This is a genomic window from Bacillus sp. IBL03825 (assembly GCF_024712505.1).
GTDB classification, from domain to species: Bacteria; Bacillota; Bacilli; order Bacillales; family Bacillaceae_G; genus Bacillus_A; species Bacillus_A wiedmannii.
The window spans coordinates 1,416,888-1,474,558 of the sequence record NZ_JAMXKE010000001.1 but is presented as its reverse complement, the minus strand read 5'-3'; the positions used below and the strand labels follow the sequence as shown (position 1 = coordinate 1,474,558).

The window sequence follows — 57,671 nt, the reverse complement described above, 5'->3', positions numbered from 1 at the left end:
ACTGCAATTAACTCTTCATACTTTTCTTGTTCTTTTAAGATATACGCATATTTTAATATCGCACCTAAATGTCCTGGATCTAACTCAAGCGCTTTTTGAAGCACTTCCTCTGCTTCCGCTATTTTTCCTAATTTCGCCGCAATGTTCGCTAATTCTACATAAAATGGTACAGAAAGCTCATCTACTTTAATTCCTTCTTGAAGTGTTTCATAGCTTTCTTGAAGCATTCCTTCTTTTTCATAGCTTTTCGCCAAATACATGTAAAGCGATGCATACTCCGGATCTAATTCTTTTAGTTCTTGCCAAGCACCAATTGCTCTTTGGTATTCTTCACCTTGGTATAATGTGAAGGCATATCCAAATAATGAGTGGATATCTTTTTGTTCCTCTAAACCTGCTTCGTAGTAAGAGATCGCTTCTTCCCAATTCCCAATCGCACTTAACGTTTCTGCGAGGCGAAGTGCAATGACAACTCCACCCATTACTTTATGTTCCGCTAATAGCGACTCATAATGAGTGATTGCCTTTTGTTCTTCACCTTTACTACTATATAACTCTGCTAATCCAAACGTAATAACAGGTTCGTCAGGCATCATTTCTTTCGCCTTTAATAGTTTTTGTTCTGCTACATCATCGAAACCTTGCATTTGGAATAAATCTGCAACAAGTAATAACGATTGGACATATAAATCATCATTTTCTGGAATATCATGAAGCACTTCAATTGCTTCATCTTCTTTGTCTAGATCAATATATAATTCTGCTAAAAATACAGTGAATTCACTTTCTTCCGGATACAATAAACGCAAGTCTTCTGTAATCGCTAACGCTTCATCCGTAAATCCAAGTGTATGATAGTAACGAGCAATATCATATTTCTCTTCATCATTCGCAACTTTTAATTGCTCTTTTAATAATTGTAATCCTTTTTCCGCTTCACCATTTTCAATATATGAAACAGCTTGTTCAAACTTTTGCATAAACGTCTCCTTTAATTCTAAAAAATATTCTTTTCTGTTCATTTACCCCCGATTGGTGCGGACTAATAATCAGTGAGAGAATGAGCATCCCCTCACTGATTAAAGTGTCACTTTATCATAAGCAACTATGTGTACGAACGCAACCTTTAGAATGAGCATACTTCTTCTTGTACTTTCACTGATAACATTCGAATATGACACCGATACCGCATTACTACTTTCTATTGTACCGTTTTCTTTCATTACCGTGCAAATAACTTCCCTTATTAATTATTAACACACACGGATCAAGCTTTACAGGCCTTCTCCACTTCGATCTTTATTTAAATAAAAAGACTCCTATATAGGAGCCTTCACACACTCTTAAGAGTATGTTTCTTCTTTCTTTACTTGCTCGTTTACAAGCTCTTTCAATAATTCTATAATTTCATCATTTTCTTCTTTCAAACCTACAGTAATACGAATACCATCATGTATACCAAATGCAGCACCAGAACGAACAATATAGCCTTTTTTCATTAATCGTTCGAAAGCTTCATTACCAGGAACACCGAGCTTTAAGAAAATGAAATTTGTTTGAGATGGATAATAGAATACGTTATATTCCTTACAAAATGCGTAATATTGATTTAATCCTTCTTCATTCTTTTTCACACATTCTTGTAAAAACGTTTGATCTTCTAATGCAGCGAGTGCTACAGATTGCGCTACAGTCGATGTATTAAATGGTAACCTTGCTACTTCTAGTTGCCCAATTAACTTCTCATTACCAACCGCATATCCGATACGGAAAGCAGCTAAACCATATGCTTTTGAAAACGTGCGTAAAACCATAAGATTTTCATACTTTTCAAGAAGTGGTAATGTTTGCGGATAGTCTTCTGCTCCGGCATATTCATAGTATGCTTCGTCCATAATAACGAGCGCTGACTTAGGAATTGATTCTAAAAATGAAAGTAATTTTTGTTTCTCTACATATGTACCTGTCGGATTATTTGGGTTACAAATCCATACAATCTTCGTTTTATCATCTACTTGCTGTAACATCGCATCTAAATCGTGAATGCCATCTTTTAGTGGTACTTCACGAACTTCTGCTCCTTCAATAACAGCATGGTGATGGTATTGCGAGAATGTTGGATTCGCCATTACAACATTTGTTCCTTCGTGTAGTAATGCACGGCTAATCATTTGAATGACTTCATCTAATCCACTACCAAATAACAGTTGTTCTGCTTTGACACCTAACTGCTCTGCTACTTTTGTCCGAAGTTCAAATGCATATCCATCTGGATAAAGAGCGTATTGACTCGCTAAAGAAGTTAATGCTTCTGTTACGCGTGCTGAGCAACCGAATGGATTTTCGTTCGATGCTAATTTCACAATTTTTGATAATCCATATTCCCTTTTTACTTCTTCAATATTTTTCCCAGGTACATATGCTCTCAAAGTTAACAATTGCTCTTTCACTCTCATTTTTCTTCCCCCAGTCATTTTATTCAATTACAATACGGTTATAATCCCTTACTATAATCGTTTATCATTACCGTCACTATTACGAGAATACATCTAAACAAGCACTTCGCAACCTCTTAAGCCATATCCTTTTGAAATGCCTCTAACGCAAGATGAACAGTCTCATCTGGAATAGATACGACGTTCACTACCCCATATTCCTGCATTAGCACCATATGAATTGCTCCAGCATTCGCTTTCTTATCCTGTTTCATCAATTGAACGAGGCGTTCTACATTCAAATCACTTGGCATTTTTGGATAGCCGTACTTTAAGAACCACTGCTTCATCTCTTCATAAGAAAGATCAACTTTGTACACTTGCTCACTTAAAAACAAGGCAAATAACATTCCAACCGCTACTCCGTCACCGTGAGTAATATTTCCATATCCTAGTTCTTTTTCAAGAGCATGGCCTAACGTATGTCCAAAGTTCAAATGGGCACGTACACCTTTTTCTGTTTCATCTTGTGATACAATATTTGCCTTTACAGGAATTGCCTTCGTTAATATATGGATTAACTTCTCATCACGAAGATCCGCTAATGTTTGCACTTCTTCTTTTAGCCAATGATACAGCTTTACATCACCAATAAGAGCATGTTTTATCACTTCTGCATAACCTGAACGCCACTCTTTTTCAGGAAGTGACTGTAAAAACGGCGTATGATATACAACTGCTTCCGGTTGATGGAATGCACCGATCATATTTTTACCTAACAGATGATTGATCGCTACTTTCCCACCTACAGCGCTATCGTGAGCTAATAAAGTCGTTGGAACTTGAACGAAGCGAATTCCACGCATAAACGACGCAGCAACAAAACCAGCTAAATCTCCAATCATCCCGCCTCCAAGTGCGATAATTAAAGAATTTCTATCTAATTTATTTTCAAGAGCTGACGTATGAGCCGCATAGAAATTTTCAAAAGACTTCTCTTTTTCACCACTCGGTACGACAAATGAAAATACGTTTTGCTCTATTTGCAATGCATCTACAACTGTCTGTAAATGGAAAGATGCAACAGCTTCATCTGAAATGATCATGATATTTGATACAGATGGCTGCATGTTTTGAATGATTGTTGTCAAATGTGACAACGATTCTTTTCCTACATGTACATCATATTCTTTTGATTTCGTTTGAATATGTATGTTTCCCATTAAAATCCCCTCGCATATTCATTATGTTTCTCAATATTTTCACGAATAAGGTCCATACGATCTAATCCGAATTGTTCTATTAAAGCTGTCGCTAATTCCCAAGCCACAACCGCTTCTGCAACGACACTAGCTGCTGGCACAGCACAACTATCTGAACGTTCAATGCTCGCTGTAAAAGGCTCTTTCGTTTCAATATCTACACTTTGAAGAGGTTTATATAGTGTAGGTATCGGTTTCATCACACCTCGCACCACAATTGGCATTCCAGTCGTCATACCGCCTTCTAATCCACCTGCATTATTTGTTCTTCGTGTATATCCATGTTCCTCGTTCCACAGAATTTCATCATGAACTTCACTTCCCGGTCTATGTGCTGCTTCAAAACCAATTCCAATCTCGACGCCTTTAAAAGCATTAATGCTCATAATTGCGGCTGCTAATTTTGCATCCAGTTTTCGGTCATAATGCACATAGCTACCGATCCCAATTGGCATTCCTTCCACAATCACTTCAACGATTCCACCGATTGAATCACCATTTGCTTTCGCATCATCAATTGCTTTCATCATTTGGTTACCTGATTCTTCATCTAAGCAACGTACAGGTGATGCTTCTGTAATACTTTTTAATTCTTCAATTGAACTATACGTAATTTCCTGAGCCTCAACACCGCCAATTTCAATTACATGGCCAGCCACTGTAATACCAAGTTCTGCTAACACTTTTTTAGCAACCGAACCAGCAGCTACACGCACTGTCGTTTCGCGTGCTGAAGAACGCTCAAGTACATTTCTCATATCTCTATGACCATATTTAATCGCACCATTTAAATCAGCATGTCCAGGTCTTGGTTTTGTTACTTTCCTTTTCATTTCTTTTTCTTCTTGTTCCGTTAAAGGCTCTGCGCCCATAATTTTTGTCCAATGTGCAAAATCACGATTTTCAACAACAAGTGCAATTGGAGAACCTAATGTCTCTCCATGTCTAACACCACTTACAATTTGCGCTTGATCTGTTTCGATTTGCATGCGTCTACCACGCCCATACCCCTTTTGCCTTCTAGCTAACTCTTCATTTATATCATCCGCTACTAAAGGCAGTCCTGCCGGAACACCTTCTATAATCGTTGTAAGTTGTGGACCATGAGATTCACCAGCTGTAATATATCGCATACGTTATTCCTCTTTTCGTATATGTATTTATCCCGCTATATTAAGCAATGATATTATCTTTCCTTACTCTAAAAATATGAAAGAAATTATATATTTGATCAGCCATTCGCTTATTCTCCGATAGGCCTTTTACTTTACATATCAATATATCATAACAGCTCTAACTTCGTAACTAATTGAAATAAAAAAAGTGCAAGAAGAATACCCCTATTCTCCTTGCACTTTCTACTATTATCACAGTGATTAAAGCGTTTACAAATTATTTCAAAATAATTAGTAAATCCATTCATTCATTAATTTTGAGTAGTCAACTAATTCTTCTTCCTTAAAGAAAATAGCAATCTCGCGCTCTGCACTTTCTAACGAATCAGAACCATGGATAATGTTTTTCGCAACAGTTACACCGAAATCTCCACGAATTGTTCCAGGAGCTGCTTCATGTGGTCTTGTTTTACCCATCATGTTACGAGCTGTATCTACTACACCTTCACCTTGCCATACCATTGCGAATACAGGTCCAGATGTAATAAAGTCAACTAATTCACCAAAGAAAGGTTTTTCTGTGTGCTCAGCATAGTGTTGTCCAGCAATTTCCGGAGTGACTTGCATTAATTTTGCACCAACTAATTGAAAGCCTTTCTTCTCAAAACGAGCTACGATTTCCCCAATGAAGGCACGTTGTACACCGTCTGGTTTTACCATTAGAAATGTTTTTTCCATAAAAAATCTCTCCACTTCTGAATTATGTATGTAATTGTATATCCCCACACACATATTAACACCCTTATCACAATTGTGCAATAGTTTTGAAATAGAGAGATTATTTTATTTTTTAGAAAAAACACTAAAATTTTCGTTTTCCAATATACTTTGCTACATTTTGTAATGCATACTTCGCTTGTCCACGTGGGAGTGGTTTTATAATTTCTAATGCTTTATGTAAATAACGTTCACTAAACGCAAATGCTTGATCAATAGCGGTACTATTCTTTACAGCCTCAATAATTTCTTTCATTTCGTCCGCTGTTGTATTTTCATGTACAGATATGATTTTCTTACGAAGCACTGGATCTTCCATAGCGTATAGGGCAGGAAGCGTAATATTCCCTTGTAGTAAATCTCCGCCAGCAGGTTTTCCAAGCTTCTCTTCTGTGGAAACGAAGTCTAAAATATCATCAATAATTTGATACGACATTCCTACAAAATACCCATACCAAAATAGTCGATTTACCGTATCACGATTAGCACCAGCAGCAATCGCTCCTAGTTGACAACTCGCAGCAATTAATAATGCTGTTTTTCGCTTTATTCTTCTTAAATACGTTCGTAAATTTTGGTCATAATTGTATTTATCTTTAATTTGTTCAATTTCACCTTTACACACTTCTAAAATGGTATGCGATAGCGCCTGATGCGCCTCTGGAATTTCAATATTTGTAATACATTCAAGAGACTTAGCGAACAAATAGTCCCCTGTATACATTGCAATACGATCTCCCCATTTCGCATTCACAGTTGCACTACCACGTCGTAAAAATGCAGCATCAATAACATCATCGTGAACAAGAGAAGCCATATGAATAAGTTCTAACGCAACAGCTACATGCTTAATTGCATCTAACTTATAATCTCCAAATTTTCCCGCAAGCAACACAAATACAGGACGAATTCGCTTCCCACCAGCTTCAATAAGTTGTAATGCCGCCTCTTCTACCAATGGCTGTTCAGAAGCAACTGTCTTTTTTAATTCTTTTTCTATCACATTAATATCCGATCGTAAAAAAGAGTACATAAGTTGTAACTTCATATTGTTCACCTTAACCTAAAACTTCTTTTTTCTTTTTTTCTATTTTGATTCTGGTTTCATACCTAAATGCATCGCTGCTACCCCAAAAGTAAACGGCTTCACTTGTACATGTTCAAGTCCAGCTTTTTCAAACATATGAGCCAACTCTTTCATACCTGGGAATGTACTAGCAGATTCTTGCAGCCATGAATATTCTTTAAAACTTTTCGCAAATAACTTTCCAAATAACGGCATGATATATTTAAAGTATAAAATATACCCTTGTCGAAAACCAATCATTGTTGGTTGAGATGTTTCTAAACAAATTACTTTTCCACCTGGTTTTACTACACGTGTCATTTCTTTTAATACGTGCATATAATCCGGTACGTTACGTAAACCAAATCCAATCGTTACATAATCAAATGTGTTATCTTCAAATGGAAGCTCCATTGCATTCCCGTGTAAAAGTTCTACTTGTTTTAATTGTAACGCCTCTACCTTTTGCTTACCGACAGATAACATATTTTCACTGAAGTCTAAACCAACAACCTTGCCCTGTTCACCTACCGCCCCAGCTAGCGCAATTGTCCAGTCCGCTGTCCCGCAGCATACATCAAGAGCTTTGCTACCTGGTTTTACATCCATAATGCGCATCGTCTCTTTACGCCACGCTTTATGTCTTTGAAAACTAATGACAGAATTCATCACATCGTATTTATCAGAGATTTTCTCAAATACATCATGTACTCTTTCTTCTTTTGATTGTTGCATGCTCGTACCTTCTTCCAATGTAAAATTGCTTATGTCTTCGATTTATCTCTTAACACAGAGTTTATTTCGCTTATATCTGTGTGGTTTTCCAAATATTGATTTTCTTTCTTTCTGAGTTCCATCATCCATCCATGAATAACTGTTTCTACCTCCGCTTTATCCTTCATAATCCCTTGAACTGCTTGAAAAACAGGTGAATGTTGTTTATCAGCGTGCAGTTCACATTCTTTTTGAAGACGGTTTTTTCCTAGTACATACGTTATAAATGGTTTCCAATGCGATACATGAAAATGATCACATGTTTTTTGCAAGAGTGCAGACTCAATCGTTACTACACTTTCCATTATGTCATCCATCGTTTCATGCGCTTTTTGATATAACATTATTTTGTGTTCATTAATTTCTTTAATTCCTTCAGCAAGCGCGCGAATTAAAACAATATCACGATTCATAGACAATAAGTAATAATATAACCCACTATAGTAATCACCAGCAAGTACTGTTAACTGGCGACGTTTATGCGATTCAACCGCTTCTTCCCCTGCTTTATTTGATACTCTTTCATGTGTATCAAGCGCAATTTGCACAAGCATAATCGTTACTACATAATGCTCAATTTGTTCTATATGTAAATTTCCACTTTTTAAAGCACCATATAACAATGCTATTTTTTCTTCATCAATAAATGGTTCTTCAATATAGTTTATAAAATAAGGATGGCGTAATTTCTCCATCAATTTCTCTCTTATACCCGCATACCCTCCGTAGATGTCACACACAAAAATCACCCTTGTTTTCTAATTCATAAAATTTATTATAACACATACATTCTATTTTCTATAACCAAAACTTGACTACTCTTTCCAAACTTCCACCGAACTAAATAACATCTTCCATTCTTTTTAGTAGTCTTTCTATTCTCACTCTGCCTTGCTAAAACTATATCATTTATTTACATAAAAAAAAAAGAAAAGCAGTTTCCTACTTTTCTTTACTTTGTTTTAATAAAAGATAAAATTTCACTACGTGCCGCTGCATCATTTTCTAACACACCACGTACTGCTGTTGTTACAGTTTTCGCGCCCGGCTTTTTCACACCACGCATCGTCATGCACATATGTTCCGCTTCTACTACTACCATTACACCATGCGGCTCTAGTACTTCCATAATAGAGTTCGCTACTGTTGATGTAATACGTTCTTGCAGTTGTGGACGACGTGCAATTGTATCTACAGTTCGAGCTAATTTACTTAACCCTGTCACTTTTCCGCCTTGCGGAATATATGCAACGTGAGCAACTCCATAGAATGGAACTAAATGATGCTCACACATCGAATAAAACGGTATATCTTTTACTAATACAAGCTCCTCGTGATCTTCTCCGAACACTTTATGCAAATGTTCTTTCGGATCTTCATGCATACCCGCGAACACTTCTGCGTACATTTTTGCCACACGCTTTGGTGTATCAAGTACTCCCTCACGATTTGGGTCATCTCCGATTGCCTCTAAAATAAGGCGTACTGCATGTTCAATTTGTTCTAAATTAACTTTTGCCATCCGCTAGCCCTCCCGAAAACCTAAAAGTGATACGAACACATTCTAGCATATTTATGTTTTTAAAAGCAAAAAGAAGAGTTCCCAAAAAGGAAACTCTTCTTCCCTGTTAATATGTAAGGATTATTTAACCGCATCTTTTAACGCTTTACCAGGTTTGAATGCAGGTACTTTACTTGCAGCGATTTCAATCTCCTCACCTGTTTGTGGGTTACGACCTTTACGAGCCGCACGCTCACGAACTTCGAAGTTACCGAATCCGATCAGTTGTACTTTATCACCTTGTTTTAAAGCTTCTAAGATAGAATCAAAAACAGCGTCTACTGCTTTTGTTGCGTCCTTTTTAGAAAGGGAACTTGCTTCTGCAACAGCATTGATTAAATCTGTCTTGTTCATGCCATTCACCTCCTCCCAAAGATAAGACTGTATAATGATCATAAAATGAGTCTTACTTTCATTTGTAGGCAATTTTTACAAATTCTATACTACAAAGATGTAGATAAATCATTATCAACGCCTATATTATACGATTCTCCTTTATAATTCAATATTTTTAAGGAAATTGTTACTCTTAAAATGTGAAAATCTGATGAAACTTGACAATTTACAACAATATATTAGATAATGACTGTTTATTTCTCTATTCTATACGCGAAAATCAAAAAAATCCCTCTACGATGAGAGGGATTTTTTCTTATAATATAATCGCAATTAATCCGCCAGATCCTTCATTAATAATTCTTTCTAGCGTTTCTTTTAATTTATATCTCGCATTTTCTGGCATTAAAGATAGTTTCGCTTGAATGCCTTCTCGAACAATAGAGCTAAGTGAACGTCCGAATATATCAGAATTCCAAATTGATAATGGGTCATCTTCAAAATCCTGCATTAAATAACGAACTAATTCTTCACTTTGCTTTTCAGTACCAATGATCGGCTCAAACGTTGACTCCACATCTACTTTAATCATATGAATAGACGGAGCTACAGCTTTTAATTTTACACCAAACCTTGAACCGTGACGAATAATTTCCGGCTCATCCAAGCTCATGTCAGCTAACGCAGGCGCTGCTACACCATATCCTGTTTGCTTTACCATACGCAGAGCATCCGCCACTTGATCGTATTCTACTTTCGCATGAGATAAATCGAGCATAAGCTTCAATAAATGATCTTTCCCTCGAATTTCTACTCCTACTACTTCTTTTAAAATTTGATCATATAATTCATCTGGTGCATATAAATCAATCTCTGCTACACCTTGCCCCATATCAATGCCAGCTAGGCTCGCTCGATCAATAAATTCATACTGACTAAACTGCCAAACGACACGGTCCACATCACGAAGACGTTTTATATCCTTCACAGTCTCTTGAACAGCTTCTTGATAACTTTGGCGTAACCAATGTCCTTCATTTAACACCATCACCCAGCTCGGAAGGTTAACATTCACTTCTAAAACAGGGAACTCAAATAAAGCTTCTCGAAGCACATTGTACACATCTGTTTCCCTTAAACTCTCTACACTCATCGCAATGACTGGGATATCATATTCTTCAGATAAACTTTGGCGCAATTGCTCTGTATCTGGATGATACGGCTGTACAGTGTTGATGATCATAATGAAAGGTTTTCCGACTTCTTTTAACTCATTTACTACGCGTTCTTCTGCCTCTATATAATCTCTTCTTGGAATTTCACCAATCGTTCCATCTGTTGTAATTACAACACCAATTGTGGAATGTTCTTGAATTACTTTACGTGTTCCGATTTCTGCAGCTTCATGGAATGGAATAGGTTCTTCATACCAAGGAGTATTAATCATGCGTGGGCCATTCTCATCTTCATAGCCTTTTGCTCCTGGAACCGTATATCCAACGCAATCTACCAATCGAATATTCACTTCAAGACCTTCATCTACTTCGATAGAAACCGCTTGGTTTGGAACAAACTTCGGTTCCGTCGTCATGATTGTACGACCAGCAGCACTTTGAGGCAGTTCATCCTGCGCCCTTTGACGGTCAGACTCATTCTCAATATTAGGAATAACTACAAGTTCCATAAATTTTTTAATGAATGTTGATTTCCCTGTTCGAACAGCTCCTACAACTCCAAAATAAATATCACCGCCTGTGCGTTCCGCAATATCTTTAAAAATATCTACCTTTTCCAAGTGATTCCCTCCCTCAATATTTTTGGGAATAATTCCACATTTATAGTCAACTAATACCTTCTCTAACGTTGCCTATAATATCTGATATAATATAATGGTATTCTAGAAGTTCGGACAATATATCATATAATTTTGTCCAATTTCATATGACTATTAAAAAATACCTTTTGTTTGCATCGCAAGTTGTGTAACATAAAAAACCTTTCTTCTAGAACTTATTCACTAAAAGAAAGGTTCATGACTTATGATTTTAAAAAAATTGGTTCTCCATTCTTTACCGTATACGGTAAAGAATACGCAGGTACAAATGGAGAATCTTTCGAAAGTATATTCCGAATATCTTCCCCCTCCTTAAATTGCCCTTCATTTTTTTTCAACGCTTCATATAAATCGATTCGATAATCAACATAAATTTCTCCCTTTTCATTGATTACAAAAGGAAGCCCTTTACCAGAATACGGACTTGTCACTTGCGGTACATCTTTATATCCTAGTTTTTTGAAATCTAATTCATACACACCATCTGAAATTACCTTTTTAAAAGGTGGATATTGATGTTCATCTCGATACATCCTAAGCTTTAATGATAATTCCTGGATTTGTTCAGCCATCCTAACATCAATTAACTTTACTGTCGGGTTTGTTTCAACGTCTATTAATACGTATTGGTATACTCCTCCACTTTCATACGCATTTCCTGGCGCTTCTTGTATGTAGCGCGGAGCAATCTTTTGAAAATCAATTGGATACTTTTGATAAATAGGCGTACTCATATCCCGCGTCTTAATTGGCAATATACCCTCATTTTGCTCCTTAAATGTCACTATAGCTTTTTGAACAACCTGTATCTGATCTTCATAAGGAACGGCATTTTGTTTCATATTTTCTTTCGGATACAGACATCCTGTTAAAAGGCTCATACAACAAAATATTAAAATAATATGGACTTTTTTCACTAGCAATCACCTTTTCATACTAATATAACTTGCTCCGTATGTAGCATTTTCGAGACCATTCCCTTTACTGCTGTACAGGTCCACTAAATACAACAAGAAAAATAACAATTCCTGACACAATCATAAGGGTGTACGCTACTAACGCTGTAATCCCTTTCAAAAATTTATTCTTTATTTTGTATCTACTTAGTAAAATAAAACTTACTGCAAAAAACATAAATCCAATTGCTCCTAAAGCAAACCACATTTTTATGAGCCCTTCTGACATATACACACCCCTTTTTATCAATCTATTTTTATACTATTTTAACAAATTAAAATCTTTAAACAAATACAAAAAGAACATTTTACTACAAATTACGAATATATAACTTTAATCAACAGGTTTTTTCGCATCTTCCACTAATCTAGATAAAAATAAAACCGAAGCGAGTATATCTCTCGCTTCGGTTGACCAAATATGCCCAAAACAGCTCTATTCCCATACTTTCATGGCTATCATATGCAATCTACAAACTCTTTGTTTCTTATATTTTATTTTTTAAACATTTTGCTTAACGAGCCAAAATCAGCGGGCATATTATTGTTAATGATCGCTTTTACAATTTGATCCTCTTGTTCTTTCGGCACTTCACGTCCTGCCATAAGAGCCACTTGATGAATCAATTGACGAAGCACAGTCTCATCACGTAAATTCGCATTCTGTACAGATGATGCTAATTTAAAAATATCTTCTTTATTCACTTTCGCTTCTTTTTCAATGTTATTAAAAATGTTATTATCCATTCTTTTCACCCTCTCCTCAAGTTACTCTTCATCCTATGCAAAATTAAAAAAATGGTGAAAAGACCCATAAAAATAAAAAGCGACAGAAGTACAAATGTACTTCTGTCGCTTTTCTTTAAAGTAAGTCAGGTATAGCTTCCACTTCATGTTTTCGAACACGTCCCATTAATGAGCCTACTGCATCTTTCACATTATTCCCATTGAACAGCACGTCATATAAAGCAGCTGTAATCGGCATTTCAACTTCCATTTTCTCTGCTAATTCGTGAGCAGCTTTCGTTGTTCTTACACCTTCTACAACCATACCCATGCTTTCTAACACCTCTTCTAAAGAGTGTCCTTTTCCAAGCATATTTCCAGCGCGCCAATTTCGGCTATGAACACTTGTACAAGTTACAATTAAGTCTCCCATACCAGTTAGACCAGCAAACGTTAATGGATTTCCGCCCATTTTTCTTCCTAAACGAGCAATCTCCGTTAAACCACGTGTCATTAATGCCGCTTTCGCATTATCACCTAATCCAAGTCCATCAGTTATCCCAGCAGCTAATGCGATAATATTTTTTAACGCACCACCAAGCTCAACCCCAACAATATCCGGATTTGTGTATACACGGAAGTAACTATTCATAAACAAATCTTGTACTTCCTCAGCAGCTTCCATACGCTTTGCTGCAGACGTAACCGTCGTCTCTTGACGTAAACCGACTTCTTCAGCATGACTCGGTCCAGACAGTACAACAACGTCTTTAATCAAGCCCTCTGGAATTTCTTCCTCAATCACTTCTGAAATACGTTTTGACGTACCAGGTTCAATCCCTTTACTTGCATGAATCCAAGTAGTCGGACCCGCTACATATTTCTTCATATCTTGTAATACCTCTCTATACGCTTTCGTTGGTACTACAAGAAGTACTACATTTACATCTACTAATGCTTCTTCTAAAGAAGAGTAGGCTGCGATTGTGCTTGGCAATGTAATTCCTGGAAGGTATCGACTATTCTCATGTTTTGTATTAATCTCATCCATAAGTTCAGAACGATTTCCCCAAATACGTACATCATGTCCATTGTCAGCTAATACCATCGCTAACGCTGTTCCCCAGCTACCTGCTCCAACTACTGTGATTTTTGTCATAAAATCACATCCTCTCCATTAGTCTCTTGCTCTAGCGATAATGTGAATCGGCGTTCCTACAAAACCGAACGCTTCACGTAAACGATTCTTTAAGAAGCGCTCATATGAAAAGTGCATTAATTCTGTATCGTTTACAAATATAACAAATGTTGGTGGTTTTACCGCAACCTGTGTCGCATAGAAGATTTTCAGACGGCTACCATTATGAGTTGGTGTTGGATTCATCGCTACCGCATCCATAATTACATCATTTAATACGTTCGTTTGAATACGGATACTATGACTTTCATTTACTTCATTAATAACTGGTAATAATGTTTGTGTACGTTTTTTCGTTTTCGCAGATAAGAATACAATCGGTGCGTACTCTAAAAATTGGAAATGAGCACGGATGTTTTCTTCAAATGCTTTCATTGTTTTTTCATCTTTTTTCACTGCATCCCATTTGTTTACGACGATAATAACAGCACGTCCTGAATCATGAGCATATCCAGCAATTTTTTTATCCTGTTCAATAATTCCTTCTTCTCCGTCTAAAACGACTAAAACAACGTCAGAACGTTCAATCGCTCTAAGCGCACGAAGTACACTATACTTTTCTGTGCTTTCGTATACTTTCCCTTTTTTACGCATACCAGCTGTATCGATGATTACATAATCTTGACCATCTTTACTATATGGCGTATCAACAGCATCACGTGTCGTTCCCGCTATATTACTTACAATTACACGTTCTTGACCAAGAAGTGCATTTACAAGTGATGATTTCCCTACATTTGGACGGCCAATTAAAGAGAAACGGATTGTTTCATCATCATACGCTTCTTCTTCAATCTTTGGAAAATGATTTGCAGCTTCATCTAACAAATCACCAAGTCCTAAACCGTGTGTACCTGAAATCGGGAATGGCTCGCCAAATCCTAATGCATAAAAATCATAAATATCACTACGCATTTCTGGATTATCAACCTTATTTACCGCAAGTACAATTGGTTTTTTAGAACGATATAAAATTTTAGCAACTTCTTCATCTGCTGCAGTTACACCATCGCGACCATTCGTCATAAAAATGATAACATCTGCTTCATCAATCGCTACTTCCGCTTGTTGACGAATTTGTGTCAAGAACGGCTCGTCTCCAATATCAATTCCACCTGTATCAATAATGTTAAATTCATGATTTAACCATTCTCCCGCACTATAAATACGGTCTCGTGTTATACCTGGTATATCTTCTACGATTGAAACTCTTTCTCCAACAATTCTATTGAAAATAGTAGATTTTCCTACGTTCGGGCGGCCTACTATTGCTATTACTGGTTTCGGCATATACTTTCATCCTTTCAACTTGCTTCTGTTTATTATGTAAAAAACCCTTCTTTGTGCAAGAAGGGATTTGCATTCCAGAATATTTCTCAGCGTATCAAAACACCTCACATTATACCACACGTTACTAATGTTTCACAATAATATATACATTCTCTTGTAAGCGATGCGCAATACCATCTAAAATTGCCTCTAAATTATTTGCAACAAATTCTAACTCATCTGTCGATTCACAAGTAAACAAAGGGGCACCACCAGCAAATTTCTCCGGCGTTGTTGTAATAACCGCGAGAATCACACTTTCTAACCTCATCTTTTATCTCCCCTTCCTTTCGGGGCTTCCGATGACATATGAACAGCACTTTCTAACGTCGGCACATTCCCTATGACACCTATCGCTTTCTCTGCATCTTGATCTTGTGGCAAGACAAAAATCCCAACCCTACCATCTTCTAAATCACGCTTTGCCAACGGCACAAGCGCTGGCGTACCAGAATCTCTATAAATCCCTAAAGCAACAGAAACATCATGTAAAATAGCTTGTCGTTGTCCTAAGTTTGAGATTGTCACCATCGCATCAATTGTTTTCGGCCTTAAAATAAAGCCCATTCCATATTTCATAATTTCCTCTTGCCTTGCTGGCAATCCAATATTCATAATGTAAATGTTATCAATATACAGCCCCGCTCCTTCAAAACGAAGTGGAACATGCTCGATATCAACAAGATCATGTAACCTTCTGCCAGACATTAATTTTTTCGCGATAATAAATGCGATTATAGCCATAATTACTCCAGCAATCCACGAATGGAATCCTATATACGCAAACGTCGTTGCAAACGACGTTAACATCGCCAAATAGTTTCGACTTTCAAAAACTAACGCAATCCCTTCAATATATGTATTTCCACGCGGTACGAGCTCATATCCATCTAATTGTTGAAGGGTATTTCTTTCCATATTACGCACATCACGAAACTGTGTTGCTGCTAATGTAAGAAATGTAATAGCAGAAAAATCTTTTTTCAAAATTGACGGAATCGCAATCGCTCCTAAAGCCGCTGCAATTAACCCCATCGCAACGTGAATAATTTTTCCGTGGAGCCTCGTCGGATATTGACGCGTATCTGTCCGGAGCATTAGCACTCTCGTTATTGTCCCCGCTATTACTCCGCATAAAATGGCCGGTGTATATTCAATCATGTATTACCCTCGCCTTTCTTTTACGTGCTTTCCTCTTGAACTGTTCCATGTATACTGATGCTTTTGCAATCCAAAACAAAATTGCCATGAAAAATGTAGCAACGGCGACGATATCAAAAAACGCTAAACTTCCGTAATCATAAGGGAAATGTAGTTTTCGAAAAATAAGTGTCACTAACAATTCCCCCTGTAACATTCCTATATAAAGAGAACATAATCTCAATATGCGATCCTCATGCAATAAAACCGATGCATACACAAGAGCACCACTTAACAAAAACAACCTGTCCACCACAATCCAAATCGGATCATATACTTCTAACAAATGAAAACTTGTATATAACATTGCAATAATAAGTGCCGAAAGTAAGCTATATAATTTTTTCCAAATAGAATATAGTGCGATTCCTATAAAAGCAACAATACAAAGCAAAAGTGCATTTACTGATACCGTGAATGAAGCAATCGTTACATGTAACGGAGAGCAAATAATAAAAATCAATATACAAACGCTTATCTTCCAGCGCATAGAGTCTTTTTTCATAAAAAAAGTTACAACGATCCACCCTATCCAAGCTAAAAAATAAAAAGTACTCCCTTCCATCATTTCACCTCCTATGTTTTCCATTATGGGAACTTTTTATGAAAGTTAATCCACTTTCTTCGCGCATAGTTTTTTCATATAACAGCAACACTTTTAATAAGGAGGTGCTATTCATTATGGGTAAAGATCGTCAAGAACGAAAACTAAGAGAATCACGACGCGTTGAATCTGATCGTGACCAATCACTACAATATCCGGGTGCAACTGGACTGGATACACCAGAGCAAGCCCGAAAACAAAATCAGCACTAATGAACACAAAAAGACGGTTTCGATATTGTACGAAACCGTCTTTTACATAATTATTTTAATGATTTTTACTTATATCAAAATAACATTTAACATCCGAATTTTTCTATGGTTTATTTTTATCTCCACCTATTTTTTCCTTTGCGAAATTAAACCCTCCCCAATAATTCAGTAGCAAACTATCTACATTTTCCAGCCTCTTTTTCAGTCGCAACTTGCACAAGATAGTGTTTATATAGGAATAATTTTATTTTGATAGAATATTAATTCCATTCCTCACCTTATATTACTAAAACGAACAAAAAACAAAAAAATCAACCAAACGGTTGATTTTTTATCTTCTACTATAATGCGTCGTATCAATACCACGCTGCGTTAACCAATGATACGTTTCGCCCTTTACAACAAGAGGTACAGCCTGTAACTCTTCTATCGTCTTTGCACCAAGAGCTGTCATAATAAATTTCAAATCTGTATGTAAAAGATCAATTTCATCCACTAACTTCTCGATACCATCTTGCATTAAAATACGTAAAAAATATCCAGCAAACGCAGTTGTATTCGCCCCTAATGCGATTGCTTTCGCTACATCAAGCGCTGTTTGTATACCCCCAGATGCAATAAAAGAGAGGTTATTATTTGTAGAGGTTGCTTCAATAATCGAGGTTGCTGTTTGTATGCCCCAGTTATTAAAATAAGAAAGCATTCGCTGTCTTCTTTCATTTTCAACAGCAGCAAAATTTGTACCACCTTGTCCACCAATATCAATTGCCGTTACACCTATGCTCGCTAACTGTTGTACGGTTTCCTTACTCATCCCAAATCCAACTTCTTTCACAATGACAGGAACTTTACTATTTAATACAATTTTCTCAATGCGCTGAAGTACACCAGTAAAGTCACGGTCTCCTTCTGGCATCGTTAACTCTTGTATGACGTTTAAATGAATTTGCAATGCATTCGCTTCAATCATATTAACGGCACGCTCTGCTTGTTCGATAGTTGCCTCACTACCTAAATTAGCAAAGAAAACACCATTCGGGTTTACCTTTCTGATAATCTTATAAGAAGCAGCCTCACTTTCATCTTTTAACGCCGCCATTTGCGACCCTACAGCCATAGCAAGATTATGATGTTTCGCTACATATGCTAATTGCTCATTAATATGTAACGTTCTCTCTCCCCCACCACCAGTCATCGCATTGATAAAAATCGGCGAACTTAGTGAAAGTTCGCCGATTTTTGTTTCACATGTTATTGAGTCATAACTTGAATTTGGCAATCCTTGATGCACAAAATCAATATCATGAAAGCCATGCGTACGAGACTGACCAGTAGAAAGAGCGTATTCAATATGATCTAATTTACGTTTTGCCCTTACCACTTGTACCCCTCTTTATTTCTTTAATTTTTTCAGTTGTTCACCAATAATATCACTTAATTGGAAAGTAGCAGAATCAGCATTTGGTTCATACTGACTGTAATCCTCAATTACATTATTTTCCTCAAGCGTTTCTTTTATACTTAAAGAAATACGTTTCTCTGCAACATGGACTTCAAGCACTTTCACTTTTACTTCTTGTCCCATTTCCAATACTTCATTTGGATTTTTCACGTGACGATTTGCAATTTGAGATACATGCACAAGACCTTCAACGCCAGGTAAAATTTCAACGAATGCACCGAATGTAACAAGACGTTTTACTACTCCCTCACGAATATCTCCAGCTTTTATTTCGCCAGCAACATTCTCCCAAGGTCCTGGCTGAGCTGCTTTAATTGATAAAGAAATACGTTGTGTATCAGCATCAACAGATAATACCTTTACCTTTACCTTTTGACCTTGCTCTAATACTTCAGAAGGTTGCTCTACACGTTCGTGTGAAATTTGTGAAATATGAACTAAACCGTCCACACCACCAACGTTAACGAAAGCACCAAAATCCGTTAATCGTTGCACTGTTCCTTCAACAACGTCTCCTTCTTTTAATGAAGAAATCGCTTCTTTTTTCTTAGAATCTAGTTCTAATTCTACTACTGCTTTATGCGAAAGGATTACACGATTTTTTTCGCGGTCTAATTCAACAATTTTCACGGCTAATGTTTTGCCTTTATAGTCAGTAAAATCTTCTACATAATGTACTTCTACAAGTGAAGCTGGGATAAAACCACGAACACCAAGGTCCACAACTAATCCACCATTCACGATATCTTTTACAGTAACATCAAACACATGACCAGAAGTAAATTTCTCTTGTAATTCTACCCATGCTTTTTCTGCATCAACAGCACGTTTAGATAAGACAAGATCATCTTCTTCTAATTTAATAATTTTCAATTCTAGTATTTGATCTAATTCTACAACATCGCTTGCTTTTTCAATATGAACGTTAGCTAATTCACTAATTGGAATTACGCCATCTGTTTTGTATCCAACATTTACAAGCACTTGTTTCTCTTCAACTTTCGTTACAGAACCTGTAACAACGTCACCAACTTGTAATTCTTTTGAATCCATAACTTCTTCATTCATTTTCTCTACCATGGAAATACCTCCCTACAGAATTGACAAAGCATTTTTATGTATATACGAAATGAAAACATATGTTTTCATTTGCATGTTTAAGAATTTATCATCACATACTCAGTTTTCATACATTTCACTAGAAAATATATTAAACCTATATAAATAGTATACAGCAAAATCATCTTGAAGAAAGTATGTTTTGAAATATAATAGCGAATATATTCTGAAAGTTTTATCCTTCTTTTACTAACTTCTTACAAATCCGATCATTTGTCAAGGAAAGAGACTCACAATTCACGCATCCTTTACATTGCTATATAAACAAAAAAGAAAGAGGTTATCCCCTTTCTTTATTTCGCAAACACTCCTGAAACAATACTCATAATTTTTTGGACAACTTCTTCAATTGATAAAGAAGTTGTATCTAATTCCAATGCATCATCAGCTTTCTTTAGAGGAGAAACTTCGCGTTCTGAATCTAATTTATCACGCTGAGCAATTTCTTTTTTTAACTGCTCTAAATTAGAATCGAAACCTTTATTTATATTTTCTAAATGTCTTCTTTCTGCTCTTTCTTCAACAGAAGCAAGCATAAAGATCTTCACTTCAGCATCTGGTAACACATGTGTACCAATATCACGGCCATCCATTACAACGCCGCCTTTTTCCGCTAACTCTTGTTGACGACGTACCATTTCTTCACGAACAAGGCGATGTTTCGCCACAATAGATACTCGATTCGTCACCTCAGGTGTACGAATTACTTCAGAAACATCTTGTCCATTTAAAAATACAAGTTGTGTATTTTCTCCTTGCTGAAACTCAATATTTACATTCTTTACAACTTCCATTAACTTCTCTTCATTTTCAATGTCCACTTTTTGTTCAAGGGCTGCATATGTAATCGTGCGGTACATTGCGCCTGTATCAATATAAACGTAAGAAAGTTTCTTTGCCACAACTTTTGCAACCGTACTTTTTCCAGCAGCTGCTGGACCATCTATAGCAATTGAAATTCGTTTATCCATTGTAACACCTCATTTTTTCACTTATAAAACAAAACGAAAAGCAGGTATTCTCCTGCTTCTTCTCATTTGCTTCACGTCATTAAATCCTCAATTATTGTAGCATAATCCTCCATAGAAGAAAATGAAAACTACCTATTCACCTGTAAGATTTCTGCTTTGTTTTTTACCATGACACCTTCATAATAAACAATTTTAGATAAATATTTCACTGATGACTTATGTATAAATAACAATTGCACAACAGAAAGACAAATGAATTGTATTACTAATATACGAATAAAAATTTTCTCCATCTTTTTCAATGTAATTGCTCCCTCCTATCCTACATTTACACATTTCGTTTCGTGATTTTATACATCGTATATATAGCAGCTAACTTTATTGTCATTTTCGAGGCATACTTTTATACATTTCCATTGTCGAATTTACTCAAAACATGTTATGTTCTAAATGTATTTTTCAACTTGAAAGGGGTATAAGCATTGAAAAGAATCCTAGTTTTACACACAGGTGGAACAATTGCAATGGAGGAAGATAAAGAAACTGGGGTCGTACAACCAGGTGAAAAAAATCCTCTTTTAAAATTTATTCCTGATTTAGAAGGCGATGTTGATTTAATCGTTGAAGACGTGTTCCATCTACCATCTCCTCATATGACACCGAGCGAAATGTTACAATTACAAGTCATCATTGATGAAAGAGTAAAACAAGACAACATTCATGGCGTAGTCATTACGCATGGTACGGATACATTAGAAGAAACAGCCTATTTCTTAGATTTAACAGTGCAAGCAACTATTCCAATCGTTGTAACAGGTGCAATGCGTTCTAGTAATGAATTAGGTGCTGATGGTCTATATAACTTCTTATCGGCTGTAAAAGTAGCTAGCTGTAGTGAAGCTGCTGAAAAAGGTGTTTTAGTCGTATTAAACGACGAAATCCATTGCGCTACAAATGTAACGAAAACACATACAAGTAACGTGGCAACATTCCAGAGTCCACAGTATGGACCAATTGGTATGGTAACAAAGCGCGGCGTTGTATTCCATCACGCTTTAGTACACCATGAAACATATTCAGTAAATAAGGTTTCTAAAAACGTAGTTGTTCTAAAAGCATACGCTGGTATGGACGATACATTGTTAGGAGCAATTGAAAACCTTCCAGTAGATGGGATTGTTATTGAAGCACTTGGACAAGGTAATTTACCTCCAAGAACACTTCCTAGTCTAGAACGATTAATCGACAAAGGAATTCCTGTCGTATTAGTTTCTCGCTGTTTCAATGGCATCGTGCAAGATGTATATTCATATGAAGGTGGCGGCAAACAATTAAAAGATATGGGTATTGTATTCACATACGGTTTAAATGCTCAAAAAGCACGTATTAAATTATTAGTTGCATTAGAGAATACAAATTCTCATGAAACAATCCAAAATATGTTTATGCACAATTAAAAAGAAGCTGTCGAAGTTTATTTCGACAGCTTCTTTTTATATTTCCCTTGACGCAATGGTTTGCGCAATCGCATCCCCATGAAATCGACCGTTCTCAATAAATATTTCATTTGCATTATTTCCAGCAGCAATTACACCTGCAATGAAAATATTTTCAGCGTTCGTTTCCATTGTATCCTCTGCATAAATCGGACGTCCTGTTTCTTCATCAATCCGAACACCCATCTTCGTTAAGAAACTATGATCAGGATGGTAACCAGTCATCGCAAATACAAAATCATTTTGGATTGTATATGCCTCATCATCGACTGTAAACGTTACTGTATGTTCAGTAATTTCTTTCACGTGAGCCCTGAAATGCATTTGAATTGTGCCGCTTCGTACTAACGCCTCAAACTCCGGCAAAATCCACGGCTTAATGCTTGGTGAATACTCACTTCCGCGATATAAAACCGTTACACGCGCACCGGTTTTAACAAGTTCTAACGCGGCATCTATACTCGAGTTTTTCCCACCTATAACTACTACATCTCGATCAAAATAAGGATGTCCCTCTTTAAAATAGTGAGCTACTTTCTTCAGTTCCTCGCCAGGAACATTCATATAATTTGGATTGTCATAATATCCAGTTGCTACAACAACATATTTCGCTATATATATTTCTTTACTTCCGTCACGCTTTGTTGTCTCAACATGAAAAACTTCTCCATCTTTTTGTACTTTCTCCACTCGCTCAAAAGCATTTACACGTACAGATTTACGCTTTACTACTTCACGATAATACGCAAGCGCTTGATTTCGAACTGGCTTACGATTTTCTGTAATAAAAGCTACATCACCAATTTCTAATTTTTCACTAGAAGAGAAAAATGTTTGATGAGTTGGATAATTATAAATCGCATTTACAATGTTTCCTTTTTCAATTACTAACGGATTTATCCCTACCTTTTGCAACGAAATTGCTGCTGCTAATCCGCACGGACCGCCTCCAATTATGATAGCTGTTTCTTTCTGCATACTCAGCTCACTCCTAGTCTTCTACCAATACGCTATTTATAAAAACAAGAAAAAACCTACTTACAGCAGTAGGCACCTATCTTTATTGTATTCATTTTTCATATATTTGTCATCTAAACGAAACGTACATCCGATAGACATCTGCTAAAAACTGCTGAAATTTAATACCTTGTTTCCCTAATACATTTTCAGGATCAATCTTTCTAGCTGGGTCAAGTGTTTTATGTGATACGATATCTTTCTTCGGATTCAAGCCGAAGTTTTGACATAAATACGCATGATACCACGTAAAACGGGTATATGCTTCCCAAAAGTTAACATCACCGCCATAACAAAGTTCCACTCCAATGGCAGCCTTATTGGCATCATAACCATATAAGTCATTATCTGTCGGCACACCATATCGAACGTGATAGGCAACTTCATTTATAGGAACAATTTCCAATATTGTTTTATCATCTATAAATGTATGTGCCGAAGCTTTCGGTTGTATTTCATTAAAATAATCCCGATTCCCTATCGCATTGCTACCAGGGTTCCCCGTATCATGACTTACAATAAACCTTACTTTAGAAAGAGGAATTCCCGGTCGTGAACTTCCATACCCAATATAGTTACGCTCTATAGGAAACATCGCCATTACTACCAACTCCCACTTCAGAAGATTACCTTACTTCTTTATATATGTATTCGGTAGCAATGTCCTTATCGCATATTTCTTACGCGAAGAGAAAATCGAAAATATTTGATGTGAACACCATAAATAATAAAATACTTACAGCAACTCCATAAAAACCGTAAAACCAAACACAATCTTCTTTCGTATCTAAACCGAAAAATTTATTTACAGATTGTAATAATGTGCCGCGCTTACTTTGTTTGTTTCTTAATACTTCCACTCGTTCTACAACATCTGCTGGCATCATAAATCTTTGGTCTACTGTCATTTTCATCATTTATCTCTCCTTAAAATCATTTCCGTTTTGTTTATCTAAGGAAAGTATAGCACGTTTGTTCGTGCAGAACAAGCGTTCTTTTTTGTTTTTATTTTATTTTTCAACAATCCAAGTAAGAATCGAGATTACAAAAGCGATAATCGGCCCTACTACAACTGCACCAAATATTAAAAACAGTAGTCCTTCTCCGAACATCCGAACGTTACTTGTTTTTCGGCCTTTCATCGTTCTTGAGAGTTCTCCCTCTAACCTCTTAACCTTTTCTTCTAATTGTTCTACTCGTTCCATCATTTCATTTTCCATATACAACACCTCACACTAATACTTCAACAAAAAAACGTGATTCCCTCGAAAGGAATCACGTTTTCTCACGATATAATATTATACCCAACCTCTGAAGCGACTTGCTTCAGCCATTTTACGAACACCGACCATATACGCAGCTAAGCGCATGTTCACTTTACGAACTTGTGCTGTTTCATAAATAGAATCAAATGATCTTACCATTACTTTTTCTAAACGTTGTTCTACTTCTTCTTCAGTCCAGTAGTAACCTTGGTTATTTTGTACCCACTCAAAGTAAGATACTGTCACACCGCCAGCACTTGCTAATACGTCTGGAACAAGTAAAATTCCGCGATCTGTTAAAATTTTAGTTGCTTCTAATGTTGTTGGACCATTTGCAGCTTCAACAACGATTTTCGCTTTAATATTATTAGCATTTTCTTCTGTAATTTGGTTCTCAATTGCAGCTGGAACTAAAATGTCGCAATCCAGTTCTAACAATTCTTTGTTTGAAATTGTATTATTAAATAGTTTTGTTACTGTACCGAAGCTATCACGACGGTCTAATAAATAATCAATATCTAATCCGTTTGGATCATGCAATGCACCGTAAGCATCCGAGATTGCAATAACTTTCGCGCCTGCATCATGCATAAATTTAGCTAAGAAGCTACCAGCATTACCGAATCCTTGAACAACAACGCGTGCACCTTTAATATCAATGTCGCGTTTTTTTGCAGCTTCGCGAATACAAATTGTTACACCTTTCGCCGTTGCTGTTTCACGTCCATGTGATCCACCTAATACAAGTGGCTTACCTGTAATAAATCCTGGTGAATTAAATTCATCAATACGGCTATATTCATCCATCATCCATGCCATGATTTGAGAGTTTGTGAATACATCTGGAGCTGGAATATCTTTCGTCGGTCCTACGATTTGGCTAATTGCTCGTACATAACCGCGGCTTAATCTTTCTAACTCACGGAATGACATTTCACGTGGGTCACAGATAATTCCACCTTTACCTCCACCGTATGGTAAATCAACAATACCACATTTTAAACTCATCCAAATTGAAAGTGCTTTCACTTCATTTTCTGTTACATTCGGATGGAAGCGAATTCCACCTTTCGTTGGACCAACAGCATCATTATGTTGTGCACGATATCCTGTAAATATTTTAACAGTCCCGTCATCCATACGAACTGGTATTTTCACTGTCATCATACGAATTGGTTCTTTTAATAATTCATATACTTCGTTTGGATAACCCAATTTTTCTAATGCTTCACTAATAACAATTTGTGTCGAATTCAATAGTTCAAAATGTTGTTCCCTTTGTTGTTGTGTTTTTGTTTGAGTTCCCTTTTCGGCTACCATAGTAAGTAAACCCCCTGTAATTTCACTTGTTTAGTAAACCTTCATTGCCTAGTATACACCGTTAAATTTGGAATGCAATAGAAAACGCTAACAAATATATACAAACTATTTCCTGTTGCAAGCGTTTTCACTATCATTATAGTCCTTTTATCGCTTTTAGAAAAGTAAAATACTTAAATATTTAAATATTTTTTATTTTACTTATATATAACAACTTAAGAAGATATTTTTAAGTATAGTAAAGAGCACCCAAATATTTATGATTCCCGCTATACCATTAATCGTTTTGACATTTTCAGACCAACATTTTAGGTTTCTCCAAATAAAAAACAAAACCTTAGCTTTGTTATATTAGCTAAGGTTTTGTTTTTTCACAAAGTAATTGTGTATTTGTTCAATTGCTTGAGAAGCCATTAATTCTTTACCATACTCCATTAGACGATAAATAGTTGCTGTAGACGGATTACCATATTCCGCTAAAATAGCTATAAAATCTGCCTTCAGTAATTGAACTTGCTCCTCTTCTTCCATCCAAAGATAGAAACGCCCATCCCACGTATATAGTTTTCCGCCAGTTACATCAAGGTTATATAAACGATTCGACAGGTTAATTACGTCATCTAGTGTAGCAAACTCATAAAGTATATGCTCGCTTTCATCTAGAGTCACTTGCATTTCAATAAACTCGTCACGGAACTCATCATCTGTATCCACATCTTGATGTTCTTTCGTTACAATTACGACCATTCCTTGCGCTTGTAGAGAAAATACTTCAACTGCAATCGGGCCATCCGCTTCAAACCCTAGTTCCTTATTTGCTTCTTGCATCATATCACGAAATAATTGCTGTACTTTCGGTGCATTTCTCCACAAATCTTCTTTTGTTAACCCTCGTTCAGATAAATCATCAAATGTTAAGAAAATTTTTATCTTATTGTAATTTAATCGTTCCAGCCTCATCTCATACCCTCCCTACGTAACCAATGAATATAATTTTTATTATATGAAATAGAAAATAGATGGTTCTTTTCGAACAACTATTCTAACATTTTTAACCAATCATCCCATTCTTCTTTCGTATCACCAATTAGGCATGTTTGAATGTTCAACTGATCTCGAGCACCTATTTCTCCTATAAATCCAACAGAAAGTTTCTCACTTTTTTCTTGCAACAAATTCATGTCTTTCATCGCGTTCTTAAGTTCTCGTTCCTCATTAAAAGAGACTACTACATATGTAGGTTGTATTTGCTCAACAGCTAACAAAATACCATCTTCCACTAATCTTGACCTAATATATATCGCCTCATATCCTTTTAAGCGTAAATACGTTGAGAAAACAAACCCTTTCAACATATTATTTTCTAACACGACAACTTTGTGTATAGAAGAAAATGATGATGCATTATGATACACCATTCCTAGACGAGTTTGTAAAAATGATACGACATATTGGAATTGCACCATTGTAACTTCATTATTATTTTTTAACGTTAACAATTTATTTGACACTTGAAGAACAATACTTGCTATGACTTTTTCTGTTGCATAAATACTGAAAGCCTCGTTTAACAATGCAGAAGTTGTAATTTCATCAAATTTTAACAAAGCTTGCAGTAAATCGTCCACTAAAACAACTTCTCTATCGTAATGTATTTCTTTTTGAACATTACTCTGCAAACGATTCTCTTCTAATAATTGAACTGCTTGTCCAATCATCATGCCGGAAGAAACCTTGTCCATTAACCATTTCAAAATTTGAATATGTTCTTCTGTATATAATCGATGCCCCGCATGATTCCGCTTTGGGGCAATAATTTGATATCGTCTTTCCCATGCACGAAGCGTACTCGGCTGAATTCCAATTATATTCGAAACAGCTTTTATGTTATATTTCCCGTTTAGAGTTGGCATCATTTCCCTCCGCATAACGTAATAATATGTGTTTGAGCAGGTGCTCGGAAGCGAAGTGGAATCAACGTTGTTCCATACCCATTACTAACAAAAAGAGTCATATTTGAATGCTTATATACGCCACCTTTTAAATATTTTTTAGATGGGAATAATCGAATCTGTCCTCCATGTGTATGTCCACTTAACACAAGTGAAATTTGTTCTTTTCCAGACATTTTATTTATTATATCAGGGTTGTGGCTAATTAATATGCGAAAACCATCTTCTTTGCAATCAGCCAACGCTAAATCTAAACGATCACGCTTCAAACCAACATCATCTATACCGAGTAAACAAATTTTTTCTCCTAGTTCAGACTCAAATACAACTCTTGTATTATCTAAAACTTTCACATTATTTTCTAATAACAAAGCATCTAATTCATGATATTCAATCTCATAATCATTATTTCCCCATACAAAATATACAGGAGCTATCGCTCTTAACTTTTGTATATTTGCAGAAATTTTCGATAAAGGGACGCCTCTTTCCGCTAAATCACCGCCAATAATTACAAGGTCTACTTTTCCTTTTACTTGTTCAATTAATGAACTTGAAATGACCCTTCTATGAATATCAGAAATAAAAAACACCTTTACTTTTTGAAAACTTTTCGGAAATTCTTCAAAAAGTAAAGTATGTTCTAACACAGTATTACGCATCGCTTCTGTATACATTACAAGAAGAAATATAATACCAATACATATGAGAGCACTTAATAAGATAATCCATATCATATATTTTTTACTCCCTTCCTCATAAAGATAATCCTCCGTTTTTATAGTAGGTATGTTACTAGCTATCCTGCTTTGCGGACTTATCTTTTATCGGAATTTTTATTTCTTGACCTACATTCACTTCATCTTCTTGTAAATCATTATACTTTTTAATCACTTCAATCCCAGTTTCATCTGAAAAATATTGCTTCGCTATACTTTCTAAAGTTTCTCCTTCTTTCACTGTATGCGTTACTACTTTCTCAGATGTTGCCTCAGAATCAGATTTAGCTGAATCAAAGAAAATGACCTCAAACGCACTTTTCCCAGCGTTATTACCATCACTTTTCACCTGAATATATTTATCTGTATACCATAAGATACTAATTGGTAGTAATATGAATAGAAATGTTAAAACTCGGACGAAAATATGATTCATTTTAAACTTTTCTTTTTTCTCTTTATTTCTATGAATTTCACTACGCGGCGGTAAACTTTCTTTTTCTTCCACTCGCTCAACTTCTAATTCCTCTTCGAAATCAGGAATTCGTTTTCTCATGTTGTTCACCACCACCTTCCATTTATTTTCTTAATTGGAGTCCCATTATAAAATCAACAAGAAAGTGTGCAAAGATTGTTATAAACAAATTCCCTGTCCATTCAAATACATAACCAAAGACAAAACTAATGAAACAGACGAAACAAAACAAAAATGGCTTTGTTATATACCGAATATGTAACACTGCAAATACTAAACTGGCTATTACAATTCCAAAGTGCGTCTGCACTACACCTCTAAATAAAAATTCTTCTGCAAAGCCGATAATGAACGTAATAACGAGTAGGTGCATAACTGACATTCCTTGAAACATCTTATCGTTAATACCACCATCATCAAACCAAGACTCTGGAAATACTCGCATTGCAACATAATCTAATAACACAATACCAATCGCCAACAAGCCACCTATTATAAGTATAGACACCGGTTCCCACTTCCACAGACTATACACCGATTTTATATCTCGGAATAATATATATGCTAGTAAACAACCGATACCGATAATAATGAACTGTGTGATATACAGATTCAGCCTTATTTCTTTCGGACTCATATCTTCAATATTATGCCTTTGAATGTTCATCATTCCCCCATCTTTTCTAGACCGAAAAGCTTTTGTAACTCTGTTTCCCAATTATAGTCGAAATCCGATTGTTGCGCTTGTCTTTTTTTATAATCTGTTTTTGTAATACCACAATAGTCACAGCAATTTTTCAACTCGTTCTCTTTTCTATAACCGAACTGTTGCAACAAATATTCACGCCTACATTCTTTCACTTGTATCCACGATTTCATGTTTTCTAGCTCACTATATTTATTACGTAGCCTTATTTCTACTTCAGCTATTAATCTGTTCATAATTTCATCTGACAAGCTCTCTAATTTTAATTTTCGCTGTTGTATGATTCCAAGCTGTTCGAGATGATAGCGGATGAAACGCCAATACTGTTCATTAAATCTTGCTGCATTATAACAAATTTCTTCTACCTCTTCTATTGGTAATTCTTTCGTTGGAAACATTCTTTCTTGTAGTAAAGAGAATAAAAATTGTATTTGCGACTGACTTGGCAATTCATCTTCAATTATTGAAATTGGTAAATCGTGATCTAACGGACTACATAGTAAGATAGCTATACTCGGTTCACCGTCTCTTCCAGCTCTTCCGATTTCTTGTAAATAGGAAGCTACATTAGTCGGATAATGAAAATGAATAATATAGCTCGTATTCGACTTATTTACTCCCATACCAAAAGCACTTGTACATATTACAAGCTGCAACTGGTCATTCATAAACTGCTGTTGAATTAACATACGCTCTTCATGTTCCATACCACCATGATAAAAAGCGACACCAGTCACGCCTTTTCCTCTTAAATATTCCGTTAAACGTTCTGTCCACGCTCTGCTTGAACAATATACAATCCCTGGCCCTTGTAAATACATCACCTGGTCCAAAAGCGCTTCTTTCTTCTCTTCTATCGTCTCCACAAATTGTACTTCCATTGCGATATTTGGACGATCAATAGAGTATACATGCTGCGTCACTTTCTTCAAATCTAAACTTTCTGCTATATCCCGGAGTACATCTTTTGTCGCTGTTGCCGTTAATGCTAGCACCGTAGGAGACCCGATATTCTCAATGACTACATTTAGTTTTTTATAGTCTGGTCTAAAATCATAACCCCATTGTGAAATACAATGAGCCTCATCCACAACAAACAATGAAATATGAACTTTCTTCAATTCTCTTATTAACACTTCCGACTGCAACATCTCTGGTGAAACAAAAATAAATTTATATGAAGCTAATTTTTTCATCGCTTCTCTTTTTTCATGTATTGTCCGAAAACTATTAAATGCTATTACTCGGTTTTTCACAACATACTTTAATTGTGTAACCTGATCTTCCATCAAAGATAATAATGGTGATACAACAAGCACGGTTCCTTCTTGCATTAACCCAGGAAGTTGATAGCACATAGACTTCCCTCTTCCAGTCGGGAGCATTGCTATAACATCTTTTCCTTCTAACAAATCTGTAATTACCCCTTTTTGTCCTGGACGAAATTCAGAATATCCAAACCATCTATATAAATATTCCTCAAGCTTCATTTATACCCTCCATCCGCGCCAATACAAGACGAACTTCAAAATAAGAGATACCCTCTCCAACCGCTTGTTTCAACTCACGCAACTTACGTGTTTGTAATGCCTCAATTACTTTTGTCACTTTATCTATTTTGTCTTTTTCCATAAACATCTCGATTGAAAACTCTTTTTCCCGCAAAGCAATTTCAACAAAATGATCTTCTATCGTTGCAACCTTTAAATTTCTAATTGTCGCTATTTCATCTAAAGAGCGTCCTTGTCTCCAAAAATTATATGTTTTTTTCGTTGATAAACTAAATAATTCAGCTCTCTCATTTGGATAAGAGATAATCTCAGCTAATAGAGGAAATTCATTTTCTTTATCGCGAACTTCTTGTATAAAGAAGTGAATTGTACCCCAAAATAAAAAATACACCCGGAATATATCTTGTTTCGTAATTTCCGCTAATTGCTGCAATGTACAACCGATACGTTCATATCCTGTTAATCTATATGTTACAATCGTCGCTTCTACCACATCACCTTTTCCTAAAAGATTATGTATTTCTTTCCATAATCTTTTAGCCAATTCACTTCGCCTATATGGTATACCTGTTAAAAAACGTTTTACCCACATCATTATTTCTGTATCTTGTTGAATGGGAATAAACTTCGTGTTATTCTGTTGTAAATTAGATATAGTTTGAATAATTAATGATAATCGTTTCCAAAATGTTTCACCTAATTCACCATAGTGTAAACCATGTAAATGCGCGGGAAAAGCATACACTTCCTCCCATGTATGTAACTGCATTTTACCTTTAGATGTTAACAAATATGTATTTTCATGTATTTCTCGAATCAAATCTACTTGCAACAACTTTGCAACTTCCCGATCATAGTCTGTTCTATTTAACGATTTATATATTCCAAACAAAAATGAAATTCGGAACATATTTCCATCTTGTAACGTTTGCGAAGATCGTTTTCCTTTTAATAAATAATAAATAGAAGAAACGGTCCTTTCACCATTCAATTGTTTTAAACAATACAATAAAGTATATTGTAGTTGCATTACCGCTTCCACCTTTCAATCTAGCTTAATTACTTTTTAGTATGATTGCACCATTCTATGTTACTCATTAAACTTATCATATCGGCACTATGTACTTGTATATAGTATATTGTACCAAACGAAATAACATTTACGTATTTTGAAAATCTTATGACATAATGCAAAAATTAGTTGACACTCTAATTGATAAGGATTATCATTATAATTTTATGTTGAAAAGTTTTAAAAACCGTTTTACAATAAGGTTATAATTTTTATGGCGAGCTTTTCACATACATATTATCAGGAGGGAAAAAAGATGGCAAAATATACAATCGTTGATAAAGATACTTGTATCGCATGTGGTGCTTGCGGCGCTGCTGCACCAGACATTTATGATTATGATGATGAAGGTATTGCATTTGTAACGTTAGACGATAACCAAGGTATCGTTGAAATTCCAGATGTATTGATTGAAGATATGATGGATGCATTCGAAGGTTGTCCAACTGACTCAATTAAAGTTGCTGATGAATCATTTGATGGCGACTCTTTAAAATTCGAATAGTCTTTTATTAACTTCAAAAAATATCCCTCATTAATATGAGGGATATTTTTTGTTTTCTATTTTCATTCTACTTAATAAAAAACCACTAGTAGTTCCATACTACTAATGGTTTTATTTTATATTTTATGCATTTTTCATTTTTGCAAACACCCATACTTTCAGGCGTGAGAATAACGCTACAAATACAATTGTCACAACAATTCCTTTAATCAAATTAAATGGTAAGATTGCCGTTACAACCGTTGTTCTTATAGCCTCGCTAGACATAGCTGGTGAATTTAAAAACCAAGTGTAAGCTGGGAATATAATGATGTAATTTAATACACTCATAATGAGCGCCATTGTAATTGTCCCTAGCATTAATCCTGTCGTTAAACTCTTAACAGTACGATACTTTCTAAATAAGAAAGCTGCCGGTCCAATAAATAAACACCCTGCAATAAAGTTAGCAATTTCTCCAACTGGCACTCCCGTTAAACTCCCTTGAATTCCGTAATGTAAAATATTCTTTATCGCCTCTACAATTATCCCTGCAACTGGCCCGAAAATAATTGCTGCAATTAGAGCTGGTACATCACTAAAATCAATTTTTAAAAATGGCGGAAGCCCTGGAAACGGGAAATCCAACATCATCAGTAAATATGCAATACTACTTAGCATCGCTACACTCACCATCTGCACTACACTGTTTTTTTGTTTCATCTTTCTCTCTCCTTTTCCATCGATCTTCTCATGGAAAGTGGAAAGGTTCTGCTATGCCTACTTTTTCATAGAACGAAAAAACCCTTTGTGTTTTACACAAAGGGAGAATTTAAGGCACATCAAACAGACGTTCAAATCCATATCTTTTTTGAACGCTTGAACCTCCATCTTCTCCCATCCAGACTATACTGTCGGCTTTGGAATCACACCAAATCCTGCCTTAACGGCTCGCGGGCTTAGAACAAAATTACATACTGTTCATCACCGCCGGTCGGGATTTTCACCCTGCCCCGAAGATAGACCGATATTCTATTTTCCACTTTATTATACAACAACATAATCGTATTGTGAACAAAAAAAGTGTAACTTATTAAAAATAAGTTATTAATTTTATATAATCAAAACCAATCACTATATTTTACAATACACCCCAGATTTTTTAGTATTCGGCATTTCCCCTATGAATCCCCTAGTCATATATAATGAAAAGTGATAAGATGTTGAATTGTTAAGATAAGAACATTTTCTGGATTATGGAGGAAATGTCATGAAAAAAGAAAAGAGACACTCTATTCGAGAAACAATGAAAAAAAACTTAAGAAAAGAATACTTTTACTTAAAAAAAGAATTACTTTTCTACTGTCCAATTGATTTAGGCACATTCTCAAGCGAGACATACTATGCTGCTTTCGATGAAGATGGCATCAGTATTTATCAGTATGATAAAAAAACAGAGAGTAAATTAAAGCTGTGTGAGCGTCACCCGTGGAAGAGTTGGAATAAAGTGAAGGTGGATCATTATTTGACAACTTCTCAATTTATTTTTCAAGGTGAGCGAAACTGGATACTATCCCTTTTCCAAAAAGGAAAAGAAGCTCAAAAAATAATTGAAGAGCACACATCTTTACAAACTGAAGTTGTTTCCCGTTCTTTCTTGAAAAAACTTCCAGGGTTCCGTTCTAATGCACCGTTGAATAAATACATCGGCAGCATTTGCTACACTGCACTTATTGCATTTTTATTAAAATGGATGATTCCATTTCAAGCGCCACAAATCGCCCTGTACTCCATTTCAATCGGTTGTATGCTTCTTGGTTTACTTTGTTTGACAATCGGTTTAATTGAACCAACTATTGTACTATTTCGAACGAACGAAAAAACAAGAACGAAAGTATTTTACTTATATAGCTACTTAGCTATTTCTGGATTTATATGTGTCTTTATTTTTTGGTAAAAAAAGAGCTAGTTAAACTAGCTCTTTTTTTACTTTACGTATAATTGTTGATTTGGATAAATTCGATCTTGCTGCAGTCCATTTTTATCTTTAACTTCCTTAACTGACATACTAAATTTCCGTGCAATACTAACTAAAGTGTCCCCTTTTTGGACGACATATAAGGATGAGGAAACAACTTCATTTCTCTGTTCATTTAGAACAAGCAATGGATTCATCGCATTCTTTTTCGCCATCGTCCATCTTCCTTGATGAACTTCTAAATGTAAGTGTGCACCTCTCGATTCTCCTGTATTTCCTACTTCTCCAATTATTTCTCCTTTTGAAATATAATCCCCTTGAACTACATATCTCTTATTTAAATGCGCATACACGGCCTCATATTCTCCATGTTTAATAAATACAACGTTTCCATAACTACTTGAATAATAAGACTTTGTTACCTTACCTTCTTGAATAGCTGCCACAGGCGTGCCAATCGGTGCCGCTATATCTATACCGTAGTGTTTTCCATGCCTTGTCCCAAAATAATCACTTATCTGCCCTTCAACAGGCCATGTCCATTCATTTCCCTCTGCGTACACATGTAATTGAGATAAAAACAATACCATCAATAACATGACGCCATATTTTAACACTTTCATATACATCCTCCGTTTTCTAATTAACACCATACCTTCTCTTATTTTGGTATATTACAGAAAAAAGTATACAAAAAAAGAAAGTGAATCACTCCACTTCCTTCTCGTTTTTATCACGAAAAACGATTGCACTGCGATTATACTCCACATCTTTTACTTGTAATCGAGCGTTTATTACTCTAGCTACCGCAAACAAATAATCAGATAATCTATTTACATACTTTAGAACAACTTCATTTATTTCCCCTTCTTTTTGCAAGGACACTACACATCGTTCTGCTCGCCTTACAACTGTACGTGCAATATGAATAGCAGCTGCCGACTCGCTTCCACCCGGTAAAATAAAACGCTCTAATGGCGGTGCTTCTTCTATATACGAATCAATCCTTCTTTCTAAGCTTTCAACCATTTTGATCGTTACTTTATAAGGTATTTTCCCCTCTACTATCGCCAAGTCTCCCCCGCAATCAAATAGTTCATGTTGAATATTTTCAAGTTCATTGTAAATATCTCCAAAAGACCCGCCTTGTAGCTTAGTCATTGCATATCCAATATGAGAATTCGCCTCATCTATCGTGCCATATGCTTCAACTCGGATATTATCTTTATCCACTCTACCGCCTATTACACTTGTTGTCCCTTTATCTCCTGTTTTCGTGTATAATTTCATCACTTCACGACACCCCTCTTATTATTCTTCATTCGACTGAGATAGAAAAAAAGTTCTACTATTATTTATTTAATTGATTTTACAAAAAAATAAAAAACAGTAGAACTTTATTCATTATCAACTTTAAAAACGTATATCTAAATTATACGATTCGGTAAATATACAGAGAATGTAGTTCCCTCTCCAACAACACTTGAAACAGCAATTTTACCATCATGGCCTTGCACAATGTTTTTTGCAATCGCAAGCCCGAGCCCTGTTCCACCTTTTTTCCCACGTGTTCTTGCTTTATCAGCTTTGTAGAAACGATCAAATAAAAATGGAATATCTTCTTCTGGAATACCAGCGCCCGAATCTTGTACTTCAAAAGTAAGACCATTATTTTTCGTATCGATTACAAGCGTTACATGTCCGCCTGCATTCGTATGACGAATTGCGTTATCAATTAAATTCGTCAATACTTGTTCCATACGATCTGCATCAAACGGGTATTGCTCAATTGGATTTTGGAAATCAACCGTTAATGCGACTTCTTTGTCCTTTGCAATCCCTTGGAATTTACGACCTATTTTTTCAACGAAAGGATGAATATCAACTTCACCTATATGTAACTCTACATTACCACTTTCCATACGCGCTAAATCTAATAATTCATTTACAAGTTTACCTAAACGAACGGATTCATCATAAATGATTTGAACAAACTCATTAATTTCTTCTTTCGTTTGCACAATATCATCTAAAATCGCTTCACTATACCCTTGAAGCATTACCATCGGTGTACGAAGTTCATGTGATACGTTCGCAATAAAGTCTTGACGCATCTTCTCAAGACGGCGTTCTTCCGTCATATCACGTAATACAGCTACAGCACCGCGAATTTTCGTTTGGTTGTACAGCGGAGTCATAAGAACTACATAGTTCCCTTTTTGTAAATTAATTTCAACCACTTGTTGTTGTTCGCTTTCTACAACGAGATGGAATAGTTCAACAAGTTCAGAAGGTAGTTTTTTACTGAGCTCGACTTCCTTTTCCTCTTGCCAAACTTGTAAGAAATGTTCAGCCGGCGGATTAATTACAACGACTTCACCTTCTTGATTTAACGTAATAACCCCATCTGCCATACTACTTAAAATACTAGCTAACTGTTCTTTTTCTTGCTGCAGGGCATTCATATTAAACTTCAACTGTTTCCCCATTTGATTTAAGGCCGTTGCAAGCTCACCAATCTCGTCCTGAGATACCATAGGAGCCTTCGCATCAAACTTCCCACGCGCGACCTCAAAAGCAACCTCACGCATTTTACGGAGTGGTGCTGTAATTCGAGTAGATAAGAAGAATGCAAAGAACGTTGTTAATATAATCGCTATCCCTGCTGATAAGAATATAAAATCAGTCGTTCTCTCCATACCTTGTATCGGTACTTGTAAAGATTCGTATACGAACACTGCACTTTGATTTTTTGAATGCATTGGTTTTCCGACAATCATAATATCATTTTCAGTGTTTTTATTCTTTCTACTATTAGAGGCTTTTCTAATGTTATTCTTAATTTCTTTTTTGTCTATAAAAACAGCCGCTAATTCTTTATCTTCTTTCAAATCATCCATTGTAAGAGTGACTAATCCTTCTTGTTTCGGCGAAGAAGATATTTCTTTACCATCTTCTACAATAATGATCCTTGAAAGTGGATCAGAGAATTTGTACGCGATATTCTCAATCGTTTTTACATCGGCACCTTCTTCAATTAACTCTGAAACACTTGTTGCAACTTTTTGAAGCCTAGCTTCACTCATATCAACATAATATGTTCTAAAAAACTGTGAAAGTAAAATCGCAACAAATCCAAGCACAAACGAAACGAGAAGTAATATGGTCATCCATAACTTCCCTACTACACTTCTCCAAAGCATCAGTCGTTCACAACCTCAAACTTGTAACCTACGCCCCAAACGGTAACAATCATCTTCGCAGCATCTGGTGATTTTTTGCTTAACTTCTCACGTAAACGCTTTACATGCGTATCAACTGTACGTAAATCTCCAAAGAATTCATATTGCCATACTTCTTTTAACAATTGCTCACGATCAAATACCTTATCAGGCGCTTTCGCTAAGAATAATAGTAATTCGTACTCTTTCGGTGTTAAGTTTACTTCATTACCATCTGCTGTAACACGGTGTGCATCATTATCAATTGTTAAATGAGGGAACACAGTAACATCTTTTGTCGTTGTATCTTGTGTAAAGAACGTTGTTGGTACAGAACGGCGTAAGACCGCTTTCACACGAAGCACTACTTCACGTGGGCTAAATGGTTTCACAATATAATCATCAGTTCCTACCTCAAACCCTTGTACTCGGTTTACTTCTTCACCTTTTGCCGTCAACATAATAATTGGCGTCGCTTTCTTCTCACGAACCCCTTTACACACTTCAATACCATCTTTACCTGGCATCATAAGATCTAATAGGATCAAATCGTAATCATTTTGTAACGCCATTTCTAAAGCTGTATCACCATTGTCCGCTTCTTCAATTGTGTATTGTTCTCTTTCTAAATACATTTTCAACAAACGACGAATACGATCCTCATCGTCTACAATTAAAATTCTTGATTCATTTTCCATTTCTACCCGTTGCGTACTTTTACCACAACGGTTTACACCTACCCTTCTACACTAGTATGTTGCGCTATTCTCGTTTATTTAAGCAATCTTCTAAATGTTTCACTTCCCATATTATGCTTCACAAGAATAATAAAGTTTGTTCATTTTTTTTCCAAAACTATGTATTTTTTTTGAACAGTACATAATGTCCTCGACATCATTTTACAAAATCAACCGCTACTTTGTCATGTTTTTCTCAAAAAAGAAGAAAAGTTGACAAAAATAAAATAGGAAAGTGACATTCACTCTCCTATTTTATTTCTCTATGCGTATGAATGTAAACCCGCGATAATTAAGTTTACTACAATAAAGTTAAACATAATGATTGCAAAACCAATTACCGCTAACCACGCTGACTTCTCTCCGTGCCACCCTTTTGATAAGCGTAAATGTAATACCGCCGCATAAAAGAGCCAAGTAATAAGCGCCCAAACCTCTTTTGGATCCCAGCCCCAAAAACGCGTCCACGCTATTTGTGCCCAAATCATGGCGAAAATTAATGCACCTAATGTGAAAACTGGGAATCCAATTGCAATAGAACGATATCCGATTTCATCCAGTAAATCACTATTTGTATTCTTTACTAACGGCTGAAGTGCTGCCGATACTCGTTTGCGTAAAACAAGTCTTAATACAATATAAAGTAATGTCCCAACTAACACTGACCAAATAACAGTATTTAATTTTTTCGCATTTACAATCGCTGGAACTTCAACTGTCGGTTCTAATTTATTTTCTGTCAATAACTTTCCTTCGTGCGGTCCTACTAAAGCCGGAAGATTGTACTTCATTTCCACTTGTTGTTCATTTTTATCAATCCATTGAAACTTCGCTTCATATTTCATACTAGAAAATACCGTTGTCACTGCAATAAAACCAACTGTACAAACAAGTGTGAACACTACCGTTTCTAACCAAAATGTACGTTTACTTCTCGTTGATTGATCTACATTTTTCAATAAATACATAACACCCGTAATAAAACTAATTGCTAAAATTGCTTGTCCTGCTGCTGCAGTCGTCACGTGAATATGTAACCAATTACTTTTCAAAGAAGGAATAAGCGGAGATATTTCCCTCGGAAACATACTTGCATAGGCAATTAATAAAAGCGCAACTGGTAATGCAAAGAGTCCGATTATACTTACGCGATACATAAAATACATGACAATAAATGCTCCGACAAGCATCATGCCGAAAAACGTACCGAACTCAAAAAAGTTACTAACTGGTGCATGTCCTGATGCAATCCATCTCGTAACAAAATATACTGTTTGTGCAATAAACCCTAAAATTGTAATCGTTATTCCTATATTTGCCCATTTATGACCTTTTTCTTTAATTGCTCCCCCGAAAAATAGAGTTGCAATTAAATATAAAATAAATGCGGTAAAGAGAAAGTTACTACTTATTTGCACCATATCGTTTCCCCACCTTAACTAATTTTTTTATCCACTACTTTATCGCTTGGCTGTGGAATTGCTGTACCTTCTAGTACTCTTTCAATATCTTTCTTTAAACCGAACCAATTTTTATTCGTATGTCCTGCAATCCACCATTCATCATTAACGCGTTGTATCCAAATACGGCGATGATTCCAATACATCCCTTGAATGACACCAACCATAAATATAAATCCTCCAATACCGAGAATCCAAAGCGTTAAATCTTTCCTTACAGTAAGTGCTGTTGCATTTTGCATTTCAACACCTGCAAAGGACATTTTATATTTGTTATTCCCATCTGGTTCTATATTTTGCTGAATACCAACAAAACTCACTTCACCATCTGGTGTTTCAGGCGTAAACATTTTAAACACAAATGCAGGGTTGTTTGGTAATTTCGTTCTCGTATTTGGTCTTCCATTCTCGTCAAAATAAAAATCAGGGAAATAGCTTAATAGTTCTAAAGAATAACCATTTCCTAAATCAAATTTTTCTGTAGGATTCGTTAAATCTACTTTAATCGGTCCCCACTTTTGATTATTTTCTTTGTTTTGCAAATGGAATGACATGCTTTTAAATTCACTTTCTTTGTAATCCACTTGATATACAGCAAATTGATCAAATTTCAGCGGTTCATTCACTCGAATTTCCGCTTCTTTTACTTTTTCTAATTTCGGTTTTTGTCCTGCTATATTTTCGCCGACCGCTTTATATAATACAGCATTCGTTTGGAAGTTTTTCGCAATCATTTTATCACCTACACGGTCAATTGCTTCATCAAAAACTTCCTTGTCCTTACTTTTATCATAAACTTCCTTTATAAATTTCTCGTTTTTTAAATAGTATTGACCATCCGTTCCTGGTATTTCTTTCGTTTCACCATCACGTAACCAAAGCGCTTCGTCTACGTACATACTCGGTAAAAAACGGAGCATTGCACCGAATAAAAAGATAATGAGACCGATATGATTCACATATGGACCCCAGCGTGAAAACCGTCCCTTTTCAGCTAAAATGTTACCGTCTTCCACTTTCACATTATAGTTTGCTTTCTTTAAATTCTTTTGCACTCTTTCCAAGTCACCATCTTGTGGTGTACCAGTCCCGTATAATCTTTGTCTCTTTAAAAAGCTAGGGTGTCTTTTCACCCCTTGCTTCTTTAAAGCTTTATAAAGTGGTATAACACGGTCTAAGCTACATATCACCAGTGAAATACCTATTGAAGCAATTAAAATCATATACCACCACGAACCGTATAAATTATTAAATCCTAATTGATAGTATAATTGCCCTAAAAACCCATATTCTTGCTTATAATACTCAGCTGGTGCAATCCCTGGAGTTATGTACATTTCTTGCGGAAAAATAGTTCCTATCGCTGATGCAGCTAAAGTGATTACAATGAGCCAGACACCCACTTTTACAGAAGAGAAAAAGCTCCAAATTTTATCGACTATCGTTTTTGTTTGTGTGAGAGATCTCCGAGCACTCCCCTCATAGCGCATATCCAATAGTTTTATATTTTCATTACTTTCAAATGGTTTCCCACATGCTTCACAAAAAACAGTTCCTATTGGATTAACATGTCCACATTCACACTTAATTTCTTTCAACACTCTCACCGCCCCTATATCTATATGTACTATTGTATATTCTAACCTCAAGTTACCGCAATACTCAGAATTTTTAAATCAGAGGCACTATAAGTATGCACCTCATATGTAAAGGCTTTCTTTATTACGGAGTAATTTTCTTTAAATATTCTTCTAACTGTTCTTTCGTTTGTTCACCTATAATTTGTTCGACTACTATTCCATCTTTATCAATCAAAAAGCTTGTCGGTAATGGTCCTACCCCATATGTGCCTATGATTTTTGTTCCTTTATCAATAGCAACTGGGAATTTCAAATCATATTGTTTCACAAAGTTCTTAACAGCAATATCTGTTTCATCTGCATCTAACGCAATGATTTCAACGCCTTTTTCTTTATACTTTGGATATAATTCGTTCATATAAGGCATTTCTTTCTCACACGGTTTACACCAAGTGCCCCAAAAGTTTAAAAATACACCTTTTCCCTTTAAATCTTTCAGTTCAATTTTCTTTCCTTCTAAATCTGTCACAACAAAGTTAGGTGCTTCTTTTCCAATTTGCATTTTCTCTTTATCAGCAAAAAATCCTTGATAAAGTGTAAATCCTACAGCACCGCTTAAAATGAGCAGAATAATAACGCGAAATAATAAGCGATTTTTTTTCATATTGTCTCCCCTCTCTTCGACGAGTGATAAATATATGTATTTTTTAATAAATCACCAGCGGAGCATTCCACTGGTGAAAGTTTCACACTATCGATTAGCGCGGCTTTGTAGAAGCCAATGCACGTAATTGTTTCACCTCATGTGGTGACAATTCTCTCGCATCACCAGGTCGCAAGTTACCCACTTCTAAAAAGGCGTAGCGTTCACGCTTTAGTTTCACTACTTTACAATCTAACGCTTCAAACATGCGGCGTACTTGACGATTACGTCCTTCATGAATCGTTAATTGTACAATCGCAGTCTCTTTACGCTTGTCCCAAGAAATAATTTTCACTTGTGCTGGTGCTGTTTTCCCATCTTCTAATGCAACACCTCGTTCTAACATGCGAATTTTCTCACCTGTTAATGGCCCTTTAATTTTTGCAACATATGTTTTTTCAACTTTATATCTCGGATGCATTAATACATTTGCAAATTCCCCATCATTTGTCATCAATAATACGCCAGACGTATCATAATCTAAGCGTCCGATTGGGAATAAACGTTGTCTAATTTCAGGGAAAAAGTCTGTTACAACACTTCTTCCTTTATCATCTGATACACTTGAAATTACGCCAGTTGGTTTATATAGTAAAAAATAAACAGGTTCTTCTTTTTCAAGAGGGATGTTATTTACTTCTACTTTATCTTGAGGAGTTACTTTCGTTCCTAACTCCTTCACTATTTTTCCATTCACTTTTACTTTTCCTTGCTGAATTAATTCCTCAGCCTTTCTTCTCGATGCAATACCTGCTTGCGCAATCACTTTTTGTAATCGTTCCATTTCTTTTTTTCACCTCGAATTTATCTTACCTTACATTAGAAAGACTTGGCAACCGCATACGCTTGACGGCTTTTCGCTTCATCTTACTTAAACAACATAGCGATGATAATAAACATATAAAGGGCAAATCATGTTTTTACCTTTTATTATTGTCCATATTCTTCATATTGCTCACAATAAAAGTTCATCATTTTGTCAAAAATACCGCATAAAAAAACCACTATTAAGCAACACCTTAATAGTGGTCGTATACGTATTATAAGCGAAATAGCATAAAAAATGAATAGCCGCCTTACTTAAACATTAAAGAAACAAACACAATTGAACAAATAATCCCGATTAAATCGGCAAAAAGTCCTACTTTTAATGCATCTCCCATTTTTCTAATTCCAACAGCTCCGAAGTATACTGTTAAAATATAAAAAGTCGTATCCGTACTCCCTTGCATCGTAGAAGCCAATCTTCCAATAAACGAGTCTGGCCCATATGTGGCAATTAAATCGGTCGTAATACTTAAACCAGCAGATCCTGAAATAGGGCGTATAAGTGCTAGTGGAACAATTTCTGCTGGGACATGAATTAAATCTAACATCGGCTTCATTACTGATATCATTGCATCTAATGCACCTGAAGCTCGAAATATAGAAATAGATACGAGCATTCCAACCATAAACGGTAAAATGGAGATTGCAATTTGAATTCCTTCTTTTCCTCCCTCAACGAACGATTCATAGGTTGGTACTTTCTTTATCGTGCCATATAAAAGGATAAAACCAATTACAAAAGGGATTACCCATAATGAAATTGTATTTACAATACTCATTTTTTCCGCCCCTTCCTACTCCTTCTTCGGTAAAAATAGCGGTCAATCCAAATCGCTCCGATCATAGAGAGTACTTGTGCAATGAATGTTACCCCAACAATTTCAGTAGGATTCGCTGATTCATACGTCATTCGAATCGAAATGACAGTAGTAGGAATTAAAGTAATCGCTGATGTATTTAACGCGAGAAACGTCACCATAGAACGGCTCGCCGAATCCTTTCCTCCATTTAACTCTTTCAATTGTTCCATCGCTTTAATACCAAGAGGGGTTGCTGCATTACCTAGCCCAAAAAAGTTCGCCATCATATTCGATAAAATAAATCCCATTGACGGATGATCTTTCGGTATTTCTGGAAACAACCTTTTTACTATCGGCATAAAAAGTGCCACTAACTTTTTTAACAACCCTGCTTCCTCTGCAATTTTCATTAAACCGAGCCAAAATACCAATACACTAATAAGTCCTATACAAATTGTTACTGCGTCTTTGGCTCCGTCAAATACGGCTTTATTTATTGCTTCCATCGTCCCATTTATCATGGCATATACAATCCCTATGACTGCCATCGCTACCCATACGAGATTAACCATCGCTCCCAACACCTATCATATGAGAAAAAATTTCTTTCACATTATTCCAATACATTCCCGTCGTAGCTACTAACTTTCGTTTACTATAAAATAAATTCCGTTCTCCAACTTTCTCGTTGCCAACATAAATTTCTGTCTTTCCAACTTTTACTCCATCCTTAAGTTTTGCACTTTTATCGAGTTCAACTTTTAATATGACATTCTTTCTTTCTTGCTCAGTTAAAGGCACCGCAAAACTATTTTTCATATAAACATGATTGGCATATTTCTTTTCTGTTATTTCAGCAAGAGCTCCTTGTCCTACAACGTTCGTTTGCTTGAAACGTTCAAAACCTTTATCAAATAAATTCATATGATCATCCCAATCGCTAGAAGCGCTCAAAGTTACGACAATTAGATCTAGTCCATCTTTTGATGCTGTTGTAACAAGTGTCCGCCCTGCTTTCTTCGTAAAACCTGTTTTTCCTCCTGTCGCAAATTCATAATAAGACGTCACGAGTTTATGTTTGTTTTTCCACGGATAATCCCACGAATCTGATTTATACGTTTTCGTCCCAAAAATCTTCTTAAAGGTTTCGTTCCCCATTGCATACTTCGTTAAAAGTGCCATATCATAGGCTGATGAATAATGGGATCCATCTCCATCCAAACCATGTGGGTTTGAAAAGTGAGTATCTTTCATTCCAATTTGTTTCGCCTTTTCATTCATTAAATATACGAATCCTTCTATACTTCCTCCTACATTTTCAGCAATTACTTGCGCTGCATCATTACCAGATCTAAGCATGAGTCCATATACTAAATCCTCTAACTTTACTTTCTGTCCAGGCTTTAAATAAATTGCTGATCCTTCTACTCTCACCGCTTCATTACTAACCGATACCATTTCTTTCATTTTTCCTGATTCAGCAGCTAACAAGGCTGTCATAATTTTTGTTATACTAGCAATTTTTTGTGGCTCATGTTCTGCTTTTCCGTATAATACACGACCGGACTGTTGCTCCATTAATACAGCATTTCGAGCACTGACATTACTGTTCATCTTTGCATATGTAGGAATTGGCATAACGCTTGCGTACATAATAAGAAGCGTGATTATTACACAAATTCGTCTCATATTTCCCCCCACGTCCTTTTGGCACTTTTTGTACAAGTGTATGCTTGGCCTTTTAAAATATGAACGAAATCTCTTTCTCTTTCTAATAAAAAAGACGCAGAGAACCTGCGTCTAATACGGTGTCCATTCAATTTGTTTCGCACTTTCAAATCTTTTTTCTACATCAGGCCAATTTACAACATTCCACCAGTTTTTAATATATTCATCTTTTCGATTTTGGTATTGTAAATAATACGCATGTTCCCACACGTCTAGTACGAGGAGCGGTATCGTATCCCATTGTGTAAATAATTGATGAAGTGTACTCTGCAAAATTTCTAATCTTCCAGATCGTGGTACCCAAACGAGAAGCGCCCAGCCTGATCCTTCCACTTTAGAAGCTGCTTCTGTGAAATGTTTTTGAAAACGTAAAAAACTCCCAAAATCTTGTTCAATCTGTTGTGAAAGAGCCCCTCTTGGACTTCCGCCACCATCTTTTTTCATGTTATTCCAAAATATCGTGTGTAAGTAATGACCTGATCCATGAAAAGCCGCTTCTCTTTCCCAATGCTTAATTAAATCAAATTGATTTGTTTTTCTCGCTTCTTCCATCATCTTCTCTGCCTTATTTAATCCTTCCACGTAAGTGCGATGATGTTTATCATGGTGTAACATCATAATTTCTCTAGAAATATACGGTTCTAACGCATTATACGGATAAGGTAATGGTGGAAGTGTATGCCCTCCAATTGGAACAGCTCGTTCACTATCCCCTCTTTCATATAGTTCATATTCCTCTTCTCCCTGCACGAATACTTCCTGCAAATGATGCTGAATATGTTCTACATCATCACTTATTTCATACATAAACTCTGCATCTGTATCATACTCATGCTCTTTCATACGATCTAATAACGTTTGAATTTTATAAGCAAGCATATGGACATCATACACTTCCATTGCACGGCTATCCAATACGTGAAGAACACTTTCACACCAGCTTTCTACTTCATGAAAGTAATCTGTAAATACACCTTGCTGACTCATGTTACACCTCCTTAATGCTATCCCCATAAATATATTCAAAGGAAATCCCTTATATAACTTTACAAAAGGAAAAGAAGCTAAGTCCCCTTAGCTTCTTTTTCGCAATTAATATTTGTGTAACATCTTTGTTTGGTAATCCGTCTCATAATATTCTAGTTCTTCTCGCATCAATTGAAATTTACCTTCTAAACTCTTCATCACTTGCTCTATAGATGCTGGTGGCGTTTGTTGAAAAACGATGGAGTTTTTCCCTGTATAGGCAGACCGACTATTTTCATACCAATGATCACTCTTTGGTGAGAAAAACTCTGCAATTACTTGATGATAAATTTTATATAAAATTTTCTCAGCTGCTGTTTTTCGAAATGGCTGGCTATTTAACAAAACAAAACATGCATCATGTCCTTCTTCACAAAAAACGAGAAGACGTCTCATTGATGCTAATAACCCTTTATAATATTGCTCGTTCCCTGCTGGTGTTTCTTCTAATAAAGAAGGCAACGTATGATAATTTACATAATTGGTTATCAAAGTAATAACATCTTCTAAAAACATAGAAACTTGTTCTGTTTGATTTTCAACCATCAGATTAGACATTTTTTCCCTCTCCTTTGCCATTTCACGCTATTTCTACTCTTTTATTTTTATGTAATTCAGCCAATATTTCTTGTACTTTCACCACTGTTCCCTCATCAAAATATTGTTGGAATGCTTCTATATTATTTAAATATAAACGTTTTTGCATGCGATGCTCATTCTCTTTCAATAAACAACATATCGCTACAATATCTCGTAAATATATGTCTTGTTCTTCTACTTTACATACTGGATTTCCTTCAAAAGGAGTAATTTCTTGTAAAATTTCTTCAAAATATCGAACGTATAAAACGGAAAAAGTTCTTTCTTTATTATTTAATATATATGTCACTTCAGATCTATTAAAGAAATCTTCTGATGTATTAGGTTTCGCTTTCTCTAACTCATATCCCGCATAACCTATTATAATCATCTACTTCCCCTCTCTTCCTTCTTTCAATTCATTTTAACTTAATTTTCTGACAAACGAAATACTCTTTTAAATATAACCCATATAAAAAATAGCTTCCCTATACAGGAATTTACCTTTTTATTTTTCTTGAAGTTTGTCATAATAATATTATTGTCTCAGTTTTCTTATACAAGGAGAGTTGTATTTATGTCGTTTTCATGGAAACGTTTCTTACAAATCGGGAAAATTATCTTCCCATTTGTTGTATTAACAATTGTATTCTTTCAAGCAAAAAAAGAATTAGCAGGCATTTCTTTTTTAGAAGCAATCAATACAATTAAAAACATTCCAACCGGAGGAGTTTTTTTAGCAATTACACTTGGTGCATTTGCCGTATCAACAATGTTTTTTTATGACTATGTTATGCTTCGTTATTTAAAAGCTGATATACCAGTCCAAAAGATTTTTCGTATCTCATGGATTGCTAATACTTTAAATGGATTTATTGGGTTTGGTGGTCTCGTTGGAGCTGGTGTACGCACAATGCTTTATCGTCCATACATAAAAGAAAATGGCAAACTTATTAAAAGTATTGCCTGGATGACAACCGCTTTTATTAACGGACTCGCAATTCTTTCTTTCCTCGGTCTTATTGGAATATTAGACACAAGTTTTATTTTGCATGAAAAACCGTGGCTATGGCCTGTTCTTATTTTCTTCGCCCTTTTCGTCCCTATATACATTGGCTTTTCTAAACTAAAAAATAGAAAATCAAAGCAAACCGAAGAGCAAGAAGAGGGGGAAGAAGAGAAAAATCCAACTGTTTTATACTCATTAGTTTCATTAGTTGAGTGGGTATCTGCCGGTATTGTTATGTACGTCATACTAATATTATTTGGTATCGATATCGAATTTCAAAAGTTTTTAGGTGTGTATGTAATTGCTGCTTTAGCTGGTGTTGTTAGTCTTGTTCCTGGTGGACTTGGTTCATTTGATCTTGTCTTTTTAACTGGGCTCGGACAATATGGCATTGATACAGGCGTATTACTACCTGCCATGTTATTATATCGCCTCGTCTATTACATTTTACCTTTCTGCCTTGGTCTTATTTTTGCAGCTTTTGAAATGACAGGCGTGGCCATTAAAAAGTTTGAAGATAAACCTTTTATTGCGCCTGCATTAGAAACAACTGGTGTTATATGGACTTTGCAGCGTGATTTTCTAGGAAAACTAGGTTCATGGGCCTCTGCTGCTTTAACAGTATTTGCTGGATTAATGGTTATTTTATCGACCATTCTACCGACAAGTATAAACAGAGCACACGCCTTACATATTCTAGCTCCAAAACATCTTATTCAATTTTCTTTTAGCTTATCACTAACATTTGGTATTCTCCTCCTAATCCTTTCACGAGGCATATATTATGGAACAAAACGTTCTTACTATATGACGATTATTTCTTTAATCGGAGCAGCCATCTTTAATACGCTAAAAGGGATTGATATTGAAGAGACGTTTATTTTATTAATCGTACTCGCTGTATTATATATGCTTCGTAAAAGATTTGTACGCGAGAAAATGGAAGTCTCACTTTCTGATATGGTAAAAGTTTTTATATTCTTACTCATCACTTTATATTTATATAAAAACTTAGGTATTTTATTTGCAGGTGCAAAAGAAGCTTTTAAACCTGATTTTGTCGTTCGTAATATTACGCAAGTGAAACGAAGTGCATTAGCAGCTGCCTTTTTCGTTCCTACATTTTTACTGATTGGCTCACTCATTGCCAATCGTTATCGAAATGAATTTCCCGGGCAACCAGCTAATGATAAAAGATTGCAAAACTTTTTAGATGAACATGATGGTAATGTACTTAGTCATTTAGGATTTTTAGGAGATAAACAATTCTTCTTCAGTAGTGATGGGAAAGCGCTCCTTCTCTTCTCTATAACTGGAAAACGTCTCGTTGTGCTAGGTGATCCAATTGGGGCTCCTTCCTCCTACCGTACTGTGTTACAAGAGTTTTTAGCTGAAGCTGATCGATTTGGATACATTTGTGTATTCTACCAAATAGAAAGTAAATGGATGAGTTTATATCATGATTTTGGTTATAACTTCTTTAAACTTGGTGAAGAAGCTGTCGTTGATTTGAACACATTTACAATAACAGGAAAAAAACGCGCCGGTATGCGAGCAACTTTCAACCGTTTTGAAAGAGAAGGCTATACATTCTCTATTCACCAGCCACCGTTCTCAAACGAATTATTTGAAGAATTAAGAAAAGTTTCAGATGCGTGGCTCGGCGGAAAAAAAGAGAAAGGTTTTTCCCTCGGATATTTTGATCGTGAATATATTAGCCGTGCTCCTATCGCTACATTATGTGATGCGGATGGAAAAATCATTGCATTCACGACCTTTATGCCCGTATATCAAGACGGATCATTGTCTGTTGATTTAATGCGCTATTATCCAGATGCGCCTAGCGGCATTATGGATGCAATTTTCATCCACCTATTCCAGTGGGCAAAAGAAAATGAATACCACTCCTTTAATATTGGTATGGCCCCACTTTCAAATGTAGGTTTATCGACACAATCTTTCTGGTCTGAACGAGTTGCTGCTGCCATCTTTAATAATGTTCGTTATACGTATAGTTTCAGCGGGCTACGTCATTTTAAAGAAAAATATAAACCAGCATGGAGCGGTAAATATTTAGCATTTAGAAAGAATCACTCTTTACCAATTACAATGCTCTCTGTAACAAAATTAATAGGAAAACGAAAAAACAGCTAAACATTTAGCTGTTTTTTCGTTTTTGAACTTGTACAATAAATTCTTTTTCATATTTCTTACCATTTATATAGAAATCTCCCCATATTTTATACGTTCCTTCTATAGGAAATGTAATACGATATTGTAATTGCTCATCTGTATCAACAGGTATTGCGTATAAAAAGTTTTCTCTCGTTTCGTCCACGATATAGAGCGCCTCTACTTCTCCTCTCTCTGAATGTAATTTCAATTTGTCACCCTTTTTCGCTTGGAATTGAAATGTTAACGTCGCTGGTTCATTCGGATGCAATGCACCAAATAAAAGAGAAACTTCATACTCCCCTATTTTTTTTGTAAGTACACTATCGATTGGAAACTTTACTTTTTTCTTATTTTTCTCCTCTATTTCTCTCCCAAAATCTTTCTTCGCAAATGATTTCACAGATTTATTTTTGTCTTCATATAAAAATATTGTATACCCTTCATCTTTCGCTATTTTGGAAGATACCTTATAGGATCCATTTCCTGCAAATGTAGGTTTCATTTGTTGTACATGCTTTAATTGTCCGTCTACAATAACTGCCCGAATTTGATCATTCACACCACGAACTTCGTTATTTTTATTATTTAGTAATTGAAACAAAATATCTACTTTCTCATTTCCTTTTCCATTTGACACATCCCATTTTACTTCCTGAACATCACCTACAGTCTCTGTAGTTTCCTGATACTTTTTTATGTAAAATCCTCCTACTACAATAAATAGCAAAGCAACAAGTCCAATGACAAGATTTTTCAAAACATCACCTACCATTTTTATTGTCTCTGTTCATACAAAACTTCTTACATATATATTCTAGATTATGATTTATGAAATCCTCCTGCTTTGCACATATTACAAATAATTAAAAGATTTTAATTGAAAGGATTGATAGTGTATAATGCAAATGATATTGATTTCTATCGATACATTATAAGGAGGACTTTTCATGAGTGTACATATTGAAGCAAAACAAGGCGAAATTGCTGAATCTATTCTATTACCTGGTGATCCATTACGTGCAAAATATATCGCTGAAACATTTCTAGAGGACGTTACTTGCTATAATAACGTGCGTGGTATGTTAGGTTTCACTGGAACTTATAAAGGAAAACGCGTATCTGTTCAAGGTACAGGTATGGGTGTTCCTTCTATTTCTATTTATGTAAACGAATTAATCCAAAGCTACGGAGTTAAAAATTTAATTCGCGTTGGAACTTGCGGTGCGATTCAAAAAGACGTAAAAGTACGTGACGTTATTATTGCAATGACAGCTTGTACGGATTCTAATATGAACCGTTTAACATTCCCAGGTTTTGATTTTGCACCAGCTGCAAACTTTGACCTTTTAAAGAAAGCTTACGATGCTGGAACTGAAAAAGGCTTACACGTTCGTGTTGGTAATGTTTTAACAGCAGATGTATTTTACCGCGAGAGCATGGACATGGTTAAAAAACTTGGAGATTATGGTGTACTAGCAGTAGAAATGGAAACAACTGCTCTTTATACATTAGCGGCGAAATACGGTGTAAATGCGTTATCTGTATTAACAGTAAGCGATCACATTTTCACTGGTGAAGAAACAACATCTGAAGAGCGTCAAACTACATTTAACGAAATGATTGAAATCGCTTTAGATGCAGCAATTCAACAATAATACATTAAAGAACTCGTCATACGTCTGTCGAGTTCTTTTTATGTGACTTTTTACTAAAAACTACTTTCGGAAGAGACAGATTTTCTCCTCTACTTTTTTGTAACGTTTGTTATAATAAAGAAATCATTTACAGTATTTCTCACAAGAGGTGACGCAGTGAAAAACAGAAGTATCGTCTTTAAACTATTTTTATTAACATCAACATTATTTACAATCATATTCCTCCTTTTTTTCTTAGGACAATCTCTATTTTTAGAGAAATTTTATATTAATAAAAAAGTAAAAACAGTTCAAACTGCTTTTGAAAAATTCGTAGCTAATTATGAAAAAAGCGAAAAAGACCCTGAGGAAGTTAGAAAACTAAAACAAGAATTTCATGATAAAACAAATGCTGATATGCAATTTTTAAATTCTGAGGGCATTATTAAAAGTGACAACAATTACTACATTGATGTAATTAATCCTAAAAATAATGAAACATATTTCATTCCACTCAATAATCTTTTAACGCCTGAAGAATATAAGAAATTCGAAAACTTAGGATTGAAAAAAGATGGCATGATAAACGTCGTCGGTTTGGTACGAGGGAAAACAATAACACCACTAGAATTGACAACAAATTATAATCGATGGCAAAACGAACGTTTCAATTCAGATTTTCAATCCATTAATGGCAACTCTTCTAAAAATAGACTTACAAACCGCTCCAAAACTGTGACTCAAATTGAGTTTACTGGTATTGTATCTAAATTACAGCTTCCATCAAAAGCCGAGGTTCGTCTTGCAAATGATTTTGAAACATTACAAGCCGTTCAATATTTTGCAGACATTATTAGAAATGGCACTGCTAACTCGCACCAATTAAACACTTATATAATAGATGGTGGAGAGAATATAAAAAATAGTATCTTTGTAAAACCTATTGTGGAAAATGGAAAAATTACAGAATACGCTTTTGCCATAGCGTCTTTGCAACCTGTTAATGAAGCAATGCTCGTTTTAAAGGATTATTATGTCTATGCCTTAATCATCGTTTTTCTCGTAATTATTTTATTATCCTTCTACTATTCAAAAATCATTGTGAAACCATTAATTAAAATGAATCGCGTTACAAAGAAAATGGCCAATTTTGATTTTAGTGAGAAATTACCTGTAACAGCAGACGATGAAATTGGTGGGCTTTCCGGCAGTATTAATACGTTATCTGTAAACTTAAAAGACCGAATCGATCGATTAAATGTCGCCAATACAAAATTGCAACAAGATATTGAACGTGAACGTCAATTGGAAAAAACGCGAAAAGAATTCATTTCTGGTGTATCACATGAATTAAAAACACCACTCAGTGTAATTAGAAGTTTCGCAGAAGGAATTAAAGATGGCGTTAGTAAAGATACGACATATTACACAGATGTTATTTTAGAAGAAACCGAAAACATGAACAGACTTATTGTTGAAATGTTAGAATTAGCAAAATTAGAATCAGGTACGTACAAACTAGATATGACGACATTCTCAATCGGTGAATTAATTCAACAAGTCTATACAAAGTTATTATTTAGCATGGAGGAAAAGCATTTACAAGTGAACATAGATGTAGACTCTTCGATATTTGTTAAAGCGAATCGTAGTCGTATTGAGCAAGTAGTTGTGAACTTACTTAGCAATGCAATTCGCTATACGCCAGATGGAGAAAAAATACAAGTCTCCGTTATAGCAATGGAAGATACAGTAAAAGTCGAAATCGAAAACACAGGAAACCCTATCCCTGAAGAAAGTCTTGAAAAAATTTGGGATCGTTTCTACCGTTTAGATGCATCTCGTAGCCGTCATACTGGAGGTACCGGTCTCGGGTTATCTATTGTAAAAAACATTTTAGACCTCCACCATGCCGAGTACGGTGTATATAACACGACTAATAGTGTTGTATTCTACTTTAATTTACAAAAAGTAAAAGAAGTCAAATAATTTGTCTTAATTTCACTAGGAGTTCACATGAAATTCACACTCTCCCTTTATAGTAAGAAACAAGTTAATCCTTTCCTTTACACACATAAAAGAGGAGAGTGCGTGAAATGAAACAAGCAGGACAACCTATTCAAAATGAAAAACAATTAGAAACTATCAAAAATATACTTTTACAATCTTCGAAACGTGATGGCTTATTATTCGTATTAGCTGTAAATTCTGGCTTAAAAGTAAGTGAAATCTTACAATTAAAAGTTAGTGATGTAATTGATGAAAATGAAAATGTTCGCCATTCCATTTTATTTTACAATGAAAAAGTAAAAAAACATAAATGGTTTGCTGTAAATGAAGACTTACAGCACGCGATCGAAGACTACATGAAAGAACGTAAAACTTGGAAACGTAATGAACCATTATTAAAGTCTCAAAAAGGAACGAAATCTATTACGAGACAACATGCATGGTACATTTTAAACAAAGCTGCAAAAGAAGTTGGATTAGAAGGGATTAGCTCACATACACTTCGAAAAACTTGGGGATATTGTGCATACAAATCAGGTGTTGATATCGCATTTTTACAACACTTCTTTGATCATAGTACTCCATCAAAAACTTTAAAGTATATCGGTATTGCTTAATAACTCTTATACATAAAAAAGGTTACCATTTATAAATGGTAACCTTTTTTATGTTTCACATTCTCTTTTCTTGTCTTGTCTCTCCTATATTGTAGTGGTACTCTAATAGTAAGGGGGAGAAATTATGAACACATTAACAATTGAATTACCGAAAGAAACGGCTGAAAAACTTGATTTATTAAAACAAGCTTATGAAAAGAAAACAGGTGCTTCCATTTCTGAGAGTACTCTTGTTCAAACACTTATCTCAAAAGAGTTTATCCAAGCGATAACTCCTTTTGATTTACAACAATTCGTCACTGGAAAAGAACAGCATTAATTGCTGTTCTTTTTTTTGATACTCTATCAATGATTTACTGGATACCCCGAAAAACTTCTTTGCATCAGCCACACTTTTTTAGAAATCTATCTACTTTTAATGTCTCATAAAAAGTTTTTTATTTATTTTTCGGAAAACTATTGACATTGATAATGATAACCATTATCATTTATTACGAAGCCAACAATTGATGAATCAACCAAACGCTCAGTAACATTGTTACCCCTCTTTTTCATATAGAAAGGCACTGTACATTCCCCCTGTTTGTACAGTGCCTTTCTTGTTTATTATCATTCAAATAAATTTAATTGCTCGGGCTTCGGCTCACCATATGTAATGTCCATCATTTTCATAAGTTGTTTCGCATTATCCGCTGCATCTCCGCCCGAATTATTGTTAAATAGTACATATATGTCCTTTGTCTTCTTTTTTAATTGCTCTAGTCTTTCTACCCATTCTTCTAATTCTTTATTGTTGTAGCGATATAAGCAACGAACCGCTCTCCAATTTTCTCCTTTATCAAGCCAGCCATGAACATTTCGACCATGAAAACGTATTAACACCATCTCTGCATTCGTTACTTCTAATACGAGCGGTACCGAACCTGTTCCGGCCTGTGGCTCATCACAAATGGTATGAATCCATTTCTCTTGTTCCAAAAACTGTAGCGTCTTATCTCTCATTTCCGGATAAAACCATGTTTGGTTCCGAAATTCTATAGCACACGGTAAACCTTCCATTTTTTCTTTCGTATATCGAAGAAAATCCACATTTTTCTTTTTACAATCAAACCATGGTGGATATTGAAATAAAATCATTTTTAATTTATCAGCTTCTATTAAAGGCAGAATAGATTGTTTGTACACATCAAACATCTCGTCGAACGTAGAAAAAGGGATTTCACCTTTCATATGTCCGGTCATCCCTTGATATGCTTTTACGACAAAAGAAAAACCTTTCGGTGTCTCCATTGCCCATTTTGTATAGTTTCGTGCAGGTTGCATCGCATAAAATGAACTATCTACTTCCACAATAGGAAAATGCTCACTATATGTTCGTAATTTATTTCTATTTTCATAGGGATCTATATATAAAGAATCATGATCTCCCCACCCTGTCACTCCAATGAAAAGCAAATATATCCCTCCCTTTTTCACTTCACCTTCTATTCATTCTACTCACTTCCCGAACACTTCAGCTAATCAATTTTATTAAGTAGCCTCTTCTTTAAGAGTATCCGTATAAAAATATGATATACTAGATGGAAGAATTTTTAAATTGAGGGGTTATTTATTTATGCTTCCAAACGATGATATTGTATCTCATGAAAAACGAATAGAAGAATTAGAAAATAAAGTACGTTTTTATGAAGAACTTGTGAATCAATTACCACATCATTTCACATACAAAAATCCACATATTGGTTTACAAATAAAGAAAACGAGAACGACTCATTCCATTCAAAACATACAAAAAGAGAATAGAGAGGCTGATTTTCAACTTACTTGCGATTCATTATTTTTATTTAAACAACTTGAAACATACTTTGTTCATATTTTTGATGCTTTTTCACATCATGTAACCTTTGTTGATAATAAAGGAAATATAACATTATGTAATCAAATTGCAGCAGATGATTTTGGTGTAGTACGAAATGATATAATCGGAAAGCCAATTCAACAATTACTACAATTACCAGAAGAAAAAATTAAAGCTCTTGAAACATTAAGAACGGGAACAGAAATATATAATGAAGAAGTTTTAGACAAAAACTATGGCATTTTAAATAACCGAATTATTCGTGATTATAACGGAGAGATTTTTAGAGTTATTAGTGTCTTTCATTATTTAAACACAGAACGTGATGCAGAAAAATTTTCGTTAGCAGGACGAATCGCAGCCGGTATTGCACATGAAGTACGTAATCCTCTTACAACCGTACGAGGTTATTTACAATTTTTACAAGAAACTGTTTCTCCATCTAATAAAGAACTATTTAAAAACTTACTTATTCCTGAATTAGATCGTGCAAATAGTATTATTACAAAATTTTTATCTATTTCAAAAACACGCGAATTTACAAGAGAACCGTTTCCTATTAATACATTTTTACGTGAGTATATTCAACAGTTACTAGCTAGTGAAGTATTTTTACATAACATTTCAATTGATTATAATTTTTCTACCGAATTAGATGATGTATTGGTCCATATTGATCGTCACGAACTTGTGCAAGTTTTTTTAAACCTATTTCAGAACGCTTTCGATGCCCAAGGTGAAAAAAAACTTTCTATCCAAATTACTAGTTATCGC

Annotated in this window: 62 protein-coding genes and 1 riboswitch (2 of these 63 cut by a window edge); of the genes, 10 read left to right on the top strand and 52 right to left on the bottom strand. The window is 35.4% G+C overall.

The features are described 5' to 3' along the window. The 19 genes from NHG49_RS07740 to NHG49_RS07650 all read right to left on the bottom strand — a co-directional run. Window positions 1–980, bottom strand: partial view of a tetratricopeptide repeat protein gene (locus NHG49_RS07740; protein WP_064476614.1) — the 5' portion only. Its footprint begins 283 nt before the window's first position; the window shows 980 of its 1,263 coding nt (coding positions 1–980); the start codon lies at window positions 978–980; the stop codon falls past the left edge of the window. A 363-nt stretch (window positions 981–1,343) separates the two neighbouring features. Then, window positions 1,344–2,456 (bottom strand): histidinol-phosphate transaminase, encoded by a 1,113-nt coding sequence (gene hisC / locus NHG49_RS07735; RefSeq protein WP_258125654.1) that lies wholly within the window; start codon window positions 2,454–2,456, stop codon window positions 1,344–1,346. Window positions 2,457–2,572: 116 nt separating this feature from the next. Beyond that, window positions 2,573–3,658, bottom strand: a complete 1,086-nt coding sequence (gene aroB / locus NHG49_RS07730) for a 3-dehydroquinate synthase (protein ID WP_064476616.1) — start codon at window positions 3,656–3,658, stop codon at window positions 2,573–2,575. Then, entirely contained in the window at window positions 3,658–4,830 is a 1,173-nt protein-coding gene (gene aroC / locus NHG49_RS07725; RefSeq protein WP_064476617.1) for a chorismate synthase, read from the bottom strand. Before aroC ends, aroB begins: the two co-directional genes overlap by 1 nt. Window positions 4,831–5,103: 273 nt before the next feature. After that, complete coding sequence (ndk, locus tag NHG49_RS07720; RefSeq protein ID WP_000415885.1) at window positions 5,104–5,550, bottom strand: nucleoside-diphosphate kinase; 447 nt, start codon at window positions 5,548–5,550, stop codon at window positions 5,104–5,106. Window positions 5,551–5,674: 124 nt separating this feature from the next. Continuing rightward, on the bottom strand, window positions 5,675–6,637 hold the full coding sequence (hepT, locus tag NHG49_RS07715) for a heptaprenyl diphosphate synthase component II (RefSeq protein ID WP_064476618.1): 963 nt from the start codon (window positions 6,635–6,637) through the stop codon (window positions 5,675–5,677). 39 nt (window positions 6,638–6,676) lie between these two features. Beyond that, entirely contained in the window at window positions 6,677–7,390 is a 714-nt protein-coding gene (menG, locus tag NHG49_RS07710; RefSeq protein ID WP_001187666.1) for a 2-heptaprenyl-1,4-naphthoquinone methyltransferase, read from the bottom strand. 29 nt (window positions 7,391–7,419) lie between these two features. Then, window positions 7,420–8,169, bottom strand: coding sequence for a heptaprenyl diphosphate synthase component 1 (locus NHG49_RS07705; RefSeq protein ID WP_258125650.1), 750 nt, complete (start codon window positions 8,167–8,169; stop codon window positions 7,420–7,422). A gap of 212 nt (window positions 8,170–8,381) precedes the next feature. Next, complete coding sequence (folE, locus tag NHG49_RS07700) at window positions 8,382–8,951, bottom strand: GTP cyclohydrolase I FolE (protein ID WP_001151478.1); 570 nt, start codon at window positions 8,949–8,951, stop codon at window positions 8,382–8,384. 120 nt (window positions 8,952–9,071) lie between these two features. Next, window positions 9,072–9,344, bottom strand: a complete 273-nt coding sequence (locus tag NHG49_RS07695; protein WP_001043860.1) for an HU family DNA-binding protein — start codon at window positions 9,342–9,344, stop codon at window positions 9,072–9,074. Window positions 9,345–9,642: 298 nt separating this feature from the next. Then, window positions 9,643–11,121: a stage IV sporulation protein A gene (spoIVA, locus tag NHG49_RS07690; RefSeq protein ID WP_000416522.1), complete on the bottom strand. Its 1,479-nt coding sequence runs from the start codon at window positions 11,119–11,121 to the stop codon at window positions 9,643–9,645. A gap of 242 nt (window positions 11,122–11,363) precedes the next feature. Continuing rightward, window positions 11,364–12,077 carry a hypothetical protein gene (locus tag NHG49_RS07685; protein ID WP_064476619.1) on the bottom strand — a complete coding sequence of 238 codons (714 nt, stop codon included), beginning with the start codon at window positions 12,075–12,077 and terminating at the stop codon, window positions 11,364–11,366. 64 nt (window positions 12,078–12,141) lie between these two features. Further along, the gene (locus NHG49_RS07680; RefSeq protein ID WP_001288995.1) at window positions 12,142–12,345 is read right to left on the bottom strand and encodes a DUF2768 domain-containing protein; all 204 of its coding nucleotides are present in this window, start codon (window positions 12,343–12,345) and stop codon (window positions 12,142–12,144) included. Window positions 12,346–12,611: 266 nt separating this feature from the next. Then, window positions 12,612–12,863 carry a stage VI sporulation protein F gene (locus NHG49_RS07675; RefSeq protein ID WP_000369753.1) on the bottom strand — a complete coding sequence of 84 codons (252 nt, stop codon included), beginning with the start codon at window positions 12,861–12,863 and terminating at the stop codon, window positions 12,612–12,614. Window positions 12,864–12,978: 115 nt separating this feature from the next. Continuing rightward, window positions 12,979–14,001, bottom strand: coding sequence for an NAD(P)H-dependent glycerol-3-phosphate dehydrogenase (locus NHG49_RS07670; protein ID WP_000161770.1), 1,023 nt, complete (start codon window positions 13,999–14,001; stop codon window positions 12,979–12,981). A gap of 18 nt (window positions 14,002–14,019) precedes the next feature. After that, entirely contained in the window at window positions 14,020–15,330 is a 1,311-nt protein-coding gene (gene der / locus NHG49_RS07665) for a ribosome biogenesis GTPase Der (RefSeq protein WP_001125888.1), read from the bottom strand. 124 nt (window positions 15,331–15,454) lie between these two features. Continuing rightward, a complete protein-coding gene (locus tag NHG49_RS07660; RefSeq protein WP_258125649.1) occupies window positions 15,455–15,640 on the bottom strand; it encodes a capping complex subunit for YIEGIA in 186 nt (61 codons plus the stop codon). Beyond that, the gene (locus NHG49_RS07655; RefSeq protein ID WP_064476620.1) at window positions 15,637–16,530 is read right to left on the bottom strand and encodes a YIEGIA family protein; all 894 of its coding nucleotides are present in this window, start codon (window positions 16,528–16,530) and stop codon (window positions 15,637–15,639) included. The genes NHG49_RS07660 and NHG49_RS07655 overlap by 4 nt, the downstream gene beginning before the upstream one ends. Further along, the gene (locus tag NHG49_RS07650; protein ID WP_000399216.1) at window positions 16,523–17,134 is read right to left on the bottom strand and encodes a YphA family membrane protein; all 612 of its coding nucleotides are present in this window, start codon (window positions 17,132–17,134) and stop codon (window positions 16,523–16,525) included. The genes NHG49_RS07655 and NHG49_RS07650 overlap by 8 nt, the downstream gene beginning before the upstream one ends. Window positions 17,135–17,250: 116 nt before the next feature. Between NHG49_RS07650 and NHG49_RS07645 the strand changes: the two genes are divergently transcribed. After that, window positions 17,251–17,385: a YpzI family protein gene (locus NHG49_RS07645; RefSeq protein WP_000513900.1), complete on the top strand. Its 135-nt coding sequence runs from the start codon at window positions 17,251–17,253 to the stop codon at window positions 17,383–17,385. Between the two features lie 331 nt (window positions 17,386–17,716). Here the strand turns inward: NHG49_RS07645 and NHG49_RS07640 are convergent, their stop codons facing one another. From NHG49_RS07640 to NHG49_RS07625, 4 genes are all read right to left on the bottom strand, one after another. Then, on the bottom strand, window positions 17,717–18,766 hold the full coding sequence (locus tag NHG49_RS07640) for a type 2 isopentenyl-diphosphate Delta-isomerase (RefSeq protein WP_088048403.1): 1,050 nt from the start codon (window positions 18,764–18,766) through the stop codon (window positions 17,717–17,719). Between the two features lie 12 nt (window positions 18,767–18,778). Beyond that, on the bottom strand, window positions 18,779–19,927 hold the full coding sequence (gene rpsA, locus NHG49_RS07635; RefSeq protein WP_000229549.1) for a 30S ribosomal protein S1: 1,149 nt from the start codon (window positions 19,925–19,927) through the stop codon (window positions 18,779–18,781). 332 nt (window positions 19,928–20,259) lie between these two features. Then, window positions 20,260–20,937, bottom strand: a complete 678-nt coding sequence (gene cmk, locus NHG49_RS07630) for a (d)CMP kinase (protein WP_000361262.1) — start codon at window positions 20,935–20,937, stop codon at window positions 20,260–20,262. A gap of 128 nt (window positions 20,938–21,065) precedes the next feature. Then, on the bottom strand, window positions 21,066–21,239 hold the full coding sequence (locus tag NHG49_RS07625; protein WP_000738047.1) for a YpfB family protein: 174 nt from the start codon (window positions 21,237–21,239) through the stop codon (window positions 21,066–21,068). 180 nt (window positions 21,240–21,419) lie between these two features. On the opposite strand from NHG49_RS07625, the gene ansA reads away from it, so the two are divergent. After that, complete coding sequence (gene ansA / locus NHG49_RS07620; protein ID WP_081257388.1) at window positions 21,420–22,394, top strand: asparaginase; 975 nt, start codon at window positions 21,420–21,422, stop codon at window positions 22,392–22,394. Window positions 22,395–22,430: 36 nt separating this feature from the next. Here the strand turns inward: ansA and NHG49_RS07615 are convergent, their stop codons facing one another. The 12 genes from NHG49_RS07615 to NHG49_RS07560 form a co-directional block, all read right to left on the bottom strand. Continuing rightward, window positions 22,431–23,411, bottom strand: coding sequence for a YpdA family putative bacillithiol disulfide reductase (locus tag NHG49_RS07615; RefSeq protein ID WP_001168483.1), 981 nt, complete (start codon window positions 23,409–23,411; stop codon window positions 22,431–22,433). Between the two features lie 109 nt (window positions 23,412–23,520). Beyond that, window positions 23,521–24,051 carry a peptidoglycan recognition protein family protein gene (locus tag NHG49_RS07610; RefSeq protein WP_001240648.1) on the bottom strand — a complete coding sequence of 177 codons (531 nt, stop codon included), beginning with the start codon at window positions 24,049–24,051 and terminating at the stop codon, window positions 23,521–23,523. A 79-nt stretch (window positions 24,052–24,130) separates the two neighbouring features. Further along, window positions 24,131–24,367: a DUF3961 domain-containing protein gene (locus tag NHG49_RS07605; RefSeq protein ID WP_001983018.1), complete on the bottom strand. Its 237-nt coding sequence runs from the start codon at window positions 24,365–24,367 to the stop codon at window positions 24,131–24,133. Between the two features lie 93 nt (window positions 24,368–24,460). Next, complete coding sequence (locus tag NHG49_RS07600; protein WP_064476622.1) at window positions 24,461–24,670, bottom strand: hypothetical protein; 210 nt, start codon at window positions 24,668–24,670, stop codon at window positions 24,461–24,463. A 78-nt stretch (window positions 24,671–24,748) separates the two neighbouring features. After that, entirely contained in the window at window positions 24,749–26,035 is a 1,287-nt protein-coding gene (gudB, locus tag NHG49_RS07595; RefSeq protein WP_000225171.1) for an NAD-specific glutamate dehydrogenase, read from the bottom strand. A gap of 351 nt (window positions 26,036–26,386) precedes the next feature. Further along, on the bottom strand, window positions 26,387–26,995 hold the full coding sequence (locus tag NHG49_RS07590) for a genetic competence negative regulator (protein ID WP_001235391.1): 609 nt from the start codon (window positions 26,993–26,995) through the stop codon (window positions 26,387–26,389). A 77-nt stretch (window positions 26,996–27,072) separates the two neighbouring features. Further along, window positions 27,073–27,948 carry a MerR family transcriptional regulator gene (locus NHG49_RS07585; protein WP_258125647.1) on the bottom strand — a complete coding sequence of 292 codons (876 nt, stop codon included), beginning with the start codon at window positions 27,946–27,948 and terminating at the stop codon, window positions 27,073–27,075. Beyond that, a complete protein-coding gene (locus NHG49_RS07580; RefSeq protein WP_064476624.1) occupies window positions 27,948–28,724 on the bottom strand; it encodes a metallophosphoesterase in 777 nt (258 codons plus the stop codon). Before NHG49_RS07580 ends, NHG49_RS07585 begins: the two co-directional genes overlap by 1 nt. Window positions 28,725–28,782: 58 nt before the next feature. Then, window positions 28,783–29,262, bottom strand: a complete 480-nt coding sequence (locus NHG49_RS07575; RefSeq protein WP_064476625.1) for a LysM peptidoglycan-binding domain-containing protein — start codon at window positions 29,260–29,262, stop codon at window positions 28,783–28,785. Between the two features lie 22 nt (window positions 29,263–29,284). Continuing rightward, entirely contained in the window at window positions 29,285–29,848 is a 564-nt protein-coding gene (locus NHG49_RS07570; RefSeq protein ID WP_001025763.1) for a CPBP family intramembrane glutamic endopeptidase, read from the bottom strand. Continuing rightward, complete coding sequence (locus NHG49_RS07565; RefSeq protein ID WP_258125646.1) at window positions 29,848–31,377, bottom strand: RecQ family ATP-dependent DNA helicase; 1,530 nt, start codon at window positions 31,375–31,377, stop codon at window positions 29,848–29,850. Before NHG49_RS07565 ends, NHG49_RS07570 begins: the two co-directional genes overlap by 1 nt. Continuing rightward, entirely contained in the window at window positions 31,367–32,428 is a 1,062-nt protein-coding gene (locus tag NHG49_RS07560; RefSeq protein WP_064476627.1) for a YpbB family protein, read from the bottom strand. The genes NHG49_RS07565 and NHG49_RS07560 overlap by 11 nt, the downstream gene beginning before the upstream one ends. A gap of 298 nt (window positions 32,429–32,726) precedes the next feature. Between NHG49_RS07560 and NHG49_RS07555 the strand changes: the two genes are divergently transcribed. Continuing rightward, window positions 32,727–32,975 (top strand): ferredoxin, encoded by a 249-nt coding sequence (locus tag NHG49_RS07555; RefSeq protein ID WP_001151994.1) that lies wholly within the window; start codon window positions 32,727–32,729, stop codon window positions 32,973–32,975. 123 nt (window positions 32,976–33,098) lie between these two features. On the opposite strand, the gene NHG49_RS07550 is transcribed toward NHG49_RS07555, so the two are convergent. Continuing rightward, complete coding sequence (locus NHG49_RS07550; RefSeq protein ID WP_000810851.1) at window positions 33,099–33,677, bottom strand: ECF transporter S component; 579 nt, start codon at window positions 33,675–33,677, stop codon at window positions 33,099–33,101. Between the two features lie 162 nt (window positions 33,678–33,839). Next, window positions 33,840–33,979, bottom strand: a riboswitch (FMN riboswitch). Window positions 33,980–34,224: 245 nt separating this feature from the next. Here NHG49_RS07550 and NHG49_RS07545 point away from each other — a divergent pair. Next, complete coding sequence (locus tag NHG49_RS07545; protein ID WP_000711806.1) at window positions 34,225–34,911, top strand: hypothetical protein; 687 nt, start codon at window positions 34,225–34,227, stop codon at window positions 34,909–34,911. 29 nt (window positions 34,912–34,940) lie between these two features. Here NHG49_RS07545 and NHG49_RS07540 read toward each other — a convergent pair whose 3' ends face one another. The 14 genes from NHG49_RS07540 to NHG49_RS07475 all read right to left on the bottom strand — a co-directional run bounded on the left by NHG49_RS07540 (window position 34,941) and on the right by NHG49_RS07475 (window position 47,985). Next, window positions 34,941–35,555, bottom strand: a complete 615-nt coding sequence (locus NHG49_RS07540) for a peptidoglycan DD-metalloendopeptidase family protein (protein WP_064476628.1) — start codon at window positions 35,553–35,555, stop codon at window positions 34,941–34,943. 85 nt (window positions 35,556–35,640) lie between these two features. Then, window positions 35,641–36,222 carry a cob(I)yrinic acid a,c-diamide adenosyltransferase gene (locus tag NHG49_RS07535; RefSeq protein WP_064476692.1) on the bottom strand — a complete coding sequence of 194 codons (582 nt, stop codon included), beginning with the start codon at window positions 36,220–36,222 and terminating at the stop codon, window positions 35,641–35,643. A 137-nt stretch (window positions 36,223–36,359) separates the two neighbouring features. Next, entirely contained in the window at window positions 36,360–38,135 is a 1,776-nt protein-coding gene (gene resE, locus NHG49_RS07530; protein ID WP_088048398.1) for a sensor histidine kinase ResE, read from the bottom strand. Continuing rightward, window positions 38,135–38,851: a DNA-binding response regulator ResD gene (gene resD / locus NHG49_RS07525; protein WP_000426862.1), complete on the bottom strand. Its 717-nt coding sequence runs from the start codon at window positions 38,849–38,851 to the stop codon at window positions 38,135–38,137. The genes resE and resD overlap by 1 nt, the downstream gene beginning before the upstream one ends. Window positions 38,852–39,153: 302 nt before the next feature. Next, window positions 39,154–40,311: a cytochrome c biogenesis protein ResC gene (resC, locus tag NHG49_RS07520; RefSeq protein ID WP_064476629.1), complete on the bottom strand. Its 1,158-nt coding sequence runs from the start codon at window positions 40,309–40,311 to the stop codon at window positions 39,154–39,156. A 14-nt stretch (window positions 40,312–40,325) separates the two neighbouring features. Beyond that, window positions 40,326–41,951, bottom strand: a complete 1,626-nt coding sequence (gene resB, locus NHG49_RS07515; RefSeq protein WP_064476630.1) for a cytochrome c biogenesis protein ResB — start codon at window positions 41,949–41,951, stop codon at window positions 40,326–40,328. 121 nt (window positions 41,952–42,072) lie between these two features. Further along, on the bottom strand, window positions 42,073–42,594 hold the full coding sequence (resA, locus tag NHG49_RS07510) for a thiol-disulfide oxidoreductase ResA (RefSeq protein ID WP_064476631.1): 522 nt from the start codon (window positions 42,592–42,594) through the stop codon (window positions 42,073–42,075). A gap of 94 nt (window positions 42,595–42,688) precedes the next feature. Then, complete coding sequence (gene rluB, locus NHG49_RS07505) at window positions 42,689–43,417, bottom strand: 23S rRNA pseudouridine(2605) synthase RluB (RefSeq protein WP_064476632.1); 729 nt, start codon at window positions 43,415–43,417, stop codon at window positions 42,689–42,691. Between the two features lie 292 nt (window positions 43,418–43,709). Then, window positions 43,710–44,240: a spore maturation protein SpmB gene (gene spmB / locus NHG49_RS07500; RefSeq protein ID WP_258125645.1), complete on the bottom strand. Its 531-nt coding sequence runs from the start codon at window positions 44,238–44,240 to the stop codon at window positions 43,710–43,712. Next, window positions 44,237–44,833 (bottom strand): spore maturation protein SpmA, encoded by a 597-nt coding sequence (gene spmA, locus NHG49_RS07495; protein ID WP_000247805.1) that lies wholly within the window; start codon window positions 44,831–44,833, stop codon window positions 44,237–44,239. The genes spmB and spmA overlap by 4 nt, the downstream gene beginning before the upstream one ends. After that, entirely contained in the window at window positions 44,826–45,950 is a 1,125-nt protein-coding gene (gene dacB, locus NHG49_RS07490; protein ID WP_064476633.1) for a D-alanyl-D-alanine carboxypeptidase DacB, read from the bottom strand. Before dacB ends, spmA begins: the two co-directional genes overlap by 8 nt. Window positions 45,951–46,061: 111 nt before the next feature. Beyond that, complete coding sequence (locus NHG49_RS07485; protein WP_064476634.1) at window positions 46,062–46,976, bottom strand: superoxide dismutase; 915 nt, start codon at window positions 46,974–46,976, stop codon at window positions 46,062–46,064. Window positions 46,977–47,081: 105 nt separating this feature from the next. Then, window positions 47,082–47,573, bottom strand: coding sequence for a YpuI family protein (locus tag NHG49_RS07480; RefSeq protein ID WP_016133998.1), 492 nt, complete (start codon window positions 47,571–47,573; stop codon window positions 47,082–47,084). A 22-nt stretch (window positions 47,574–47,595) separates the two neighbouring features. Next, window positions 47,596–47,985 carry a hypothetical protein gene (locus NHG49_RS07475; protein ID WP_064476635.1) on the bottom strand — a complete coding sequence of 130 codons (390 nt, stop codon included), beginning with the start codon at window positions 47,983–47,985 and terminating at the stop codon, window positions 47,596–47,598. A 186-nt stretch (window positions 47,986–48,171) separates the two neighbouring features. Here NHG49_RS07475 and mprF point away from each other — a divergent pair, with 186 nt between their 5' ends. After that, window positions 48,172–50,757 (top strand): bifunctional lysylphosphatidylglycerol flippase/synthetase MprF, encoded by a 2,586-nt coding sequence (mprF, locus tag NHG49_RS07470; protein WP_064476636.1) that lies wholly within the window; start codon window positions 48,172–48,174, stop codon window positions 50,755–50,757. A 4-nt stretch (window positions 50,758–50,761) separates the two neighbouring features. Here mprF and NHG49_RS07465 read toward each other — a convergent pair whose 3' ends face one another. Next, a complete protein-coding gene (locus NHG49_RS07465) occupies window positions 50,762–51,550 on the bottom strand; it encodes a hypothetical protein (RefSeq protein ID WP_064476637.1) in 789 nt (262 codons plus the stop codon). A 175-nt stretch (window positions 51,551–51,725) separates the two neighbouring features. Between NHG49_RS07465 and deoD the strand changes: the two genes are divergently transcribed. From deoD to NHG49_RS07445, 4 genes are all read left to right on the top strand, one after another. Beyond that, window positions 51,726–52,433: a purine-nucleoside phosphorylase gene (deoD, locus tag NHG49_RS07460; RefSeq protein ID WP_000110707.1), complete on the top strand. Its 708-nt coding sequence runs from the start codon at window positions 51,726–51,728 to the stop codon at window positions 52,431–52,433. 156 nt (window positions 52,434–52,589) lie between these two features. Next, window positions 52,590–54,401, top strand: coding sequence for a sensor histidine kinase (locus tag NHG49_RS07455; protein WP_064476638.1), 1,812 nt, complete (start codon window positions 52,590–52,592; stop codon window positions 54,399–54,401). Between the two features lie 107 nt (window positions 54,402–54,508). Next, entirely contained in the window at window positions 54,509–55,039 is a 531-nt protein-coding gene (locus tag NHG49_RS07450) for a tyrosine-type recombinase/integrase (protein ID WP_000806236.1), read from the top strand. A 124-nt stretch (window positions 55,040–55,163) separates the two neighbouring features. Next, complete coding sequence (locus tag NHG49_RS07445) at window positions 55,164–55,358, top strand: DUF3924 domain-containing protein (protein WP_001094861.1); 195 nt, start codon at window positions 55,164–55,166, stop codon at window positions 55,356–55,358. 290 nt (window positions 55,359–55,648) lie between these two features. On the opposite strand, the gene NHG49_RS07440 is transcribed toward NHG49_RS07445, so the two are convergent. After that, window positions 55,649–56,494 (bottom strand): DUF72 domain-containing protein, encoded by an 846-nt coding sequence (locus NHG49_RS07440; protein WP_064476639.1) that lies wholly within the window; start codon window positions 56,492–56,494, stop codon window positions 55,649–55,651. Window positions 56,495–56,654: 160 nt separating this feature from the next. On the opposite strand from NHG49_RS07440, the gene NHG49_RS07435 reads away from it, so the two are divergent. Continuing rightward, on the top strand, window positions 56,655–57,671 hold the 5' portion of the coding sequence (locus NHG49_RS07435; RefSeq protein WP_064476640.1) for an ATP-binding protein. The gene runs 255 nt beyond the window's last position; 1,017 of the gene's 1,272 nt are visible here — the first part of the coding sequence; its start codon is at window positions 56,655–56,657; its stop codon lies off the right edge, out of view.

Bases quoted from the DNA above. Each gene is read 5' to 3' on its own strand.
- hisC (WP_258125654.1), bottom strand. From the start codon at position 2,456: ATGAGAGTGAAAGAGCAATTGTTAACTTTGAGAGCATATGTACCTGGG.
- aroB (WP_064476616.1), bottom strand. From the start codon at position 3,658: ATGGGAAACATACATATTCAAACGAAATCAAAAGAATATGATGTACAT.
- aroC (WP_064476617.1), bottom strand. From the start codon at position 4,830: ATGCGATATATTACAGCTGGTGAATCTCATGGTCCACAACTTACAACG.
- ndk (WP_000415885.1), bottom strand. From the start codon at position 5,550: ATGGAAAAAACATTTCTAATGGTAAAACCAGACGGTGTACAACGTGCC.
- hepT (WP_064476618.1), bottom strand. From the start codon at position 6,637: ATGAAGTTACAACTTATGTACTCTTTTTTACGATCGGATATTAATGTG.
- menG (WP_001187666.1), bottom strand. From the start codon at position 7,390: ATGCAACAATCAAAAGAAGAAAGAGTACATGATGTATTTGAGAAAATC.
- folE (WP_001151478.1), bottom strand. From the start codon at position 8,951: ATGGCAAAAGTTAATTTAGAACAAATTGAACATGCAGTACGCCTTATT.
- NHG49_RS07695 (WP_001043860.1), bottom strand. From the start codon at position 9,344: ATGAACAAGACAGATTTAATCAATGCTGTTGCAGAAGCAAGTTCCCTT.
- NHG49_RS07680 (WP_001288995.1), bottom strand. From the start codon at position 12,345: ATGTCAGAAGGGCTCATAAAAATGTGGTTTGCTTTAGGAGCAATTGGA.
- NHG49_RS07675 (WP_000369753.1), bottom strand. From the start codon at position 12,863: ATGGATAATAACATTTTTAATAACATTGAAAAAGAAGCGAAAGTGAAT.
- NHG49_RS07670 (WP_000161770.1), bottom strand. From the start codon at position 14,001: ATGACAAAAATCACAGTAGTTGGAGCAGGTAGCTGGGGAACAGCGTTA.
- der (WP_001125888.1), bottom strand. From the start codon at position 15,330: ATGCCGAAACCAGTAATAGCAATAGTAGGCCGCCCGAACGTAGGAAAA.
- NHG49_RS07660 (WP_258125649.1), bottom strand. From the start codon at position 15,640: ATGAGGTTAGAAAGTGTGATTCTCGCGGTTATTACAACAACGCCGGAG.
- NHG49_RS07655 (WP_064476620.1), bottom strand. From the start codon at position 16,530: ATGATTGAATATACACCGGCCATTTTATGCGGAGTAATAGCGGGGACA.
- NHG49_RS07650 (WP_000399216.1), bottom strand. From the start codon at position 17,134: ATGGAAGGGAGTACTTTTTATTTTTTAGCTTGGATAGGGTGGATCGTT.
- NHG49_RS07645 (WP_000513900.1), top strand. From the start codon at position 17,251: ATGGGTAAAGATCGTCAAGAACGAAAACTAAGAGAATCACGACGCGTT.
- rpsA (WP_000229549.1), bottom strand. From the start codon at position 19,927: ATGGTAGAGAAAATGAATGAAGAAGTTATGGATTCAAAAGAATTACAA.
- cmk (WP_000361262.1), bottom strand. From the start codon at position 20,937: ATGGATAAACGAATTTCAATTGCTATAGATGGTCCAGCAGCTGCTGGA.
- NHG49_RS07615 (WP_001168483.1), bottom strand. From the start codon at position 23,411: ATGCAGAAAGAAACAGCTATCATAATTGGAGGCGGTCCGTGCGGATTA.
- NHG49_RS07610 (WP_001240648.1), bottom strand. From the start codon at position 24,051: ATGGCGATGTTTCCTATAGAGCGTAACTATATTGGGTATGGAAGTTCA.
- NHG49_RS07605 (WP_001983018.1), bottom strand. From the start codon at position 24,367: ATGATGAAAATGACAGTAGACCAAAGATTTATGATGCCAGCAGATGTT.
- NHG49_RS07600 (WP_064476622.1), bottom strand. From the start codon at position 24,670: ATGGAAAATGAAATGATGGAACGAGTAGAACAATTAGAAGAAAAGGTT.
- gudB (WP_000225171.1), bottom strand. From the start codon at position 26,035: ATGGTAGCCGAAAAGGGAACTCAAACAAAAACACAACAACAAAGGGAA.
- NHG49_RS07590 (WP_001235391.1), bottom strand. From the start codon at position 26,995: ATGAGGCTGGAACGATTAAATTACAATAAGATAAAAATTTTCTTAACA.
- NHG49_RS07585 (WP_258125647.1), bottom strand. From the start codon at position 27,948: ATGCCAACTCTAAACGGGAAATATAACATAAAAGCTGTTTCGAATATA.
- NHG49_RS07580 (WP_064476624.1), bottom strand. From the start codon at position 28,724: ATGATATGGATTATCTTATTAAGTGCTCTCATATGTATTGGTATTATA.
- NHG49_RS07575 (WP_064476625.1), bottom strand. From the start codon at position 29,262: ATGAGAAAACGAATTCCTGATTTCGAAGAGGAATTAGAAGTTGAGCGA.
- NHG49_RS07570 (WP_001025763.1), bottom strand. From the start codon at position 29,848: ATGAACATTCAAAGGCATAATATTGAAGATATGAGTCCGAAAGAAATA.
- NHG49_RS07565 (WP_258125646.1), bottom strand. From the start codon at position 31,377: ATGAAGCTTGAGGAATATTTATATAGATGGTTTGGATATTCTGAATTT.
- NHG49_RS07560 (WP_064476627.1), bottom strand. From the start codon at position 32,428: ATGCAACTACAATATACTTTATTGTATTGTTTAAAACAATTGAATGGT.
- NHG49_RS07555 (WP_001151994.1), top strand. From the start codon at position 32,727: ATGGCAAAATATACAATCGTTGATAAAGATACTTGTATCGCATGTGGT.
- NHG49_RS07550 (WP_000810851.1), bottom strand. From the start codon at position 33,677: ATGAAACAAAAAAACAGTGTAGTGCAGATGGTGAGTGTAGCGATGCTA.
- NHG49_RS07545 (WP_000711806.1), top strand. From the start codon at position 34,225: ATGAAAAAAGAAAAGAGACACTCTATTCGAGAAACAATGAAAAAAAAC.
- NHG49_RS07540 (WP_064476628.1), bottom strand. From the start codon at position 35,555: ATGAAAGTGTTAAAATATGGCGTCATGTTATTGATGGTATTGTTTTTA.
- NHG49_RS07535 (WP_064476692.1), bottom strand. From the start codon at position 36,222: ATGAAATTATACACGAAAACAGGAGATAAAGGGACAACAAGTGTAATA.
- resE (WP_088048398.1), bottom strand. From the start codon at position 38,135: ATGCTTTGGAGAAGTGTAGTAGGGAAGTTATGGATGACCATATTACTT.
- resD (WP_000426862.1), bottom strand. From the start codon at position 38,851: ATGGAAAATGAATCAAGAATTTTAATTGTAGACGATGAGGATCGTATT.
- resC (WP_064476629.1), bottom strand. From the start codon at position 40,311: ATGGTGCAAATAAGTAGTAACTTTCTCTTTACCGCATTTATTTTATAT.
- resA (WP_064476631.1), bottom strand. From the start codon at position 42,594: ATGAAAAAAAATCGCTTATTATTTCGCGTTATTATTCTGCTCATTTTA.
- rluB (WP_064476632.1), bottom strand. From the start codon at position 43,417: ATGGAACGATTACAAAAAGTGATTGCGCAAGCAGGTATTGCATCGAGA.
- spmB (WP_258125645.1), bottom strand. From the start codon at position 44,240: ATGAGTATTGTAAATACAATTTCATTATGGGTAATCCCTTTTGTAATT.
- spmA (WP_000247805.1), bottom strand. From the start codon at position 44,833: ATGGTTAATCTCGTATGGGTAGCGATGGCAGTCATAGGGATTGTATAT.
- dacB (WP_064476633.1), bottom strand. From the start codon at position 45,950: ATGAGACGAATTTGTGTAATAATCACGCTTCTTATTATGTACGCAAGC.
- NHG49_RS07485 (WP_064476634.1), bottom strand. From the start codon at position 46,976: ATGAGTCAGCAAGGTGTATTTACAGATTACTTTCATGAAGTAGAAAGC.
- NHG49_RS07480 (WP_016133998.1), bottom strand. From the start codon at position 47,573: ATGTCTAATCTGATGGTTGAAAATCAAACAGAACAAGTTTCTATGTTT.
- NHG49_RS07475 (WP_064476635.1), bottom strand. From the start codon at position 47,985: ATGATTATAATAGGTTATGCGGGATATGAGTTAGAGAAAGCGAAACCT.
- mprF (WP_064476636.1), top strand. From the start codon at position 48,172: ATGTCGTTTTCATGGAAACGTTTCTTACAAATCGGGAAAATTATCTTC.
- NHG49_RS07465 (WP_064476637.1), bottom strand. From the start codon at position 51,550: ATGGTAGGTGATGTTTTGAAAAATCTTGTCATTGGACTTGTTGCTTTG.
- deoD (WP_000110707.1), top strand. From the start codon at position 51,726: ATGAGTGTACATATTGAAGCAAAACAAGGCGAAATTGCTGAATCTATT.
- NHG49_RS07450 (WP_000806236.1), top strand. From the start codon at position 54,509: ATGAAACAAGCAGGACAACCTATTCAAAATGAAAAACAATTAGAAACT.
- NHG49_RS07445 (WP_001094861.1), top strand. From the start codon at position 55,164: ATGAACACATTAACAATTGAATTACCGAAAGAAACGGCTGAAAAACTT.